Origin of the sequence: Bacillus kalamii (genome assembly GCF_047238185.1) — a bacterium.
GTDB lineage: Bacteria > Bacillota > Bacilli > Bacillales > DSM-1321 > Bacillus_AD.
On the sequence record NZ_JBDFMI010000001.1, the window covers coordinates 2,766,050 to 2,823,720 of the forward strand.

Annotated in this window: 55 protein-coding genes, 1 tRNA gene and 1 pseudogene (2 of these 57 running past the window's edge); 21 read left to right on the plus strand and 36 right to left on the minus strand. The window is 41.0% G+C overall.

All coding sequences use genetic code 11. From position 1 onward, the window contains the following. Together ABC357_RS13750 and ABC357_RS13755 are read left to right on the plus strand one after the other, a co-directional pair. Positions 1-1,152: the end of a non-ribosomal peptide synthetase family protein gene (locus tag ABC357_RS13750; protein WP_412888060.1), read on the plus strand. The gene continues 2,619 nt to the left of window position 1, outside the view; the window shows 1,152 of its 3,771 coding nt (coding positions 2,620-3,771); its start codon lies off the left edge, out of view; its stop codon occupies positions 1,150-1,152. Positions 1,153-1,227: 75 nt separating this feature from the next. Next, positions 1,228-1,809, plus strand: coding sequence for a 4'-phosphopantetheinyl transferase family protein (locus ABC357_RS13755; RefSeq protein WP_412888061.1), 582 nt, complete (start codon positions 1,228-1,230; stop codon positions 1,807-1,809). Between the two features lie 418 nt (positions 1,810-2,227). Here ABC357_RS13755 and ABC357_RS13760 read toward each other — a convergent pair whose 3' ends face one another. Both ABC357_RS13760 and ABC357_RS13765 read right to left on the minus strand, forming a co-directional pair. Next, a complete protein-coding gene (locus ABC357_RS13760) occupies positions 2,228-2,563 on the minus strand; it encodes a DUF6054 family protein (protein ID WP_412888062.1) in 336 nt (111 codons plus the stop codon). A 64-nt stretch (positions 2,564-2,627) separates the two neighbouring features. Beyond that, entirely contained in the window at positions 2,628-3,623 is a 996-nt protein-coding gene (locus ABC357_RS13765) for an NAD(P)/FAD-dependent oxidoreductase (protein WP_412888063.1), read from the minus strand. 221 nt (positions 3,624-3,844) lie between these two features. Here ABC357_RS13765 and ABC357_RS13770 point away from each other — a divergent pair, with 221 nt between their 5' ends. The 3 genes from ABC357_RS13770 to ABC357_RS13780 all read left to right on the plus strand — a co-directional run bounded on the left by ABC357_RS13770 (position 3,845) and on the right by ABC357_RS13780 (position 6,525). Further along, complete coding sequence (locus ABC357_RS13770; RefSeq protein ID WP_412888064.1) at positions 3,845-5,605, plus strand: SulP family inorganic anion transporter; 1,761 nt, start codon at positions 3,845-3,847, stop codon at positions 5,603-5,605. After that, positions 5,580-5,906 (plus strand): ArsR/SmtB family transcription factor, encoded by a 327-nt coding sequence (locus ABC357_RS13775; RefSeq protein ID WP_412888065.1) that lies wholly within the window; start codon positions 5,580-5,582, stop codon positions 5,904-5,906. The genes ABC357_RS13770 and ABC357_RS13775 overlap by 26 nt, the downstream gene beginning before the upstream one ends. 154 nt (positions 5,907-6,060) lie before the next feature. Beyond that, positions 6,061-6,525, plus strand: coding sequence for a DinB family protein (locus ABC357_RS13780; protein WP_412888066.1), 465 nt, complete (start codon positions 6,061-6,063; stop codon positions 6,523-6,525). A 42-nt stretch (positions 6,526-6,567) separates the two neighbouring features. Here the strand turns inward: ABC357_RS13780 and ABC357_RS13785 are convergent, their stop codons facing one another. After that, positions 6,568-7,035: a spore coat protein gene (locus ABC357_RS13785; RefSeq protein ID WP_412888067.1), complete on the minus strand. Its 468-nt coding sequence runs from the start codon at positions 7,033-7,035 to the stop codon at positions 6,568-6,570. Between the two features lie 221 nt (positions 7,036-7,256). Here ABC357_RS13785 and ABC357_RS13790 point away from each other — a divergent pair, with 221 nt between their 5' ends. After that, positions 7,257-8,018 (plus strand): glucose 1-dehydrogenase, encoded by a 762-nt coding sequence (locus ABC357_RS13790; RefSeq protein ID WP_412888068.1) that lies wholly within the window; start codon positions 7,257-7,259, stop codon positions 8,016-8,018. 103 nt (positions 8,019-8,121) lie between these two features. Here ABC357_RS13790 and pssA read toward each other — a convergent pair whose 3' ends face one another. Next, positions 8,122-8,835 (minus strand): CDP-diacylglycerol--serine O-phosphatidyltransferase, encoded by a 714-nt coding sequence (gene pssA / locus ABC357_RS13795; RefSeq protein WP_412888069.1) that lies wholly within the window; start codon positions 8,833-8,835, stop codon positions 8,122-8,124. A 318-nt stretch (positions 8,836-9,153) separates the two neighbouring features. Then, a complete protein-coding gene (locus ABC357_RS13800) occupies positions 9,154-10,548 on the minus strand; it encodes a polysaccharide deacetylase family protein (RefSeq protein ID WP_412888070.1) in 1,395 nt (464 codons plus the stop codon). A gap of 359 nt (positions 10,549-10,907) precedes the next feature. Between ABC357_RS13800 and ABC357_RS13805 the strand changes: the two genes are divergently transcribed. Next, a complete protein-coding gene (locus ABC357_RS13805) occupies positions 10,908-11,690 on the plus strand; it encodes an acetoin reductase (RefSeq protein ID WP_412888071.1) in 783 nt (260 codons plus the stop codon). Positions 11,691-11,910: 220 nt separating this feature from the next. Here ABC357_RS13805 and ABC357_RS13810 read toward each other — a convergent pair whose 3' ends face one another. From ABC357_RS13810 to ABC357_RS13840, 7 genes and pseudogenes are all read right to left on the minus strand, one after another. Next, entirely contained in the window at positions 11,911-13,068 is a 1,158-nt protein-coding gene (locus ABC357_RS13810; RefSeq protein WP_412888072.1) for a mannitol-1-phosphate 5-dehydrogenase, read from the minus strand. Then, complete coding sequence (locus tag ABC357_RS13815; RefSeq protein WP_412888073.1) at positions 13,065-13,499, minus strand: PTS mannitol transporter subunit IIA; 435 nt, start codon at positions 13,497-13,499, stop codon at positions 13,065-13,067. The genes ABC357_RS13810 and ABC357_RS13815 overlap by 4 nt, the downstream gene beginning before the upstream one ends. Positions 13,500-13,504: 5 nt before the next feature. Beyond that, on the minus strand, positions 13,505-15,613 hold the full coding sequence (locus tag ABC357_RS13820) for a BglG family transcription antiterminator (protein ID WP_412888074.1): 2,109 nt from the start codon (positions 15,611-15,613) through the stop codon (positions 13,505-13,507). Positions 15,614-15,701: 88 nt separating this feature from the next. Further along, positions 15,702-17,162, minus strand: coding sequence for a PTS mannitol transporter subunit IIBC (locus ABC357_RS13825; RefSeq protein WP_412888075.1), 1,461 nt, complete (start codon positions 17,160-17,162; stop codon positions 15,702-15,704). A 402-nt stretch (positions 17,163-17,564) separates the two neighbouring features. Beyond that, positions 17,565-18,431 carry a glycine betaine ABC transporter substrate-binding protein gene (locus tag ABC357_RS13830; RefSeq protein WP_412888662.1) on the minus strand — a complete coding sequence of 289 codons (867 nt, stop codon included), beginning with the start codon at positions 18,429-18,431 and terminating at the stop codon, positions 17,565-17,567. 20 nt (positions 18,432-18,451) lie between these two features. Next, positions 18,452-19,082: pseudogene (locus ABC357_RS13835) on the minus strand (ABC transporter permease); the annotation flags it as partial. Then, positions 19,075-20,037 carry an ABC transporter ATP-binding protein gene (locus ABC357_RS13840; protein WP_412888076.1) on the minus strand — a complete coding sequence of 321 codons (963 nt, stop codon included), beginning with the start codon at positions 20,035-20,037 and terminating at the stop codon, positions 19,075-19,077. The gene ABC357_RS13840 and the pseudogene ABC357_RS13835, both read right to left, overlap by 8 nt. Positions 20,038-20,432: 395 nt before the next feature. Here ABC357_RS13840 and ABC357_RS13845 point away from each other — a divergent pair, with 395 nt between their 5' ends. From ABC357_RS13845 to ABC357_RS13855, 3 genes are all read left to right on the plus strand, one after another. Next, positions 20,433-21,197 (plus strand): MurR/RpiR family transcriptional regulator, encoded by a 765-nt coding sequence (locus tag ABC357_RS13845; RefSeq protein WP_412888077.1) that lies wholly within the window; start codon positions 20,433-20,435, stop codon positions 21,195-21,197. 183 nt (positions 21,198-21,380) lie between these two features. Continuing rightward, entirely contained in the window at positions 21,381-22,946 is a 1,566-nt protein-coding gene (gene malX, locus ABC357_RS13850; protein WP_412888078.1) for a maltose/glucose-specific PTS transporter subunit IIBC, read from the plus strand. Positions 22,947-23,063: 117 nt separating this feature from the next. After that, a complete protein-coding gene (locus ABC357_RS13855) occupies positions 23,064-24,266 on the plus strand; it encodes a MalY/PatB family protein (RefSeq protein ID WP_412888079.1) in 1,203 nt (400 codons plus the stop codon). An 81-nt stretch (positions 24,267-24,347) separates the two neighbouring features. Here ABC357_RS13855 and ABC357_RS13860 read toward each other — a convergent pair whose 3' ends face one another. Next, positions 24,348-24,536: a hypothetical protein gene (locus tag ABC357_RS13860; protein ID WP_412888080.1), complete on the minus strand. Its 189-nt coding sequence runs from the start codon at positions 24,534-24,536 to the stop codon at positions 24,348-24,350. A 26-nt stretch (positions 24,537-24,562) separates the two neighbouring features. Further along, positions 24,563-24,886, minus strand: coding sequence for a hypothetical protein (locus ABC357_RS13865; protein ID WP_412888081.1), 324 nt, complete (start codon positions 24,884-24,886; stop codon positions 24,563-24,565). A 311-nt stretch (positions 24,887-25,197) separates the two neighbouring features. On the opposite strand from ABC357_RS13865, the gene ABC357_RS13870 reads away from it, so the two are divergent. Further along, positions 25,198-26,934: a methyl-accepting chemotaxis protein gene (locus ABC357_RS13870; protein WP_412888082.1), complete on the plus strand. Its 1,737-nt coding sequence runs from the start codon at positions 25,198-25,200 to the stop codon at positions 26,932-26,934. 469 nt (positions 26,935-27,403) lie between these two features. Here the strand turns inward: ABC357_RS13870 and ABC357_RS13875 are convergent, their stop codons facing one another. The 5 genes from ABC357_RS13875 to arcA all read right to left on the minus strand — a co-directional run bounded on the left by ABC357_RS13875 (position 27,404) and on the right by arcA (position 33,372). After that, positions 27,404-28,108 (minus strand): Crp/Fnr family transcriptional regulator, encoded by a 705-nt coding sequence (locus ABC357_RS13875; RefSeq protein WP_412888083.1) that lies wholly within the window; start codon positions 28,106-28,108, stop codon positions 27,404-27,406. Positions 28,109-28,477: 369 nt separating this feature from the next. Beyond that, complete coding sequence (gene arcC / locus ABC357_RS13880) at positions 28,478-29,419, minus strand: carbamate kinase (protein WP_412888084.1); 942 nt, start codon at positions 29,417-29,419, stop codon at positions 28,478-28,480. A 19-nt stretch (positions 29,420-29,438) separates the two neighbouring features. After that, positions 29,439-30,860 carry an arginine-ornithine antiporter gene (gene arcD, locus ABC357_RS13885; protein WP_412888085.1) on the minus strand — a complete coding sequence of 474 codons (1,422 nt, stop codon included), beginning with the start codon at positions 30,858-30,860 and terminating at the stop codon, positions 29,439-29,441. 141 nt (positions 30,861-31,001) lie between these two features. Further along, a complete protein-coding gene (gene argF / locus ABC357_RS13890; RefSeq protein WP_412888663.1) occupies positions 31,002-32,015 on the minus strand; it encodes an ornithine carbamoyltransferase in 1,014 nt (337 codons plus the stop codon). Between the two features lie 124 nt (positions 32,016-32,139). Continuing rightward, positions 32,140-33,372 carry an arginine deiminase gene (arcA, locus tag ABC357_RS13895; protein WP_412888086.1) on the minus strand — a complete coding sequence of 411 codons (1,233 nt, stop codon included), beginning with the start codon at positions 33,370-33,372 and terminating at the stop codon, positions 32,140-32,142. Between the two features lie 588 nt (positions 33,373-33,960). Here arcA and ABC357_RS13900 point away from each other — a divergent pair. Further along, positions 33,961-34,161, plus strand: a complete 201-nt coding sequence (locus ABC357_RS13900; protein ID WP_412888087.1) for a hypothetical protein — start codon at positions 33,961-33,963, stop codon at positions 34,159-34,161. Between the two features lie 91 nt (positions 34,162-34,252). Here the strand turns inward: ABC357_RS13900 and helD are convergent, their stop codons facing one another. Further along, on the minus strand, positions 34,253-36,598 hold the full coding sequence (helD, locus tag ABC357_RS13905) for an RNA polymerase recycling motor HelD (protein ID WP_412888088.1): 2,346 nt from the start codon (positions 36,596-36,598) through the stop codon (positions 34,253-34,255). A gap of 189 nt (positions 36,599-36,787) precedes the next feature. Here helD and ABC357_RS13910 point away from each other — a divergent pair, with 189 nt between their 5' ends. Next, positions 36,788-36,988, plus strand: a complete 201-nt coding sequence (locus ABC357_RS13910) for a YwbE family protein (RefSeq protein ID WP_412888089.1) — start codon at positions 36,788-36,790, stop codon at positions 36,986-36,988. Positions 36,989-37,027: 39 nt separating this feature from the next. Here ABC357_RS13910 and ABC357_RS13915 read toward each other — a convergent pair whose 3' ends face one another. Beyond that, on the minus strand, positions 37,028-37,507 hold the full coding sequence (locus ABC357_RS13915) for a methylated-DNA--[protein]-cysteine S-methyltransferase (protein WP_412888090.1): 480 nt from the start codon (positions 37,505-37,507) through the stop codon (positions 37,028-37,030). 190 nt (positions 37,508-37,697) lie between these two features. On the opposite strand from ABC357_RS13915, the gene cysK reads away from it, so the two are divergent. Continuing rightward, entirely contained in the window at positions 37,698-38,612 is a 915-nt protein-coding gene (gene cysK, locus ABC357_RS13920) for a cysteine synthase A (protein WP_412888091.1), read from the plus strand. 60 nt (positions 38,613-38,672) lie between these two features. Here cysK and ABC357_RS13925 read toward each other — a convergent pair whose 3' ends face one another. Together ABC357_RS13925 and ABC357_RS13930 are read right to left on the minus strand one after the other, a co-directional pair. Continuing rightward, a complete protein-coding gene (locus ABC357_RS13925) occupies positions 38,673-39,842 on the minus strand; it encodes an MFS transporter (RefSeq protein ID WP_412888092.1) in 1,170 nt (389 codons plus the stop codon). A 497-nt stretch (positions 39,843-40,339) separates the two neighbouring features. Further along, on the minus strand, positions 40,340-41,461 hold the full coding sequence (locus ABC357_RS13930) for a helix-turn-helix domain-containing protein (protein WP_412888093.1): 1,122 nt from the start codon (positions 41,459-41,461) through the stop codon (positions 40,340-40,342). A gap of 199 nt (positions 41,462-41,660) precedes the next feature. Between ABC357_RS13930 and ABC357_RS13935 the strand changes: the two genes are divergently transcribed. After that, the gene (locus tag ABC357_RS13935; protein ID WP_412888094.1) at positions 41,661-43,286 is read left to right on the plus strand and encodes a M4 family metallopeptidase; all 1,626 of its coding nucleotides are present in this window, start codon (positions 41,661-41,663) and stop codon (positions 43,284-43,286) included. Between the two features lie 53 nt (positions 43,287-43,339). Here the strand turns inward: ABC357_RS13935 and ABC357_RS13940 are convergent, their stop codons facing one another. Then, a complete protein-coding gene (locus tag ABC357_RS13940) occupies positions 43,340-44,005 on the minus strand; it encodes a GyrI-like domain-containing protein (RefSeq protein WP_412888095.1) in 666 nt (221 codons plus the stop codon). 16 nt (positions 44,006-44,021) lie between these two features. Beyond that, positions 44,022-44,534 (minus strand): ClbS/DfsB family four-helix bundle protein, encoded by a 513-nt coding sequence (locus ABC357_RS13945; protein WP_412888096.1) that lies wholly within the window; start codon positions 44,532-44,534, stop codon positions 44,022-44,024. Between the two features lie 196 nt (positions 44,535-44,730). On the opposite strand from ABC357_RS13945, the gene ABC357_RS13950 reads away from it, so the two are divergent. Beyond that, positions 44,731-45,114 carry a hypothetical protein gene (locus ABC357_RS13950; RefSeq protein ID WP_412888097.1) on the plus strand — a complete coding sequence of 128 codons (384 nt, stop codon included), beginning with the start codon at positions 44,731-44,733 and terminating at the stop codon, positions 45,112-45,114. Here ABC357_RS13950 and ABC357_RS13955 read toward each other — a convergent pair. Next, positions 45,092-46,108 (minus strand): Gfo/Idh/MocA family protein, encoded by a 1,017-nt coding sequence (locus ABC357_RS13955; RefSeq protein WP_412888098.1) that lies wholly within the window; start codon positions 46,106-46,108, stop codon positions 45,092-45,094. The genes ABC357_RS13950 and ABC357_RS13955 overlap by 23 nt on opposite strands. 160 nt (positions 46,109-46,268) lie before the next feature. Further along, positions 46,269-46,340: transfer RNA gene (locus ABC357_RS13960), tRNA-Val, on the minus strand. Positions 46,341-46,571: 231 nt separating this feature from the next. On the opposite strand from ABC357_RS13960, the gene ABC357_RS13965 reads away from it, so the two are divergent. Beyond that, complete coding sequence (locus ABC357_RS13965; protein ID WP_412888099.1) at positions 46,572-47,555, plus strand: DMT family transporter; 984 nt, start codon at positions 46,572-46,574, stop codon at positions 47,553-47,555. A gap of 39 nt (positions 47,556-47,594) precedes the next feature. On the opposite strand, the gene ABC357_RS13970 is transcribed toward ABC357_RS13965, so the two are convergent. Further along, positions 47,595-48,152 carry a phosphatidylglycerophosphatase A family protein gene (locus ABC357_RS13970; protein WP_412888100.1) on the minus strand — a complete coding sequence of 186 codons (558 nt, stop codon included), beginning with the start codon at positions 48,150-48,152 and terminating at the stop codon, positions 47,595-47,597. A 181-nt stretch (positions 48,153-48,333) separates the two neighbouring features. Between ABC357_RS13970 and ABC357_RS13975 the strand changes: the two genes are divergently transcribed. From ABC357_RS13975 to ABC357_RS13985, 3 genes are all read left to right on the plus strand, one after another. After that, positions 48,334-49,062: an alpha/beta hydrolase gene (locus ABC357_RS13975; RefSeq protein WP_412888101.1), complete on the plus strand. Its 729-nt coding sequence runs from the start codon at positions 48,334-48,336 to the stop codon at positions 49,060-49,062. Positions 49,063-49,266: 204 nt separating this feature from the next. Further along, positions 49,267-49,782 (plus strand): YjcG family protein, encoded by a 516-nt coding sequence (locus tag ABC357_RS13980; protein WP_412888102.1) that lies wholly within the window; start codon positions 49,267-49,269, stop codon positions 49,780-49,782. Positions 49,783-49,785: 3 nt separating this feature from the next. Continuing rightward, positions 49,786-50,214 carry a GNAT family N-acetyltransferase gene (locus ABC357_RS13985; RefSeq protein WP_412888103.1) on the plus strand — a complete coding sequence of 143 codons (429 nt, stop codon included), beginning with the start codon at positions 49,786-49,788 and terminating at the stop codon, positions 50,212-50,214. Between the two features lie 40 nt (positions 50,215-50,254). Here the strand turns inward: ABC357_RS13985 and ABC357_RS13990 are convergent, their stop codons facing one another. The 3 genes from ABC357_RS13990 to ABC357_RS14000 all read right to left on the minus strand — a co-directional run bounded on the left by ABC357_RS13990 (position 50,255) and on the right by ABC357_RS14000 (position 52,229). After that, a complete protein-coding gene (locus ABC357_RS13990; RefSeq protein ID WP_412888104.1) occupies positions 50,255-50,878 on the minus strand; it encodes a DedA family protein in 624 nt (207 codons plus the stop codon). Between the two features lie 297 nt (positions 50,879-51,175). Continuing rightward, positions 51,176-51,766, minus strand: a complete 591-nt coding sequence (locus ABC357_RS13995) for a YdcF family protein (RefSeq protein ID WP_412888105.1) — start codon at positions 51,764-51,766, stop codon at positions 51,176-51,178. Between the two features lie 169 nt (positions 51,767-51,935). Further along, complete coding sequence (locus ABC357_RS14000) at positions 51,936-52,229, minus strand: hypothetical protein (RefSeq protein WP_412888106.1); 294 nt, start codon at positions 52,227-52,229, stop codon at positions 51,936-51,938. A gap of 198 nt (positions 52,230-52,427) precedes the next feature. Between ABC357_RS14000 and ABC357_RS14005 the strand changes: the two genes are divergently transcribed. After that, entirely contained in the window at positions 52,428-54,701 is a 2,274-nt protein-coding gene (locus ABC357_RS14005) for a UvrD-helicase domain-containing protein (RefSeq protein WP_412888107.1), read from the plus strand. An 81-nt stretch (positions 54,702-54,782) separates the two neighbouring features. Here the strand turns inward: ABC357_RS14005 and spoVIF are convergent, their stop codons facing one another. The 5 genes from spoVIF to ABC357_RS14030 form a co-directional block, all read right to left on the minus strand. Further along, positions 54,783-55,037 (minus strand): sporulation-specific transcription regulator SpoVIF, encoded by a 255-nt coding sequence (spoVIF, locus tag ABC357_RS14010; protein ID WP_412888108.1) that lies wholly within the window; start codon positions 55,035-55,037, stop codon positions 54,783-54,785. Between the two features lie 516 nt (positions 55,038-55,553). Then, a complete protein-coding gene (locus tag ABC357_RS14015; RefSeq protein ID WP_412888109.1) occupies positions 55,554-55,700 on the minus strand; it encodes a YjcZ family sporulation protein in 147 nt (48 codons plus the stop codon). Positions 55,701-55,817: 117 nt separating this feature from the next. Then, on the minus strand, positions 55,818-56,174 hold the full coding sequence (gene spoVAE, locus ABC357_RS14020) for a stage V sporulation protein AE (RefSeq protein WP_412888110.1): 357 nt from the start codon (positions 56,172-56,174) through the stop codon (positions 55,818-55,820). 35 nt (positions 56,175-56,209) lie between these two features. Continuing rightward, entirely contained in the window at positions 56,210-57,226 is a 1,017-nt protein-coding gene (gene spoVAD, locus ABC357_RS14025) for a stage V sporulation protein AD (RefSeq protein ID WP_412888111.1), read from the minus strand. Between the two features lie 40 nt (positions 57,227-57,266). Beyond that, positions 57,267-57,671, minus strand: partial view of a sporulation protein gene (locus tag ABC357_RS14030; protein ID WP_412888112.1) — the 3' portion only. It continues 78 nt past the right edge of the window; only the last 405 of its 483 coding nucleotides appear in the window; its start codon lies beyond the right edge, outside the window; the stop codon is at positions 57,267-57,269.

A 57,671-nucleotide genomic window follows, 5' to 3' on the forward strand; every position in this document is an offset into this window, starting at 1 on the left:
TTTCAGGATGCCCATATAAATAGCATTCTATTAACCGGGGCAACTGGTTACTTAGGCAGCCATTTGCTTTTTGAACTGCTGAATACAACTGACTCAACAATCTATTGTACGGTTCGTCCTAAAAAAGGGATATCAGGTATGAACAGAATTCGGAATCAATTGAATTTCTATTTTGGAAGTGATATTTCTGAAAGCTTCTTTGATCGAATCATACCTGTACATGCTGATTTAGGTGAAGAAGGTTTAGGGATGGATAACGCTATCCGCTTGGAAATACTGTCAAACATCGGTTCCATTATTCACTGTGGCGCAGATGTTAGGCATTTCGGTGAGGCTGCCCACTTCGAATCAGTCAATGTCCGGGGAACCACACAGCTAATTGAACTTGCGATGCAAAAGAATGGAATCCAATTCCACCACATTTCTACCATCGGCATTCCTGAAGAATTGGCTCATAGTGGCCAATGGAATCATTATCAACAGACTGGAGACTTTGATTATACCGTCACTCTTGATAATGTTTATACACAAAGTAAACTTCAGGCTGAAGAAGCAGTCAGACAAGCAGGCATGAAAAACAATATACCTGTCAATATTTACAGAGTCGGCAATCTATCCTGCCATTCTACAAAAGGCTATTTCCAACAAAACATGGACGAAAATGCATTTTACAGAATGATTAAAGCCATGCTTTTCCTTAAGAAAGCACCAAACGTCCACTGGTTTATCGATATAGCTCCTGTAGATTATGTCAGCAAAGCCATAATAGGAATCATAGAAAACCAAAACCATATGGGTGAAACCTTCCATCTATGCAATCCGGTACAAATCAGGCACAGTGATTTCATTCGCTCTCTACAACAAATGGGATACGAGATTGAGACGATGGAATTGGCCGATTACGAACAATGGCTATTGAATGGCGAGCATAAAAAGGAAATGCGGCCTTATTTAGAACTGGCCATTTCTCAGCTTGAAGGAGAAGGTGCGAAGAACTCAGAAATCCGTTTCTGCGCCCCTAGGACTAAGCAAGCTGCCCAGAACATCGGCATAAACTGTGCACTACCAGATCAAGCTTTAATACAAATATTAATCGACTATGGAGCGAAATCAGGTTACTTCCCTGTCGCACGCATTCCAGCTCATGTTTAAATGATGTATTCAGAACCAAGAAAACTGAAACTATATAAGGTTAAGGCAGGCGACGGTTTATCAGAAGTAGACTTCATGAGGCTTCTAGATAAATGCTCTCTTTTAGAAAAAAAGAAAGTATTATCCTATCATGGGAGGGCAGACAGAAAACGATCACTTATAGGCATACGATTAATAGATTGGGTTCTCAAGCAATTTGGTCAAAATGAATTTCAGCTTAAAAAAACTGCATCAGGCAGACCCTTTATCGAAGAATCGATCACATGGGAAGGAGATTTCAATCTTTCCCATTCTGGAGATTGGGTGATCATCGGTATTACCGATAGAGGCTATATAGGTGTAGACATTGAACAAATACTGCCTATTGATTATGAATTGGTTCTGCAATGCCTATCTCCTTCAGAACGAGATTCATTGTCAAAAATAAAAAACTGGCAGCCCTTATTCTATCGGATTTGGACCATGAAAGAAGCCATTTATAAATCAGGAAGATTTCAACAAACACCTTTGGAAACAATTGATATTTATTCAGGGGAATATGACCACAACCATATGTCCATATACAGTCCGGATGATAGACATATCATAGCGGTCTACACAGACTGCCTGCATGCTCCCGCTAAAATAGAAGAAATTGAATTAAGCTCTTTGCTATAAATAAGAAAATAACCAAAACCACCCGTGATAACGGGTGGTTTATTGTGCGAATGAATGCCTTCGAAAAGGAAGGATGGATATTGTCTTATACAGTAGCCCCCATAATTCCTACTGCAATGAAGAAAAAGTGGGCAACAAGTTAGACCAAGGTTTTCATCACCAAGAAGAACTAGCTATCGTTATATGTTACCTGACTTATGTACGTGTTAAGAATACCTGGAACTAAATTTGAGTATTGCTGATTGGGCACAGCGTAAGAACAAAGGAAAATGCCAAATTGGTGAGCAAAGCTTTATATACTGTGCAGCATGGATTTACGCTTGATGACTTTGTTTGATAAAAAAAAGCGGACAAAAACTGTTATCCAGCCTATGTCCACTCTTTATATTTATTTCCTATTCCTTCTCTCATCAAAATGCTAAACCTCTATATAGTGCTCCAAAATTTGCGCCGCTTCATTCACATAGCTTTTGGATGCTCCCCAATCAAAATGAAAGACCATCCCTTCTGAACTGCCAGTTGTAATCATTTTAACATTCGTCACCCCATCTTGATTATTGCAGATGACTGTCAAGGCAGCGCGGTTGGAAACACGTATAAAATATCGCTCAAAGACGGAAATCGTGATTTCTTTACCATTTACTAACGGCACATATTCCAAATGCACAAGCTTCCCTACAATTCTTTCCTGTTCAGTAAGCTTTGCTTGAGCATCCAATGGAGACAAATTAACGTTGAATTCTAATTTTGCCATTGTATCTTCCCCATCCTTTCCGTATATCCATATTATACCAGATGAACATACAGAAGAATGGAGCTTACACCCATTTTTCGTGATGTGTAGAATACATTGCCATCTCTTCGGCGCCAGGCTCCATATAACGCTTAGCACTATTCAAAGCTATCGGGCCTTCTGTGAAACCGCCTGCAATTAATTTAAGTTTAGTAGGATAGGTTACCGCATCTCCCGCAGCAAATATGCCTGGAATATTCGTTTCCATCGATTCGTTTACGGCAATCTTGTCATTTTCTATAAGAAGACCCCATTCATTGATTCCGCCCAAATCGCCTTGAATGCCATGGTTAACGATCAATTCGTCAACTTCAAGTTCTACTAACTCGCCTGTTTCCATATGCTCGATGACCGCTGTTTGCAGTTTCTTTTCTTGCCCTTTGATGTCTTTAATATAAAAAGAGGAATAGACCTTGGCATTTTCCTTCATATTTTCTATTGAGCTTTCATGGCCATTGAACCCGTCCCTTCTATGGACAACCATTACAGATGTTGCATATGAAGCCAACTGATTGGCCCAATCGACCGCTGCATCCCCGCCTCCGGAAATACATACATTTTTTCCATGGAAGTGGTTTAATTCAGGTACCTTATAATGCAAGGTATGATTCTCATAATCTTCGCAGTTAGCAATATCCAGTTTGATCGGTTTGAAAACCCCCGGTCCAATAGTTAAGATAATCGTCCGTGTATAATGCAGTTCCCCAGTATCACTTTCCAATTGAAATATCCCGTCTTCCATTTTTTTTAAGCCTGATATGAATTGATTAAAGACGATTTCAGGCCGGAACGTTTTCGCTTGCTCCTCTAGCTGCTCCACAAGGCTTGCTCCCGTAATAAGAGGGATTCCTCCTATATCGCGGATTATTTTATCCGGGTAGAATTCCGTAATTTTCCCACCCAGTCTGTCTTTGCATTCTATTATTTTTGTCTTTAGATTTCTCATTCCACTGTAAAAAGCGGTAAAAAGGCCAATCGGCCCGCCGCCAACAATTGTGACATCATATATTTCCCTATTCATTGTGAATGGCCCCTTTGCTAGTATCAATAGATTCATTATAAGTGATAACGATTATCAATATCAATTTTTTTAGAAAGGATAATAGCTGCAAATTCAGACAGCGCTTACTTTTTATTGCCTTAAAATAGCCATTTTATTATCTTGATATACTATTAAAATAAGCGTAATATAGGTATGTTCAAATATTTGAATATACAAATGTTCAGGAGATGATCTACTTCTTGTTTAGCCATTATTCTATTGAAAAAGGAAAAAAAGATATTCTGGCCGGCATCATTGTCGGGGTCATAGCCATTCCTTTAGGCATGGCATTCGCCATCGCTTCAGGTGTAAAACCAGAATACGGTATTTATACAACCATTATAGCCGGCATTCTCGTTTCAATATTCGGAGGGTCCCGTTTCCAAATAGCCGGTCCAACTGGAGCTTTCATACCGCTTCTTTTTGCCATTACTGCCTCCTATGGCTATGAGGGATTGCTTGTGGCAGGCTTTCTTGCCGGCATTATGCTTATTTTAATGGGCATCTGTAAGCTCGGCGTTCTAATAAAATACATTCCCCGGCCAGTCATCATAGGCTTCACGGCAGGAATTGCTGTCACGATCTTTACCGGGCAAGTATCGAAGTTCCTCGGATTGGCTGGTGTAGAGACGAAGGAATTGTTCCATGAAAATGTGGAGCAGATCCTTACCCATATCTCAACCATTAATCCATACAGCATCACTCTTAGCGTCATCTGCTTGCTTACCATTATTTTGACTCCGAAGGTATCGCGGAAAATTCCTGGTGCTATTGTTGGCATTCTGGTATCGACGATGGTTGCCTCCCTATTTTTCCCGGGACAGGCAGCAACCATCGGATCGGCTTACGGTGAAATACCCAATCATCTGCCTCAATTTTCATTCTTTACCCTTTCACTCAATGAAGTCATTGAATTAATCCGTCCTGCCTTTACGATTGCTATGCTTTGCGCAATCGAATCACTATTATCTGCGGTGGTCGCCGATGGCATGAGCGATACTAGGCATAATAGCAATCAAGAGTTGATTGGGCAAGGCATTGCGAATATGGTGGTGCCATTATTTGGCGGTATCCCTGCTACAGGGGCGATTGCCCGGACTGCGACCAATGTAAAGAGCGGAGCCCAAACACGGATGGCTGGAGTCATCCATGGGTTGGTCGTCCTTGCAGTCCTGCTTCTATTGGCGCCTTACGCCTCTTTAATTCCGCTTGCCTCCATGGCTCCTGTATTAATGGTTGTGGCGTGGAATATGAGTGAGCGCAAAGAATTTGCGGCAATTTTAAAGACGAGGTCAAGCGATTCAATCGTACTGATGCTCACTTTTCTTCTAACCGTGTTTGTCAATTTGACTGTAGCGGTCGAAGTAGGGCTGCTGCTGGCTGCAATCCTCTTTGTGAAAAGAATGAGCGAAGTTTTTAGAGTCAGTCATGTACTTCCCGACCCAGCAAGGAATGGCGGTAAATTATCGGCACAAGCTGTATCCGAATCCCATTTTTGCCCACAAATATCTGTGTTTGAAGTAGAAGGATCCTTATTCTTCGGGGCTGCAGAGACATTCGTGTACCACGTCCTTGACTCCCTCCATATTTGCCCTAGAGTCGTGTTATTGAAAATGAATAAAGTCATTTATTTGGATGCAACAGGCGAAAATAATATGCACAGCATACTGAAACAATTAAAAAAGAAGCATTGTAAGGTTATAGTGTCAGGGCTTAACGGACAACCGTTGGAGTTTGTTAAACGAACAGGGCTATATGGCGAGATCGGCCAGGAACACTTTTTTGCCGATACTCAATCTGCCATTTCATATGGCCTGTCGATTATAAATGAACATAATTGCATGAATTGCAAACACTTTGCTTTTACGGAATGCCATAAACGGTCTAAAGCCAAACAGGCTGCCTGTTCTGTACACATGCAAACGGAGGTCGATCATGAACTTAGAGATGCAACAGTTTAAAGCAGATTTTTTCAAAGCCCTTGCTCATCCGCTACGAATCCGAATTCTTGAACTATTGGCTGATGGAGAAAAAAATGTGAATGAACTGCAATCATTAATTGGCAGTGAAGGCTCTGCCGTTTCCCAACAATTAATGGTACTTCGCAGCAAAAATATTGTCACTAGCCGCAAAGAAGGAAATAAAGTGGCCTATTCCCTGCGCGACCCAATGATTATGGAACTATTGGACGTGGCAAAAAAAATCTTCAGCAACCATCTAATTGAAGCGATCCAAATGCTTGATTCTGTCAGGAAGAATTAGAAAAAAACATAGACCTTGTCTATGTTTTTTTCTGTAAGCAAATTAATCCCCTCATTCTCCATATTCTGCTATAATTCTCAAAGTCGGCTTTGAAATCATTCCTATTATATATCCATTCCAGCCGGCTTATTTTCAAGAAGAAGGAGGTTTTGCAATGGACAAACTCTCAATCGTACAGGAAAAACAATCATTTAATCAATGGGTTCGTTCATTAAAAAACGTCTCAAAGCATGTGTGGCCAAAACAAACACCCGCTGACGCAAAAAGTGTGCCCTATTTAATTGACCGGTTAAATAAACTGGATCAATTTATCGTCACATACCGAATGCCCTACTTACTTAAAAACCAGCCTATGCCCAATGTCGTATTCGATCCATCGCCGTTGGATGAAAAAGCGAGGGATACAGCATGGACTAGGATGTCGAGAGCGGAATTGATTGATTTTTTCATAACGGTGCGCCAGCGATTTTTGGCGTTGTTAGTCATGCTGCCCGAACACCGCTTTCATGAACCCTTTCCTATGGATTCATCTAAAACTATTTCCGACTATTTTACTGAACTTATTAAACATGATTATGATCATAAGAAGGAAATCGAAAAAATATTAAACGAATCCTGAATCAAAAGAGGCTGCCCTTATAGTAAGGGCAGCCTCTTTTAATTACATATTCAGTGCTTTCCGGGCATTGCTTACATCATTTTGCAATAATTGTTCAATGTTATACGCCGGATAAAAACCATTCTTAAACATAAATTCAAAAATGGCCGCATGCAAATCAATTGCATGATTCAGCTGATTTTTCAGCACCATCCTTAATTGCGGTGTAGCTGTTTCAGTCAATGCTGCTGCATAGGATTTCACCCAGCTTTTTGCCATTCCAAGGAGGCTGCCTGCCTGTGAACCTGTCTGGCTATCCCTCTCATCTTCCCTTGGCTGTTGGGCTAAAGGAATGAAAGAAATAAGCTCGCGGAGGTTTTTTTCAAGCTGTGTGATGGCTTTCTCATAAAGTCCCTTTAATTCCGGGTCATGAACAGTTCCTATCGTTTTTTTTAATGAGATTAGCTGACTGCTTTGCATTGCGATCAGCTCATGAAGCTCCAACGTTTCATGCCACGCCAATTGTTTCATTATTTCCCTCCTTACACATACCATTTACTATATTCCCTTAACTGTAATTAAGAAATTTGTCCTGTCATTTTCGTCAAAAAAGATGCCTATCAAGAAAAGCCAAACTAATTTGAGTATAGCAAATACTATGATAATATAGAGTTGAAGAAGGAATTTTGCTGAATGCTTCCTTCTCGATCAAGTGGATGCCATAATCAAATAAGACAAATGGGGGTCTTAATATGGGAAGATTGGATAATCAAACAGCCATTATTACTGGTGCAGGCGCCGGGTTAGGGAAAGCGATTACATTATTATATGCCCGAGAAGGAGCAAATGTAGTACTAGCTGATATGAATATGGAGGCAGCTGAGCAGACTGCTAAGGAAATAAAAGAGTTCGGGGGCAATGCCATTGCTGTTAAGACAAATGTAACGGAAGAAGCAGATGTCGACAACATGGTTCAATCAGCCATCGATTCGTTTGGAACAGTCGATATTTTAGTTAATAATGCAGGTATTGTGGACAATATGTTTGCCGCTGGTAACGTTCCGGACGAAGTATGGGACCGTGTGTTGGCTATTAATACAACTGGTGTTATGCGTTCCATGCGTAAAGTCCTTCCGATCTTCGAAGCGAAAAAAGCCGGCGTCATTGTCAATATGTCCAGCATTTCCGGTGTAACTGGAGGACGCGGCGGCTTGGCATATACTGCATCCAAGCATGCGGTTGTCGGTATGACAAAAAATGTGGCTTCACAGTACGCAAAACTCGGAATCCGTTGCAATGCTATCGGACCAAGCTCTGTTCCAACTAACTTAACGACTTCCATTAAAAATCCGGATCCATTCGGCATGGAAAGAGCTACATCGGGATTAAACATTATGCCTCGTGCAGGCACACCTGAAGAAATCGCAAATGTTGCCTTATTCCTCGGCTCAAGCGAATCTTCATTTGTAAACGGCGTCATAATTGCTGCAGATGCCGGCTGGTCTGCTTATTGATAGTCTTTAGCTTAAATAAAACAGTAAAAGCCGTCCTCTCAATTTTGGACGGCTTTTGGTTGTACTGGTCATAGAAACTGTATTTTTATTTATTTTTTGTTTCTCATCGCTTCTTTTTTTTCTTCTTTTTAACCTTTTTCGGCTTTTCCTTTTCTTTAATAAACCGGATCGTTATAAATGCGATATAGATTAAGACAGATACATAAAATAAGAAGGGCACTCTCTTAAAATCCGATTGCCATAGCAAATAAAAAATATAGAGCATAAAAATACTTGTGATAATACCATTTTTCGGGAGCTTTACATCCTTCAGGCTCGGTATTTTTATTTTGCTTACCATCATTAGGCCCAAAATATAATAGATAATCATAAAGAATAGCGGATGTATATAGTGATGGAACAACACAAGAAATGTGACAATCCCACCAGCCATTGTAATCGGTATTCCTGTAAAATATCTCATTGATACTTCCGATTGCGTCAGATTGAATCTTGCCAGGCGAAAGGCACCGAATAAGGGGAAAAGGCCTGTGAGTATGACTCCCCATGCGCCCATATCCTGAAAATAGACCTGTGAAACGATATAGGCTGGAGCCACGCCAAAAGATACAATATCAGCCAATGAATCCAATTGCTTGCCAATTTCGTTAGCGACTCCAAGAATGCGGGCGACTCTTCCATCGACGGCATCTAGCATAATCGAAATAAAAATTAAAATTGCGGCATTCCACATATCGCCTTTCATTGAAAAATAAAGCGAAAGAAACCCGCAAAAAAGATTTCCAAATGTAAATAAATTTGGTATGTGTTTTTTCATATAAGTCTTCCTTTAAAATCATATAGTATTTACTGTTTCCAATTCATTGGACTATTATTTCATAATCCCTGCCTAAAAGATATACCTTAGCATAAAAGCGCCATTATAGTCCACCATAAAATGGATAAAACCCTTTCCTTCCTCTTTACAGTATATAGAAAGTACGTGGGGAATGAATGCTTTTTACCTTACACAACCTTACACTTTTGTAAGGCATAAAGCTATCCCTTTATGAATATTTGCCTCCACGGATTGATGGAAAACCGGCCGCTGGGACAAAAAGAAGGAAGCCCTATCGACTCCCTTCTACTTTATTGATTATTCTTTTTGGTTAAATACTTTACCAGCTACCAGCTCTTGATGGCCCTGAATATTCAACAATTCACTTACCGTTACGAACCGGTATCCCTGCTGCTTCAATGTATTTAAAATACCATCCAACGCCTCCACAGTCGCTTGCTGGATATCGTGCATCAATACAATACTTCCACTTCCAGCATTTTGGTTCACAATTCGTTTTATATTTTGGCTATTTCTGATTTTCCAATCCAATGTATCTACATTCCAATTTACAATTGGTACGTTCAATGCCTCTTTCAATTGATCATTATATGCTCCATAAGGAGGCCTTAGAACAGTTGGTGGGTGGCCGATGGTTTTTGTTATGACCTCAGATGTTTTATAGATTTGCTGCAATAAATCTTCATATGAAAGTTTTGGCAAAAAAACATGGCTCCATGTGTGGCTGCCAATTTCATGGCCCTCTGCAGCTGCCCTTTTTACAAGTTCCGGTTGCAGTTTTGCCATTTCCCCCAATACGAAAAAGGTAGCCTTCGCATTATACTTCTTTAATGTATCCAATACTTGAGGTGTTCTTGTTTTGTGCGGACCGTCATCAAAAGTCAATGCAATCACTTTTTGATTGGTTGAGTTCTCCGGGCCTGTTCCTTCAACAGTGTTAGACAAAACCTCTGGATTGGTAACGCCCACTTTATAAACCGGAGGCAGCTGCTCTTGTGCGATTGCCCCTTTCAAGCGCTCTGTTGGAATGAAACAAGGATAATCCATATCTTTAGTGGAAACATACACAATCATCCCTTTTTCCGTAAAACTGAAATTCTTGAATTCCTTTTGCGGCTGGCTGAATCCTTGCATTATTTGTTCGGTGGTTGTGTGCTTCATCGCCTTGCCATCCTGAAGGATACGTAATTTCACTTGTTTAGCAAGCTCATTCCAAGCTGATTCTCTCAGAATCAAATTCTCTAAATCTACTTTTTTATTGTTCTTCAAATCATATGTCATTAACTGAATACTTTTCTTGCTTTTTTGGCTTCCCTTTGTTTCTTGACCTATATATTCAATACTGATGTATTTATTCGACACATGCCGTAGTTGTGCCTGCAACACATATGTATGATTCCCTGCCGCCTTTTCTTTATTTGCTTGCATCCTCTTTACGAAATCTGTCTTTTGCTTATCAACATAGGATTGAATCTGCTTATTCACGTCGTCATTGACAGTTGCAACAGTTTGAACTTTATATTCAAATTGTTTATTTCTACCTATCTCTGTCTCTATGTTCACTTCTTTAAACGCGGTCGTTTCAGAATGCATTTTCACTTCTATGTTCATTTTTTCCCACATGCTTTTCCCTATCCCACATGCACCTATTAAAATAATCGTCAGGCCTACTATGCCCATCCATTTCTTCATTGCTGTTTTCCCCCTGCTGCCGTTATTATTTATTTGAAATTAATTATATTGAAATTGCATTTTAACCATATAAAGTACGGGATTTTATTATACGAAACCGATATCCAAGTTTCACTCTTTCTTTATTGGAAGTTATTTTACATATTTTGTTAATACAAGTAAGAAAACAAAGTCGACTTTTTGTTTAAAAGACTTACATATTAGTAAACGAATTCTATTTCAAAAAAGTTTTCATTTCTTAAGAAAAAAAGGAAAAAAAGAGTGGGCATATAAGCTGCATGACTGATTGAAGTTTGAGTAAATATCAGAAATTTGTTATTATTTTAATATAATTAATTATTGAATAAAGGAGCGGAAATATGAAAAATTCCCAAAAGGTAGCAATTGTCACTGGAGCCGGTTCAGGAATCGGCCGGGGTATCGCACACCGCTTATCCAAAGATGGATTTACAGTGGTCATCAATGATCTTCACGGAGAGAAAGCAGAAAAAGTGGCACATGAAATTACGTCCTCAAGCGGAACCAATATGGCGCTTGCCATCCAAGGGGATGTCAGCAAAAAAGCGGATGTATCCAGGTTGGTTGACCAGACAGTAGAACACTATGGACGTTTAGATGTATTTGTCTCAAATGCTGGTATAGCACAGGTGGGCTCGATTTTGGAGATTACAGAGCACGATCTGCAATCGATTTTTGAAATCAATGTATTTGGCACTGTTTATGGGATGCAGGCTGCAGCAGAACAAATGAAAAAACAAGGTGGCGGAAAAATTATCAATGCAGCGAGCATTGCAGCACATAAAGGATTCAGTCTATTAGGAGCTTATTCTGCTACAAAGTTCGCGATCCGGGGACTGACTCAGGCAGCTGCACAGGAATTGGCTCCCTTCGGCATTACAGTCAATGCCTATTGCCCAGGTATAGTAGGCACAGACATGTGGGATTTCCTTGATGAACGGCTTTCTACATATATGAAAGTAAATAAAGGGGAAGCCTTTAAAGCCTACGCAGAAGGCATTGCGCTTGGCCGCACACAAACACCTGAAGATGTCGCGAATTTCGTATCTCATTTAGCCTCTAATGATTCAGATTATATGACAGGGCAATCAGTCATTATCGATGGCGGTATGTTATTCAACTAAGCTATTTTTACAAAAATGGTTTCTATAGATGGACCACGGAAGGTCCGGGATACCCTCTTTCCAAAGGTACTCCATCTCTTCCGCTAGTGTAAGGCCCAAGACATACTTCAAATAAAAAACAGAAAGCATATGGCTTTCTGTTTTTTATCTCTTAATATAAAGTTAACACATCAATTTAATCGGATTTATATTCCTATTGGGGTTCTGTTTATATCCTCCATTAGCCTACTTCTTCATTATCATTCAATGTACGGTAATGGCTAATGACATCTTGTGTAATTGCCCATTGCGCCGGTATTTGTGAATAATGGGCGATTGTTTCGACAATTCCTTTTTCCTGGATGCTTTTTTGGATTTCAATCGACTCATGGTCGTTTTCGTTTTTGTAGGAATATGCGGCAGCAACCCCTTTCAATAACGCTTTCGGTGCTTGCCCTACATATGACAGATACTCGATTGCCGGACGGATCAATCTGTCTTTGTTGCCTACTTTACGGATCGGTGACCTGCCTACCCTGTGCACTTCATCTGTAAGATTCTCATTTTCGAAGCGCCCTAAAATACTTTCGATATATTGTGCATGCTCCTCTGGATCAATATCATATTTTTTAACCAACAAGGCACCTGTTTCAAGAAGCGCATCATACACCATTTTTCTTAATCGGACATCCTTCAATACTTCTTGAATGGTCTCCTTTCCATACATTGAGCCAAAATACGCACAGATTGCATGTCCGGTATTTACCGTAAATAGCTTTCTTTCGATGAATGGCTGTAAGTCGGAAACATACTTGGCATTCTGGATCCGCGCATGATTTCCCTGGATTTTCGGTTCTTCAATCACCCATTCATGATACGGTTCTACCAATACATTCAATGAGCCTTTTGAGTCCTGGTTTGGCACGATCCGGTCAACGGCTGAATTCGGAAAGCCTACAGGGGCTTCATCCAAATTTCCAGAGTAATGCTTGGCAATCTCTTCTTTTAATAGATCGGTAGCATTTATAGCATTTTCACAGGCAATGATATTTAGCTTTTTTTGGTTGATTGAGAATCTTCTTTCAAGTCCTTTAGCCATTAAGGGAGCAATGTGGGGCAATATCGAAACACCTAAAGCAGTGGTGATTATTTCCGCTTCCACAAAATCATTCAGTATCTTTTCTTCCTCTTTATTAATATGGTAGCCTTTTGTGCCGGAAATGGTAAATACATCTCTTGAATCATTGGCATAATGGATTTCATATGAATCTACCTTATTTAATAAATCAATGACTTCTTCATTTATATCAATATATCTGACTTGGTAGCCAGAATCATGCAATAGTTGGCCTACAAACCCTCTGCCTATATTTCCTGCTCCAAAATGTAAAGCGATCATAATTCTGCCCCCTCGATAATAGTCATAATTTCATCAATTGTTGCAGCTTTTGAAATCTGTTCCACATTATCCTCATCAGAGAATAGGATAGCCAGTTTTGATATAATGTCCAAATGCTCATTATCCTTTCCGGCAATCCCGACAAGAATAGTTGCTACATTTCCTTCTCCGAAGTCAATTCCCTTAGGCACTTGGATAAAGGAAATGCCTGAATCCTTAATTGTCTCTTTTGCTTCGTCTGTTCCGTGGGGGATGGCAACCCCATTGCCAATATACGTGGTTGTCAATTCTTCTCTCTGGAGCATAGCAGGTACATATTCTTCTGATACATATCCACTTTCCACAAGGCATTTTCCTGCAAAAATGATTGCCTCTTCTTTTGATGCGAATGATTGATTCAAATAAATGTCTTTTGTTGCTACTAGTGCCATGATGTTTACACTTCCTCGTTTAGAATGAATTTTTTATAGGTGGTTGCGAGAAAATCTTTTATGCCTTTTTCACTGGCAGAACTAAACAGCCTGATGCTGTCAGCGCTTTCAATTAAACTCGCAGAAGTGGTACTTAAACATTCCCGTTCATATTGATCCATTTCCATAGGCGCCATCAGGATGATGATATTTTTCACCTGAATTTCCGTTCCATCAGTAGCCTCATAGGGAATCGGATTGTGTAACGTAAATTGTTTAAAAAAGGGCTTTCTGACATGATGGTCACGGGCATGGAAAAAGGCGATGTCCGATGCTGGGATAGCTATTTTCCCCATTTTCTCCCGCTCTTCTATTTTTTCAATAACCGCTTCACAATCTGTGATTAAGCCTTCCTTGAATAGTAGGGTGCAAATTGCCCGCAAAGGTTCCATCATATTCTTCTTATCCTCAATGTCAGGTAATGAAAGAACCGTATATCGATCGAGAATACTGGAGAATACGGTCATTCTTCTTTGCATATCAGTGAAATGCTTCAATTCATTCGAAACAATATGGCTTGCCGGAGGATCTGTCTCCATTGATTCATTGGTTCGGACTGCCTGTTCATTCAAGAAGGCATCAATCTTTTCAAAATCTGTATTTGTAAGCAAAGACTTCACCTGAATGATCTTATGGCTTCCCACCTCTAAAGGGATCGTGGATAATATGAGATCATAGGAGCTCAAGTCAATGCTTTCAAAATGGAACAAAGAGACTGTATCTATTTTTTTCATGGCTGGAAACCTGCTTTTTAATGTGGTTGCCAGCATTTTCGAGCTTCCTATCCCATGTGTGCAGACGATGAGGACATGAATAGTTCTCACAGATTGATGTTTTAACAAATAGGATCCGAAATGCAGCACCAAATAGCCAATTTCCTCATCAGGAATCTTCAGCCCATCCCAGATGGCATCCGCTTCTTCCCTAATGATAGTGAATAATTGTCTATATTCCTTCTTAATGGTGTCCAATAATTGATTTTCAATCATGCCGTTCGATTGCAGTGTATGCATGGAAGGCTGTAAATGGATGAGCAGCTCCATTTCAAACGTTTTATCATCCGGCTTAGGCATATCCATTTGTTTGAATACATTCGTGATCAGCTGGCGTATTTGCATATTCAACTCTATATTTTCTTCAATCGCCAACCCTTCAGAGGTCCGGTATTTCATATGCTTCAGCTTATTGGCCATATAATGCAGCTCGTTTTCATTGAATTCAATATCCAACAGACTATGCAGATAGGAATAAATTCTGTGTGCGTTCTCTATTTCTTGAGTTCCGTACATTTTCCCCCGCTTCACATGAAAATCGTCCACAAACAACCTTTTCGAACACCGTTCCATGGAAAAAATCATCGTCATCAATAATCGGTAATAGCTTTCTCCCGTCATATGCTGCTTAAGCTTCATTTCTTCTTTATCGAAATATTCCTTAACAGCTCGGGCAATCGTGTGGTTGATTGTATTGAGCATAGTGCTCTGCTTCCTTGAGAGCATAAGATGGGAATAATCGCCTTTATACAGCCATTCATAAAAGACATATTCATCTATTGACGAAGTGAATAGACTCATGATGGCACGGCGTTTATCTCTTTCATTTCCATGAATATCTATGCCATAGCCGCGCTTTCTGATAAGCTGCAGGTGCAAATCAGGCAGCTTTTCTTCCCCTGCTGCCAGTACCTGGTTGGTCACAAAGGATGAACTGTCCAACAGGGATGCAAGTGCAGATACTTTAATCGGCTCAGAATCATTCAATAGAACCCACAGCAACATATCTTCCTTCTCTTGAACAGTGAATTCCGCTTGCAATGATCCTAGAAGGGCTTTTTTTAACAGCTCGATTTCTCTGGCATGGACATTGGCGATCATTACGCCTTTCCCCGCTTTTTTATCTAAAGGAATATGGAATCGGCCAAGTGTTCCTTCCACGTTCTTCAATTCACGTTGTACGGTCCGTTCACTCACATTTAACTGTTCGGCTATTTGTTTGGATGAAATGAAATCCTGTCTATCGTTATCTATTAACAGTTTCACAATATCTAATTCTCTTTGGTTTACGTACACCATCATCAGCTCTTTTGTATTTTCTATTTTAGATCCGTTTATTCTGCCCGCATCCAGGCCCTCCCAATACCTGCATCATCGGGTTAAAGGAATATTAAGCACTCTTTTCTTCCTGATTTTCTTTTAATCGATCAGCCAGCTTATTATACTCAGGGGAATTCAAGAAATTGTCGACTGCAACAAAAGTTGCATGTGGGCACTTTGCCTTGGCGCGTTCAAGCAGAGTCTTATTGGTCACAATAATTTGCGAATCAGCAGGCAAATTATTGATTGCCATATTGGTCACCTCTACAGAAATGTCATTTTTCTTAAACATATTTCTTAGGATTGATGCACCCATCGCAGATGAACCCATTCCGGCATCGCAGGCAAAAATCACTAAACTGATTTCTTTATAATCAACAGATTCTTCTTCCATTTCGCTGATTGCAGTTAATTGGGAAGAAACCGAGCTTTTCTTTCCTTTAAGGTCTTCCATTTTTTTCGTAGCTTCATCTAGGCCTTCGCCATCTTCAGCAGAGGCTTTAGATGCTTTAAGAATGACGGCTGAAACAACGAACGATACAGCCGTTGCTGCTGTCACTCCTGCCAATACACCAAGGAAATCTCCTTTTGGTGTCATGCCTAACAGAGCAAATATACTTCCAGGCGAGGCTGCAGCTACAAGTCCCACATTAAATAGCCCAAATGTGAATACCCCTGCGATTCCTCCGGCAATAGCAGCTAACAAGAGAACTGGCTTCATTAATATATACGGGAAGTAAATTTCATGTATCCCCCCGAAGAAGTGGATGATCGCTGCTCCAGGAGCGGTTTTCTTTGCGACTCCCTTGCCGAATAACATTACTGCCAAAAGAATACCCAGTCCTGGCCCAGGATTGCTTTCAATCAAGAAGAGAATAGACTTCCCTGCACTTGCTGCCTGCTCAATTCCGATAGGGCTAAGAATTCCATGGTTAATTGCATTATTCAAAAATAAAACCTTAGCTGGTTCCACAAAAACGCTGGCTAATGGGAGTGCTCCCCATTGAATCATCGTTTCAACGCCTGATGCCAACATACCGCTGAAGGAAACCACAACCGGCCCGACCAATTTAAAGGATAGAATGGTAAGGATCATACCTACAATCCCAGCCGAAAAGTTATTGACCAGCATCTCGAATCCTTCTTTTACACGGTCCTTGAATAGCTTATCGACCTGTTTAATGGCCAATCCGCCGATTGGTCCCATAATCATCGCGCCAAGAAACATCGGTATATCCGCACCGACAATTACACCCATCGTTGCAGTGGCGCCGACTACACCTCCCCGGGCATCGTAGATCATCTTGCCGGCAGTGTATCCGATTAAAATCGGAAGCAGGTATTTAATCATTGGGTCAACCAGTGTGGCTAATTCTTCATTCGGCATCCAGCCTGTCGATATAAATAAGGCTGTAATCAACCCCCATGCAATGAAGGCTCCGATATTCGGCATAATCATGCCTGCCAAATTCCCGCCCATTTTCTGGATGGAAGCCCGAATATTCTTTTTTTCTGTCTGTTTCTCTATCATAATATCCTCCTTTATAGAATCGTTTATTTTACTGATAATTGCTTTTTTCATCTCGAGATATCTTTCATACCTTTATATTAAAGCGCTTTCATTATTTGCTCAATATAAACAAAAGTAAACTTTGTCAATGGAAGGCGACAAAATTCAAAGAGCCTTGCTCATAATTGAGCATAATAATATGAGGAAAGAAACCTGGCTTAAGGATATCAGATCATTTTCCAAAAGAAAACCATTCATCATTCCTTTTTGAAAAGGTCGAATTCTGAACTTGGCTCATTGACTATCGATGCACTTGCATGGTGAGGCCGGCCAAGTAGGATGGCCGACACCATTTATCCCATGAAAAAACGGAAGCCGATTAGCTTCCGTTTTACCTTACTATACCATAGTCCATTCATGGAATTAGTTGTTCAATTTCTCTTTTTCTAAATAAGCCTTTGCCACATCAGCAGGATTCTTGCCATTTACATTGACGTCATAGTTCATTTGGCGCATTTCGTCGTCAGTAATTTTTCCAGCAAGCTTATTCAATGCCTTCTTCAATTCAGGATATTTCTTTATTGTTTCTTCCCTCAGCATCGGTGCGCCTTGATATGGAGGAAACAGATGTTTATCGTCTTTCAATACTTTCAATTTATACTGTCGGAGTTCGCTATCTGTCGAGTAAGCATCCACTACATTGATGTCACCTGTTTTGACGGCATTATAGCGCAGCTTAGGTTCCATCGTTTTCATCTGTGGAAATTGGATTCCATATTTCTTCTTGATACCCCTATATCCATCTTCCCTGTCCGAGAACTCCAACGTAAATCCAACCTTTAATTGATTTTCCACTGCCTTAAGGTCTGATATAGTTTCTAAATGATAACGGTCCGCTATTTCCTTAGATACACCAATCGCATACGTATTGTTGTATTCCATCGGTTTCAGCAGTTCCATTTGGAATTTCGTTTTCATTCCTTTTTTAGCTTGTTCGTACACTTCCTTCGAATCGGTGCTTGTAGCGGTCTCTTTCATGAATTCCGATATAGCTGTGCCGCTGAATTCTGGATAGATGTCGATACTTCCCGACTTCAATGCATTAAATACGAAGGAAGTCTTACCGAGGCCAGGCTTCAATTCAACTGAGTAATCAGTGTCATGTTCGATTAATTCTTTGTACATATTAATTAATATTTCAGGCTCAGCCCCTAATTTACCGGCAATAATGATTTTCTTTCCATGGTCTTTTGCAAAATAAGGAACCCCGATGACAAGAGCAACAAACACAATTAAAGCTACAATGGAAGCCAATGTCGCCTTGAAAGAAAGCTTCTCGAATCGGCGAAGGATAAAATCAATAATGATAGCCAATAACGCGGTCGGGATGGCCCCTAAAATAATTAAGGACATATCATTCCGGTCGATTCCAAGCAAAATGATTTCCCCAAGGCCACCAGCCCCGATTAAGGCAGCCAATGTCGCGGTCCCGACGATTAGTACCATCCCTGTACGAATGCCGGCCATGATGACGGGCATTGCAAGCGGCAATTCAACCTTCATCATCCGTTTTCTGCGATTCATTCCCATCGCTCTCGCTGCCTCAATCAATGAAGGATCCACTTCCTTAATCCCTGTATATGTATTCCTTAATATAGGAAGCAGTGCATAAACCACCAATGCAATGATGGCAGGCACTTTACCGATGCCGAACAATGGTATCAGCAAGCCCAGCAAAGCAAGGGAAGGGATTGTTTGCAAAACGGCCGTTACACCTATGATGCCTTCTGCAATCTTAGGTTTTTTCGTTAAATAGATGCCGAGCGGAATAGCGATAACGACCGCAAATAATAATGATATAAAGGAAATCTGTATATGTTGCAGCAAGGCGCTCCATAATTGATCTTGCCGTTCGCTTAACACATCCAAAAACTTATGCATGGCGGGCACCGCCTTCCTGCTGCTCTACCGCAAGATGGTGGATAATGTCCTTACGGGATATAGTGCCGATTAATCGGCCGTCCTGTTCGACACCGATGGACTCATGCTTCATCAGCAGAGTATACATATCCTCTAAGGAAGAATCGGCCGATATACTCAAAGGCATGCCCGTTTCGCATCCGCCATCCATTTTTTGCATAAAGTCAGCAATCGACGGTTGGCTAGAATAGTCATTCTGTATGCCGACAAAATCTCGGATGAACTGATTTGAAGGGAATTTGACTATTTCTTTTGGCGTCCCTATCTGAATGATTTGACCGTCTTTCATTACGCAAATTCTGTCCCCCAGTTTCAAGGCCTCATTCATATCATGCGTCACAAATACGATTGTTTTTTGAATGGTATGCTGCAATTCAAGCATATCATCCTGAAGCTTTTCCCGGCTAAGAGGGTCCAAGGCACTGAACGGTTCATCCATTAGGATCAGTTCTGGGTCGGCAGCCAAAGCCCTTGCAACCCCAATGCGTTGCTGTTGCCCCCCGGATAATTCAAGCGGTTTCTTATGTCTGTACTGGCTCGGCTCCAAACCGACCATCTCCAATAACTCGTCTACCCGTTTTCTCGTTTTCTTTTTATCCCATTTCTTCAATTCAGGTACAACCGCAATATTTTCTTCAATTGTCATATGCGGGAATAAAGAAATTTGTTGAAGAACATAGCCAATATTCCAGCGCAGCTCATGAATGTCATAGTGTTTTATTTCTTTTCCGTTCAAAAGGATTTTCCCTTCCGTCATATCAATCAAGCGATTGATCATTTTCAGCGTGGTTGTTTTTCCGCACCCACTTGGCCCGATCAATATAAAGAATTCCCCTTTTTTTATTGAGAAACCAATGGAATCTACTGCCTTTGTTCCATCTTCATATTGTTTTGTGACATTTTCAAATGTAATCATATACTTCTCCCTTGCTCACTTTGGTATAAACCTACATAGTTATCTACCCATTTTTCTATTATATATTTCTTTTTTCAAAAAATAATTTCTATATTAATAGTGTTTTTATTTAGAAATAACTATATTTAAACGCTTTCTTTTTTATCTTATATAATATAGATGTCATATAATTCTATTGATGTTTTTTTGGTACCGGCATTTTTATGCAATGTTATCTGTAACGAGTGCAGCATCCTGTGACAAGCCCCGAGGATTTCATCCTGATCCCTTTTCCATCTGGTTCTGCATCGTGCGTAAGCATGGATGAATAACCGCACTCATAAAGAGACAGTGACCATATAAAAATAGCCTGGTTACTCTAAAAACGTTTATCATACATGAAAGAGTGAGAGATCATGCAAGTCTTCTTCAAGAAGCTGGCACAGCATAGAAGCCATTTAAGCCAATTGGAAAAACAAGTATTAGAGCATATCTTAAGTAAACCGGAACAAGTCAAAAGTATGAATGTCCAGGAGCTTGCGAAAGAAATTTTTGTTTCGACCGCAACCATAAGCCGGACTTGCCAGCAGTTGGGGTTCCAAGGCTATCAAGACCTTAAATTCGCATTGAACCAATATACTCTGCCGGAAAAGAAGGATTGCCAAACGAGCAAATCGGAGCTGCTTTCATCCCATATAGAGAGAATGCAGAATGAAATGAATCATACATGCATGCATCTGCAGGAAAAGGATATCAAGGCGGCTGCCGATCTACTGAAAAACAGCAATCAGACTGAATTGATCGGCGTTGGGATTTCCTATCCTGTTTGCGTGGATGCGAAGCGCAAATTGCTGTTTTCGGGAAAACTATGCAATGCCCGTGAAGATATTGATGAATTAAGAAGCATATCCAATCAGTTGACTCCTAATGATGTGGCCATCATTGTTTCATACAGTGGTGAAACGTTGCACATCCTTGAATTTGCGCACACATTGAAAAACAGAGGAGTACCGATCATATCCATTACAGGCAATCATCAAAATCTGCTGCGGCAAATTTCCACCATATCCTTACAGGCGCATGTTACAAATTGCTACTTTGGAGAATTAGACATGAGCTCTCGATTCCCGCTCAGCATTCTTTTGGATTTATTGATTCTATCTTATTTAAATAATAGCTAAAAGAACGTATACAAGGATAAGCCAGAGGATGTTTCCCCCTGGTTTTTTTCTTTCACTCAGCCTTTTATTCTGTACAGCGAATACAAAGAATGTATGCCTTTACAAAAAGGCTGTAAGCGATTGCATATTAAGCGGGGAAATTGTAATCTTATGTCAGATTCTCAACAAGAAAGGACGTACAGCATGACAAAGAAAAAATCACTTAAATCGAAGTTGTGGGAATTCTTCCAAGGCATTGGAAAAACATTCATGCTTCCAGTAGCATTGCTCGCTTTTATGGGCCTAATGCTTGGTATTGGAAGTTCATTCACCAGCCCTACAACGATTGAAACATTCCCATTCCTAGGAAACGAAGTACTTCAAGCCATCTTCAGTTGGATGTCAACAGTAGGAGGATTCGCATTTACCTACCTTCCAGTATTATTCGCAATGGCCATTCCTCTTGGACTAGTGCGTTATGAAAAAGGTGTAGCAGCCTTCTCGGGCTTCGTTGGTTATGTATTATTGAATCTAGCAATCAATTTTTATCTTACTCTTACCGACCAGCTTGCAGCAGCCGATCAAATGAGAACGGCCGGCCAAGGTATGGTCATGGGCATCCAAACCATTGAAATGGGTGTTCTAGGCGGTATCATTACAGGTATCATTGTTTATTTGCTTCATAATAAGTTTCACGAAATCAAGCTACCTGATGCATTCGCATTCTTTGGCGGCGCAAGATTCGTTCCTATTATCACTGCTTTAGTAATGTCCGCTGTCGGCGTAGCCATCCCTATGATTTGGCCGATTTTCGCAGCCGGCATTAACGGTATCGGTTCAATTATTCAAGGATCAGGCATATTCGGCCCATTCCTATTTGGATTCGGGGAAAGATTGCTTCTTCCATTCGGACTCCACCATATATTGGTGGCGATGATCCGATTCACGGAAGCCGGCGGTACTCAGGTTGTCAACGGTGAAACAATCTCCGGCGCCCTGAATATTTTCTATGCCCAATTACAAAACGGCCTTCCATTCAGTCCTGATGCAACCGGATTCTTATCCCAAGGCAAAATGCCATCGTTCATGTTCGGATTGCCAGCTGTCGCATTAGCTATTTATCATACAGCACGCCCTGAAAACCGCAAAAAGATTAAAGGCCTATTAATTTCAGGTGTCATCGCTGCTCTTGTAACAGGGATTACGGAACCAATTGAATTCTTGTTCTTGTTCATCTCGCCAGTACTCTTCCTGATCCACGCTGTATTGACTGGCCTTGGCTTCATGGTAATGGCTATGTTTGATGTTACGATCGGTAATACAGATGGAGGAATTCTTGATTTCTTAATCTTTGGTGTCATGCAAGGCTTCAAGACAAAGTGGTATCTTGTTCCGATTGTCGGAGCAGTATGGTTCGCTGTCTACTACAGTGTATTCCGTTTCGCCATCACAAAATGGAACTTGAAAACACCTGGACGTGAAATATCCGAACAAAACGAAGAAGAAGAGAATCAGACTTCTTCAAAAGGGACTAGCCACAATGCTGAAAGAATTCTTGCAGCATTAGGCGGCAAAGAAAATATTGAAGTATTGGATAACTGCATTACCCGCCTTCGCCTTGTTGTAACAGACATGAGCAAGGTAGACGAAAAGAAATTAAAAGATTACGGCGCACTTGGGGTTGTTAAATTGGATGAACATAGTTTACAGGTCATTATCGGCCCTCAAGTTGCTATACTAAGATCCCAAATGGATAAAATCGCATCCTAAATAGGACAGCATTTAGTTCTCTCTTCATCCGGCATGTGCAAAATATGCCAGTTGGATGAAGAGAGTTTTATTAACTGAATGGTTGTCTTACTATTTTCACGAGAGAGGTAAGAAGCAATGAAATACAATTTTGATGAGAAAGTAAACCGTTTGGGAACCTATTGCACCCAATGGGACTATATAGAGGACCGTTTCGGGGAAAAGGATCTTCTGCCTTTCAGCATCTCGGATACTGACTTCCTTTGCCCTCCCGAACTTCTCGAATCATTGAATTACCGAATGCAGCATGGGTTGTTCGGTTATACCCGTTGGAACCATAATGATTACAAACAAGCTATAACCGGTTGGTATAAACGCCGATTTAGGAGCGAAATAGAGAGTGACTGGATTGTCTATTCGCCGACAGTCATCTATTCTATTTCCAAACTTATCGAGCTTTTAACAGACAAAGGCGATCATATTGTGACACAAACGCCTGCCTACGATGCGTTTTATAAATTGGCCCACGATAACGGCAGAGTTCTGGCCTGCAATCCATTACTTGAAACAAACGGCCATTTCTCTATCGACTTTAATGATTTAGAAAGCAAGCTCAGCCATCCAAAATGTAAAGTGCTCCTATTATGCAGCCCGCATAATCCGACCGGAAGAGTTTGGACAAAAGATGAATTGGACGCAATGGTTTCCCTGTGCCGAAAACACTCTGTTTTTATCATTTCCGATGAAATCCACATGGATATCATTCACGGGCCAAATCGCCATATCCCGATTGTTTCCAGCGATGCAGATCTAAATCATGTATGTATCTGCACATCTGCCAGCAAAACATTCAATACACCTGGATTAAGCGGGTCCTATTCTATCATTCCGAACGAGAAACTTCGCGAAGAATTCCTGGTTACCCTTAAAAATCGGGACGGACTGTCTTGCGCAAGTGTACTCGGTACCATCTCTACCATGTCGGCATATAATGAATGCGGTGAATGGGTCGACCAACTCAATGAGTACATTCATGCCAATCTATTGACCGTACAGACATTCCTGAAAGAGCATATTCCGGCTGCCAAATTGGTCATGCCTGAATCGACCTATCTTGCCTGGATTGACGTCAAAGCTCTCCCTTACTCAAGTGAAGAGCTGCAGGATGCCCTGGTCCACCATGGCAAAGTGGCTATTATGCCTGGTGAAACATACGGTCCTGAAGCAAGAGGGTATATCCGGATGAATATCGGCTGTCCTCGCGATAAAGTGCTCGATGGTTTAGAGAGATTTAAACGCACCATAGAATTTTTGGAAACAAAAAAATCAACCTGCAACTGATCAAAAAGAAAAATGCCTCTCTTCTTTTGCTGAAGAGAGGCATTTTTCTTTTCCCTATATACCTCGTATTTTTCAATCTATTTATACGATATCCACATATTCTTTAATGATGCTTAAGGCCTCATCAGTATCCTTTGATAAGTGAACCCGCTGCCTCATCTTTTCAGCAAGTTCCCTTCTATTTTCTTTCTTGAGGGCAAGACTGGCTGAAGCCATTACCAGAAAGAAATGATCATCGACCGAGAGAAGATTCACTCTAGGTTTTTTCAATAGTTTGTACACCCCTCATTCACCGGTCATTTTACCCGGGATGTCGTTTCAATCAACTGCATGTATTTGTTCAGTATATGCTCGAGTGTTCTTTGATTAGCGATAATGACTTCTTGATCGTGGACAAATTGTTCACTCAATACTTCTCCCCCGCTGGCTTTCACCTGAAAATCCACTTTTCCGTAATACTTAGAAAACACTAAACACCATTTATTATTATCAATGAGCAAAACCTCATCGACTTTAGGGTTTATCAATTGTTCGTGAATGATCCTTGAATGGCAAACCCCATCAATCGCTTCCACTAAAGAAAGATCGACCATTATTTCGTGAAATTGTCTAAAAGTCATATATCCACACCTCCCATATCTTTCATTATGTTAAAAACAATTGGAAATAGATGAAAATTTATTTGAACACATTATGAATTTTTGTCAAGGCTCCCTTGTGAACTTTATCGGAACTAAAACCACTTACTATTAAAATTATCAACACCTCATCATCTTTCTTTAAACTATGTCATCAACTGATGACGATAAGACATAGAAAGAAAAATATACAAACTTTTTACTCAAGCATAATCGACTCAAAATTTGTAAAAACATGTCGATAAATAGTCATAGGGATATTTATTTAAAATAGGGAAAAAGGGGAAATATTGATGAAACGATTACGGTCTTTAAGGGCTAAAGTGCTAATACTTTGCATACTGATCTTGCTTGTCCCTTCCACTATCATAGGAAGAAGCGCCTATATGATCAGTAAACAAGGATTCGATGAATCAGGCAGACAACAATTGAAGGATAATACACAGAAGATTATCGGCATGATTACATTATTGAACAATCAAGTGAATAAAGGCTATCTTTCACTTGAGGACGCCCAGGAAGAATTACGGACGGCGTTGATGAGTGAAGCTGATTCATCCGGGCATCGAAATTATAATAGATTATATACAGTTGGAAAATCCGGGAATATTTTCGCTATGTCCGAAGATGGGACCGTTGTTATGAGCCCGGATTCCGAAGGTGCCAATTTAGTTGGTGCAATGACTGAAGATAAACAGGATATGGGCAAAACATTTTTGGAAAAAGGGGAAAAAGGCGGATTCGCGGAATATACATGGAAGGATCCACGGACGAAAAAAGTAGCAAAATCAATTGCATATATTGAAAAAGACCCTTATTGGGGATGGACAGTCGGATCTGATTCTGTCAAATCAGAATTCAATAAGAAAGCAACCTCCGTATCCAATTGGATAGCCATCATAACATTAATATCGATCATTATAGGCGGAGCCATATCCTACTGGTTCGCTGTACGTTTCACTAAACCGCTTCGGCAAATCAGCGGGGCTTTAAAGAAAGCTTCAAATGGGGATTTCAGCGAACAGGATATTTCTGTCCAAACAAAGGATGAGGTAGGCGAATTGGCCAAAGATTTCAATACGATGAAGCAAAATATGCATGGCTTACTATCGACTGTAAAACAATCGACCTTTCTTGTCGCCTCTTCATCCGAGCAATTGACGGCTTCATCTGAAGAAACAAAACGGGCATCGAAGGAAATCTCAGAAGCAATGCAGCTGGTCGCAACAGGGGCCGAAAGCAATAACACCAATATTGTAGAAAGTGCTACTTCCTTGGAAGAAGTGACGATTGCTATACAGAATTTGGCTGAGAATGCTTCGAGCATTACAACAGCCAGTGATTCAGTCATTGAACAGGCCAAAGAAGGCAATCATTTTGTGCGTAAATCGGCTGAGCAAGTCCGTTTCATACAAGACCAAGTGAACGATAGCAATAGCACACTGCAATTGCTCATCTCACGATCGAAAGAAATCGGGGAAATCTCTACCGCTATCACATCCATTGCCGATCAGACCAATCTGTTGTCATTGAATGCTGCCATCGAAGCGGCGAGAGCAGGCGAACACGGACGCGGGTTTGCAGTTGTGGCGGATGAAGTACGCAAACTGGCTGAACAATCACAGAATTCTTCTCAAAAGATATCCGAAATAATCAATGATGTGCAAGTTCATATGGGAAAATCCACAGGATCCATGAACGCTGCTGTAACATCAGTCGAAGAAGGGCTGGATATTATAAATCAGACGGAAGCCAAATTCGAAAAAATTGTCCAAGCAATGGGCGAAATGGGACGGCAAGTGACGGACGTAGCTGCCACTGTGGAACAAATGTCTGCCGGTGCCGAAGAAGTGTCTGCCGCCTTTACAAGCATGACGTCTGTAACCAAGGATACATCGACCCATTCTCAGCGGGTAGCGGCAGCCTCCCAAGAACAACAAGCGGCCATGGAGGAAATCTCACGTTCGTCAACGGAGTTATCACAGTTATCAACCAATCTGCAAAAACAGGTGGATCTGTTCAAGATATAAAAATCATATACCCATCAGTTCGCTTCCTGTGACTTTGAAAATTAATAGTAATGTTAACTGTTTTTAATATTCTGTTCATATTTATGCGGTATAGTAAAAACTATCAAAAGTACCCTTCTACAATAGATGTTTTGGATCCAGCTTATTATGGCTGGATCTCTTTTTTTATTAAAATAACAATAACGGCTTGGTCATGCCCACAAGCTTTAAGAGAAGAACTGGCCACTAAGCAAGAAGCAACACAGACCCCCTTCTTCATTTAAGGCTTCCATCCTAATTTTAATATGGACTCTTTACGGCAAACCAGCGGCATTGCGATAGATATCGATTACGCACACCCTGCAACATAATAATGAGCTGACATTCATACCGGTCTACCTTCCTTAGTGACGGCTTTTTCTAAAGGCGAGGGGGAACAACCAAGGCAAAGTCACCCTCCAATCGGTTCAATCGATATCCCCCTAACTCATTAAACAATCTCTTCCACCTTCGTTAATGGAGCAAAATAATCCACATTTAAAATCTTGATTTTCCGATCATTTGTTAATTCAAGAACTTTCTTTTTTCGTAAGGTTTTGAAAACGCCGCTTGCTGTTTCTCTTGAAGTACCTGATATCTTGGCAATATCCGTTATAGTAATTGGGCAATCTATTAATATGGATCCCTTTTGCTTTTCGCCAAGTTGCATTGTTAAATAACCGATGGTGCTGACAACGCGCATTTGGGCGTTTTGCTGCAGAATATATTGGAGACGTTTTTCACGGATATCAATCATATCTTCCATATTCGTAATAATTTTAATCAGCATATTAAGATTTTTCTTCAATGAATCTATGAATAATCTCTGTGAAATATATATAATTGTCACATCTGTGACAGCTACTGCAGTATGCTGATAATATCCTTCCCGGAATAAATTAACATAAGGAAAAAATGTTTTTTTCTTAACATAGCAATAAAAACTGTTCATTTCACATACATCTTCCCGTTGCAGCCTTACAAATCCATCCAAAACGTAATAAAATCGATCGCATGGATCTCCTTCCATGAATAAAATCTGCCCTTTTTTATAGGTTCTCTCATAGCAATTGGAAGCAAGCATCAATAATTGATCATAATCAATTCCTTTAAAATATTCATCATTTTTTATTTTATCTACGATAAAAGAATTCATACGGCCACTCCCTTGTAAGATAACTCATTTCTTTGGCCAGAGCTATTTTCTGATTAGACGCAATGGCTTATACCCTTTTTGTTTCTCACCGGCATAAAAAACAAAAATTCCAACATGTAAGCGCATAATAAAGAAGGGGAAAACTTATTCATAATGACCGGCTATTCCACTTCCACTATTAACTATAAAACAAAACTAGAGGCTTGTTATGTGAAATGTATACCTCAAAAGGGATATAAAGGGAATTCAGATTCTTTTTTTCATTCTATTGAATTCCACATTTGACAAGCATAAGAGGCGGATGTGTAGGAATATTGATGTGAATGTGAAAAAGCCGGGTTTGCATTTAGCTCCCCCGGCTTCTGAAGATTACATTTGAATAACAGTACCTGTTTTCCCTTCGATTGCTTCATCTGCGTATTCAAGGGAAGTGATGATTGTTTTGCGTCCTTTGCCTGATTTAGCAAAAGCAATTCCTGCCTCAACTTTAGGAAGCATGCTGCCTGGCGCGAATTGATTTTCAGAGATGTATTGTTCCATTTCAGCAACAGTTACGTTCTCTAGTTTTTTCTGATCCGGTTTACCGTAATTGACAAAGACATTCTCTACAGCTGTCAAAATGACCAAAACATCTGCATCTACAAGCTCTGCCAATTTTTCAGCTGCGAAATCTTTATCGATTACAGCTTCAGTTCCGTGCAGCTCAGTTCCATCGCTGACAACCGGGATTCCGCCGCCGCCTGCTGCAATCACAAGGTGGCCGCTGTTTACGATATCTGCAATTACTGGATATTCATAAATTGAAATTGGTTTTGGCGATGCAACAACACGGCGGTATCCGCGGTTAGCATCCTCCTTGAACACATACCCTGTTTCTTTCACAAGTTCATCAGCTTCTTCTTTCGAATAGAAGGGGCCGATTGGCTTTGTCGGATTTTGGAATGAAGGATCATTTTTATCCACGACAACTTGTGTAATGACGCTTGCTACACTCTTTTCGATTTTCTTTTCAGCAAAAGCCGTTTCAAAGGCATTTTGCATCCAATAACCGATCATACCCTGGCTCATCGCACCACATGTATCAAGAGGCATCGCAGGTGTCTTTTCAGAGTCAGCTGCTTTTTGCTGAAGCAGGATGTTCCCAACTTGCGGTCCATTACCGTGAGTAATGACAACGTTCAACCCATTTTCAATAAGTGGAACCAATTTATTAGCTGTATCCGCAAGCGCTTTTTGTTGAGCTTCAGCAGTTGCATCTCCAGATTGTATAGCGTTTCCGCCAAGTGCGATTACTACTTTTTTCTGTTCCATTCATCTCTCACTCCATGTCTTAGATAGTAATGTGACCTGTAGCTAATTGATAAATCGCAAAGATGGCCAATATCACGAATGCGATTGCGATAACTAATTCGACAGTTGTAAAAATCTTCTTCGCTTTATTTTCTTTTCGTGCCATCCAGAATACAACAATACCTAGTGCATAGATGATCATTGTCAGCAGCAAGTAATCCATACCGGCAGCTATGACTAGCCATATTCCGTAAATGCTTGCGACAAAGCCAATGATGATGTTGCGCATTCTATCTGATTCTTTAGACTTAAGGCTATACTTCGCTTGGTATAGCGCAGAGAATACATATGGCACCAAAATAGCAGATGACGCTAAAGAGAACGCAAATTCATATGCTTCTTCCGTAACAAGGAATGTTAATAGGAAAACTTGGATCAATCCATTTGTAAGCCACATTGAGTTTGATGCCGCTTCATTTTTATTCAATTTACCGAACCATTTTGGGAACACCTTATCCTTCGCTGCAAGCATCGGAATTTCAGCCGCCAACATAGTCCAGCCCAACCAAGCGCCAAGGACAGCTACGATGATGCCAGCATTGATGACAACAGCTCCCCATTTGCCGACAACATGCTCAAGAATGTAACCCATGGACGGATTATCCAAAGCAGCGATTTCTTCCTGGCTCATAACACCTAATGATAGAAGTGTCACCAAGATGTAAATCAAGATGGTTCCTAAAAGACCCATTACAGTTGCTTTACCGATATCAGAACGGTTTTTTGCACGTGTAGAGAATACAACCGCTCCTTCAATACCGATGAACACCCATAATGTGACAAGCATCGTACTTTTTACCTGAGCTCCAACTCCGCTCCAAGAGAATGAATCAAGATTTCCCAAGAAACCTAATGAAAACTCTTTAATGTGGAACGCGAAGATCATGACTACGATGAACAATAGCAGCGGAACCATTTTTGCGATTGTTACAACCGCATTGATAATAGTCGCTGAATGGACACCTTGCAGAACCAGCCAATGGACGCCCCATAGCAGGACACTCGCTCCGATAATAGAGGCAACATTTTGTCCGCCTTCGAATACCGGGAAGAAATAACCGATTGATGAAAATAGCAATGTTCCGTATGCAACGTTCCCTAAGAACGCCGATACCCAGTAGCCCCAAGCGGAGTTGAACCCCATGAATTCACCAAAACCAGCGCGGGCATAACTGTAAACCCCACCTTCAAGGTCTGGCCGTTTCATTGTTAGGTTTTGGAAGCAAAGTCCCAAGGTAACCATACCGATTGCTGTAATGACCCAGCCGATGATAATGGCTAAACCGCCGGCGCCGGATGCCATATCCTTCGGAAGGTTAAATACCCCTCCGCCGATCATTGAGCCGATTACAAGCGCTGTAAGTGAAAACAGACCAACTTTCTTTTGTTCTGTACCTTCCATGTTTGTAACACCCTCTTTATTGTTTTCTGTAGAAAATAATAGCTTTTTCAATTACACAATATAAAAATGCTTTTATATGTAGGAACAAAGGGCGGTGGATGAAATCATCCGCCGCCGATTATTTCTATATCCTAATGAAGATTATTTCATTTCTCCAAGAGTGGCTGCAATGACTGCTTTGATTGTGTGCATACGGTTTTCAGCTTGATCGAATACTCGGGAGTACTCGCTGCGGAACACTTCATCCGTAACTTCCATTTCCGTTAAGCCCCATTTTTCAGCTACGTTTTTACCGTAAGTAGTGTTTGTATCATGGAAAGCAGGCAGGCAGTGAAGGAATAATACATCTTCTTTGCCTGTTTTCTTGATCATGTCCATGTTCACTTGGTAAGGAGACAATGTTTTAACGCGCTCTTCGAATTTATCTTCTTCACCCATAGATACCCATACGTCTGTGTAAAGAACATCAGCGCCAGCAACTGCTTTATCGATGTCATCTGTTACCATGACAGAACCGACACCGTGTTCCTTAACGATGCTTTCAGCCAAATCCACCACTGATTGCTCAGGGAATAGAGAGGAAGGAGCACATACGCGAATATTCATGCCGGCTTTAGCTCCGGATACCAATAAAGAGTTCGCCATATTATTGCGTCCATCGCCAACGTACACGAATGTGATACCTTCAAGGCGGTTGAATTTTTCTTTAACTGTAAGGAAATCGGCAAGCATTTGTGTTGGATGCCATTGGTCAGTAAGACCATTCCAAACCGGCACACCGGAATACTTAGCTAGATCTTCAACAGCTTGTTGGGAGAAACCACGGAATTCAATTCCGTCGAACATACGGCCCAGAACTTTTGCTGTATCTTCGACCGATTCTTTCTTTCCAAGTTGAATGTCATCTTTACCCAAGAATTCAGGAGCTGCACCAAGATCATTGGCCGCTACTGTGAAGGCACAGCGTGTGCGAGTAGATGATTTTTCAAATAACAAAGCAATGTTTTTGCCTTCGCAATAACGGTGTTGTTCGCCACGTTTCTTCATTGCTTTCAATTCTTCTGCAAGGTCGATCAAATATAAGAATTCATCTTTTGTAAAATCCTTGATTGCTAGGAAGCTGCGGCCTTTAAATTCTTTTCTCAATTCCATGATTAGATTCCCTCCAAATTGTATATAAGAAAAGCTAAGTCCACCCTGGGCTATGCGGCCCTCCATTCGGAGAATCCGCACAACTGAGGGTGTGAAGCTATATCATACGTTTTTCTCACTATTTAAATCAGATATCTTTACGCACAAGCGGCATGCTCATGCAACGTGGGCCCCCACGGCCACGGGACAATTCCGAAGAAATGACCTCAATTACTTTTAGGCCATGAGAACGCAATAAGTCGTTAGATACATTGTTACGGTCATATGTAACAACTGTTCCTGGCGCAATAGCCAACGTATTTGATCCATCATTCCATTGTTCACGGGCAGCAATGATTTCATCTCCGCCTCCGCAAGGAATCAAGTCAAGTTCTGATACATTCAATGTTTCTTTCAAGACGTTTTTAAGGTCACGTCGATGTGTGAACTTCAATTCGCCTTCTTCTTTTCCTTTTTCAATGATGTAAACATTCAATTCTCCATCTGAATTTTGGATACCAGGATGGATTGTGAATTGATCATAGTTAACCATTGTGAATACTGTATCCAAGTGCATGAATGCACGTGTTTCAGGAATTTCAATTGCCAGTACCCGTTCAATTTTTTCTTGGCGTGCAAATAAGCTAAGTGCCAATTTTTCGATTGAACGAGAGTCCGTACGTTGGGAAACTCCAACAGCAATCGCTTTTTCATTAAGAACCAATTCGTCCCCGCCTTCAATAGAGAATGAATTGCTTCTATCCAGCCAAACTGGGATATCATGTCCAGCAAAACGTGGATGATGCTTAATGATATATTGCATGAATAGAGATTCTCTTCTGCGGGCAGGCTGGTTCATTTTATTGATCGTTAAACCGTTGCCGATTGTAGCTGCAGGGTCACGGGTGAAATATAGGTTTGGCATCGGATCCATATAAAATGGATATTGATTCTCCATCATTTCATGAAGATGTTTGCGTTTTGTCTCAGGCACTTCGATTTTACGGATACCTGCCATGATTTTATCAACCAAATCCTGGTTATTGAACGTCAGCAAGTATTCACGAAGAGTTCCTGCAGATCCGTTTGTTGTTTGCTTAGACTCTGCAAGGATATCATCTATAAAAGATTCACGAAGTCCTTCTTTTTCCAATGTCTCTGACATTAGTTTCTCTAAGTAAAGCACTTCGATATTTTGATCGCGAAGAGCTTGAGCAAAGTAATCATGCTCTTTTTGAACAATTGGCAGGTACGGAATATCATCGAATAGTAGACGTGTAAGATATTCTGGTGTTAAATTTTCCAGTTCTTTTCCTGGTCTTTTTAATAGGACCGTTTGTAGCTCCCCAATTTCAGATGTAACATGAAGGGGTGTTGTCATTGCGAAAACCTCCTCTAATGTCTGTGCTGCTTTGCTTTTGCTTACCTTGTAACGCTTACATGTTTATCTTAAAGGATTCAAAAACAGCCGCTGTCAGACATTTGTCGTTCTGTTTGTGGAATATTTCACATTGTTAGTTAATTTTATTCATATTATTGCATTAATATTGAAAATTCAAGTATAAAATTGCATTTTATAAGCAAAGACCACATGTATATGAATGTATATTATTTATTATAAAAAAATAAAATTTTTTTATAATTCCTACAACCTCTTGTGTTTTTGATGATAAAATACTCTAAACAAAACAATTATTCTGAATATTCATGCGTGTTTTTATACAATATCACTTCCTATTCATCCACTTGCTCCATATTAGAAATAATGAGAGATACACAAAATGGGCCTCCTGCTTCGGTAGTATCCTTTAAGGGTAACCTTCATCTTCTATACCCAACAGATGCAGATGGATGTAATAGGCAACAATATTAGCTTTTTCCTATAAAGAAGGCGTTTACCATGAGTTTTGGTTGCCAGTGGAGTAGTATAGATGATGGATCCATATTCTAGATTAAGGAGGGTATACATATGGAGCATTGTTCAGAGTGCATTGATGGAAAAGTGATAGATGAGCGCCATCCGGAATATGAAAATTTGGACCGGGAACTAGTCCGCCTTATTGACAGCGGCCAATTCTCATACAGTTCTGCCTTTAAGAGAGCAATCAGATTATATCCCGCCGTTATGGACTGTCCGGATTGCGGCGGTACAGGCCAATTGGCCAAATAGCGAAGAATAGATGTACCTATTTTGATAGTCTGGTCAAAGTAAAAGGCAAGAATGCTAAAGTGCCTGCATTCTTGCCTTCTTGATTCTTTTCTTATTGGCCATCAAAAGTGCCGTCAGTCTTTTCAATAATATAAGCAACATCAGGTACTCCAGATAAAAACCGGGTTGCCTCTCCAGCAGCCACCAAATACAACTCATGCATAGCCCTAGTGCACGCAGTATAAAAAAGGTTTCGTTCCAGTTCATCATTATATGCCGAGTCAGATGCATCATAAATAATCACTGCATCAAATTCAATGCCTTTCGCTAAATAGGCTGGCAAGATCAAAATCCCTTTCTTAAATGAATATGTAGAGCGGGTCATCAATTGTACGCCCTCCATCTGCTTCAAGTTTTCGTAGGCAATGCGGCTTTCTTCTTCTGTTTTGCAGATGACGGCAATGGTCTGATAGTTGCAGTCAATGAAATGGCGGATCCTATTTAATACGATTTGATCCCTTTCTCCATCTTTAGGCAATTGCACCACCACTGGTTTTTTCCCTTCCCTGTTGAATGGTTCTATCTCTTCTCCCCCAAATACAAGGTGTTTGGTAAAGTCAACAATCGGCATTGTCGAACGGTAGCTTTTGGTCAATGTAATTTTTTCATAAGATCCTTCATGATATAAGTCCGTAGACAATAAGGTAGCATTATTCATTGAATGCGCATAAATGGCTTGATTATAATCCCCTAGGATAGTCATTTTGCTATAAGGGAACATCCTTCTGAATAATTCTAATTGAAATGGCGTGTAATCTTGCGCCTCATCAACAAACAAATGACGGATGGACGTATAAACCTTTTTTCCTTCAAGCAGATCTTTCAAATAGATAAAACCTGTTACATCCTCATAAGGAAGAACCTTGCGCTTTATTTCCCCCGCACTCCGCGAAACAGCCTGAGACCATGAACTATCATTGATTCCCCTATGCCCGGCTTCTGTTAGCAGTTGCAGATACAGCGCTTTGATTTGGATAAATTTCAACAGCTTAATCGCCTTTTTCAATTTTTTGAAATGGGAGCTGACTACCTTTTCCGCAAGCTTCATTCTTTCACGATCATAATCATACATATCGTCGGTATCTTTATCTTGTTCAGCCGTCAAATCGCGGTATACTTCTGTATAGTCCTCTTTGTCGAGAAGTTCAATTTCATCCATCACCCAGTCTTTTTCTATCTCAAGCTTTTCCTGTTGATTCAGCTGCAGAAATAGCCATTTCTTGACTGCCTCTATCCGGTTCGGAATAGATGCAATGCCGTCAAGAGAATAAAAATAGTTTTTTATTGCTTGAGCAGAAATGATGGTTTCCCCTCTGAATGAGATCGATTTGAAAAGCATTCCTTCATTTAATAATCGGGAAGCATAAGCATCTATGTCATTCTTAAAATCCAAACCTGATTTATAATATATCGCTTCCATACGAGATGGATAATAAGGATCTTTTTTTTGGGTCAGTGCATACTCCATTCCGGAAAACGGATCTTCCAGTTTAAATTCCTTCCCCACTATCCTTTCCACGAATTCTTGATACGTAGTCTGTTGCATATTCTCCTCCCCCAAGTCGGGAAGAACCGACGAAACATAGCTGTTGAACAACGGATTTGGCGAGAACAAAAGAATATGATCCGCCTCCAGCTCATTCAAATGCTTATACAATAAAAAAGCGACACGCTGTAAAGCTACCGATGTCTTTCCGCTGCCCGCTACTCCTTGCACAATTAAATAGCGGTCCTTATCATTACGGATAATCGCATTCTGTTCTTTTTGGATTGTAGCGACAATACTTTTCATTTGATTGCTGGCCGCATTTCCCAACACTTCCTTCAACAAATCGTCCCCTATGGTCGTGCCTGTATCAAACATACCGGTCATCTTTCCATGTCGGATGATAAATTGCCTCTTCAATTCCAGTTCTCCTTCTATTATTCCATCCATTGTCATATAAGAAGCACGTCCGGGAGAGAAGTCATAATACATACTTGAAATGGGGGCCCGCCAATCATAGATCAGAAATTCCTCTTCATTCGCATCCATTAAAGAAGCAGTTCCCAAATAGACCGTTTCAGGGGCTTTTTCTCCATCTTCCAAAAAATCGATCCGACCAAAATATGGAGATTCTTTCAAGCGTGTCAGTGCTTTCGCTTGCTTATACAATAATCCATGCGTTCTTTCTCTTTCTGCAAGCATTTCTGATTGTTGCTTTATACTGGCCATTGTTTCGATCATATCATCAGGTTGGTCCACATTAACCGTTACATCTTCCCAGAAATCCTTTCTGATAGACACTACATCTTTCTTTAAATGTGCTGTTTTGCCGGACATTCCTTCCAATGTGCCTTCAATTACTTCTACTACTTCAGCTAACCGCTGTTCTTCATATTTTCGCTCATTTGTCATCAAGATCACTCCAATAATAAGATTTGACAATCCTATATCACTTGATGTATAATTAAGATAGGCTAATTTTAATCTATTTTAATTATACATTGCTAACTTTCATCATATCACATGGATTCAATACATTCAACCTATCAAACTGCCTGAGCCCGTTGTTCAGGCTTATTTTATTTTCAAGGAGAAGATATAATGGAACATAAAACAAGAAGCAACCTCTCGCCTGGCATGGAGGTCGAAATAGTATTAAAGAAAGATCAGCGCACAGGAAAATTGACGCGCGGAACAATTAAACGGCTGCTTACCAATTCGGCCACACACCCGCATGGCATTAAAGTGGAATTGACAGACGGACAAGTCGGCAGAGTCCAACATATTATTAAAGAAGATTGACAAAAAGCTACTTCCTATCCAGAAGTAGCTTTTCTATCGTTATACACTCTGAACTTTCTTCTCCAGCGCTAACAAGTATTCTTTAATGTTCAATCCCCCGCCGTAACCGACCAATTTGCCATTCGCTCCGATCACACGATGGCACGGAATAAAAATAGGGATTGGATTGCGGTTATTCGCTAGCCCTACTGCCCGGCATGCTTTTGGATTGCCGATTACCTCGGCAATCTCACCATAAGTGCACGTTTTCCCATAAGGAATATCACACAAACCAGCCCACACGCTTTGCATAAATTCTGTACCTTTGGCATCCAATGGCAAATCAAAATCCCTTCTTTTGCCCGACAAGTATTCAGCCAATTGTTCGCCAGCACGCTTCAACAAAGGAGTCTCCTCTTCGATCGCCTTTTCATCTGCAAGGACTTTCTCTCCATCAAAATAAACATGCGTAATTGCCTGACCATTCTCTTCAATTCCTATTTTCCCAAGTTCACAATCATAAAAATACAGATACTTCATATCATCATCCCCTTTCCCAAAATAAAAAACCAATCATACGTTCCCTTTCATTTCTTCTATTATACCCGACCTGATAGTCAACCGTCTATTTCCATTTGATTCCCAACATACTTAATGAGCATATTAACAGATTTTATCCTAGTTAACCGATATGATTAAGATAAAGAATCATTTGAAAGGTGGTTTTACTATGAAGGTTGTTCAAAATATTGCCGATTTAATCGGCGAGACACCTGTATTACAGTTAAAAAAGGTAGTTCCAGAAGGTGCAGCTGACGTTTTCGTTAAGCTAGAAATGTTCAATCCTTCCGGAAGCGTGAAAGACCGGGCAGCTTACAGTATGCTTATTGCTGCAGAAGAAAAAGGTTTGATCCATCCTGGTTCGACCATTATCGAGCCAACAAGCGGCAATACAGGCATCGGGCTTGCTATGAATGCCGCCGCCCGTGGATATCGTGCCATTTTTGTGATGCCGGATAATATGACTAAAGAAAGAATCAATTTATTGAAGGCGTACGGTGCCGAGGTAGTGTTGACACCATTTTCAAAAAGAATGCCCGGAGCCATAGAAAAAGCACAGGAATTGCATAATCAAATCCCTGGAAGTTTTATTCCCCAGCAATTTGAAAATGAAGCGAATCCTGATATCCACCGCCATACGACAGCTCCGGAAATTTATCGGCAAATGGATGGAAAATTAGATGCGTTCGTAGCCACTGCAGGCACAGGAGGTACGGTTACCGGAACTGGCGAAAAACTTAAGGAACTATTGCCCGATATCTATATCGGTGTAGTAGAACCAGCAGGATCTCCTGTATTATCAGGCGGCCAGCCCGGTCCGCATAAATTAGTCGGCACCAGCCCTGGATTTGTCCCTTCCATCCTCAATACGGATGTATACGATGAGATCATTCAAGTTAAAGATGACGATGCAGTAGATTTATTCAGACGATTGCCAAAAGAAGAAGGCATTTTCGTCGGCCCATCATCTGCAGCTGCAGTGTACGGCGCCATTCAAATCGCCAAAAAAATCGGCAAAGGAAAACGGGTTTTATGCATCGCTCCAGATTCAGGAGAACGTTATTTGAGCATGAACCTCATCTAAATATAAACAGGAGCCTGGTTCCGCTCGGAACCAGGCTCCCTTATTTCTGAATGATATCCCTTAGGCGGCTGCCTGTTGTTTTTTTGTTTTGGCATAATAAATCTGGAACAAAATCAATGCAACAACGGACAGTATCGCACCTGAAACATACGGCAAGCCGATGGATATTGAAAATAGCCAGCCTCCAAGCGGCGGTCCGATGATACGCCCAAATGAATCAAAAGAGGACAATAAACCAGTCACCTTTCCGTGGCCTGTGTTCGAACTCTTTGTCAAAAGCGATGAAATAGCTGGACGGATTACGCCGTTGCCCATCGCAAAGATAGTCAAGAACAAAGCTGATGTCCAAAAGTTGGTTGAAAGAAGAATGAGCAGGAAACCTACAGCAGAAACAGCGGTACCAATTCTGATGACAGCACCTTCACCCAGTTTCTTAGTTAATACCCCAACCAGCCCTCCTTGGACAATCGCACTCCCTACCCCCATGATCATAAAGATATACCCTAAGCTGACGGTATCGATTCCCGCCTTCTTTGCTGCAAAATAAGCAAATGTCGCTTCTAGGCCAGCCATGGACAAAGTAACAAATAATTGTAAAAGATACATAATAACCAATGGGCCTTTAAATGACTTCCACATAGATTCTTTATTAGCTGCATGATGTGATCTTTTTTCTGCAGGAAGAGATTCCTTCAGAATAATCATAACTAGAACTAACGTAATCAAAGCGGAAATACCGGCAATATAAAACGGAATGTTTAAATTGGCTTTCGAGAAAACGCCACCGATGGCAGGCCCGAAAATGAATCCCAATCCGGTTGCCGCACCAATGATCCCCATACCCTTGCTGCGGTCTTCATGAGTGGTTATATCCGCCACATAAGCCATTGCGGTCGGCATATTCGCAGAAGACAAAATGCCGCCGACGATCCGCGCCACAAATAGCATCCACAAAGAATTGGACATAGCCATCAGAAAAAAGGAAACGGCCAACCCGGCGATTCCGATCATCATGACCGGCTTACGGCCAATCCGGTCAGATACACGCCCCCAAACCGGCGCAAAAAACAACTGCATTAATGAATATACAGCCATCAGAAGGCCAAGCTCAGTTGGGCTCCCACCCACCTTTTCAGCTAAAAACGGCAATACCGGAATAATGATGCCAAAACCGACCATAACCAAAAACATGACCAAGAATAGCACAGGCAATACTTTTTTTGTACTCATCGTCATAGCTTCCTTTCCATTCAGTTTATAAAGTTTATTCTGCACATAATAGGTTCAATGCTAATTAGTTTTATTTCAATTAGTCAAACTTGACTATATACAAATTATAGCACATGTCGCTTTATAATCAACTAGAATGTTTGTAGGTATTCTGTTGCCTATTTTCTCTAGCCATTTTACCTTTTTCGCCAAATTTCCAGACAATAAAAACGCAAGAATGCTATCGAATCAGCATTCTTGCGTTTATCTTCTAAATATTCAATTACGAAGCCATACATTTTTAACACCTTAAATCTACAAAGAGATATTTTTTATAATAAACCTATTAAATCTGGCCAAATCGGCACATTATTATGGGGTCCATTAATAGAAATTAATATAATGCCCATAGTAACAATCGAAGTAACCAACTTCCACTTTTTCATTCTCATTCAAACTACCTCCTAATTATTATTATATTAATATGTCCAAGACACGAAAGTAATAAAGGTATTAGTTCATTGAAAATTCTCTAAATAAAACGAAGGAGATGTAATTTTTTTATCGTTAAAAATCATTTCCTTTAATTGCAGCCAGTAACTTAATATGTGTTTAACTTTCCTATTTTCGTATTTTTGCAAAAAGGAAATAGCCTTGGATGTATATAATAAAGCTTCTTCTTTTTTACCCTCAATAATTAAAAGATTGACAATATTACTTGTTGTTGCCGAATAATGGTCAGGTCTTACACAATTTAAACAATCAAGGCTATATCTGTAATATTCGATTGCTTTAGAATATTGATCTTGAATACAGTATAAATAACCAAAATTATGCAAAATCATACTCATAATCTTCTTATTGCTATACAATTCCGCATCTCTCAATAGCTTTGTATAAATACGCTCGGCTTCTCGGAATTGTTTTTGCTTAGTAAGGTTGATAGCAATTATTAAGTTGGTATCCATAATCCGTAGAAAATTATGATCTTTTTCAAATCGTTTTAGTGCGGTATGAGAATAATGCATAGCTAACGTTGAATGTTGAAGTTGACTATATATAAGTGCTTTATGGTAGTCGAACTCAGGAGAAATTACCTCGAATTCCAAACCAAGACCTTGGCTTATGTCCAACTCGCCGAGAGCTTCTTCAAAATTCTTCCGTTTAATCAAGTATATGGCATGAAAATAATGGAGTAAATACCTTTCAAGTTGGGAAAATTTTTTAATCGATTTTATCATCCGGCTAATGCTTGCATCAGCTTTTTCTAAATTTCCAATAAAAAGATCGTATCTAATGCAGTACAGCTGATATAAATAAACAAGCTCTGTATACTGAATATACTCTTCTTCTGCTTTCAGCTTCGTATAGATACATTCCGCTTTTCTTTCATTCAAGTGCATCATGCATAAATAGAATTCATCCAGTTCCTTCTTCAGCTCATTCGTTTTAGATTTTTCTGTTTCGACCTTTACCCCAAGCCTTTCGAATAAAAGCCGTAACGTTTCTGCACTTCCCTCTTTATATCCGTTTTCTATCTTACTTAAATGCGTGACGGAACATATCCCCGAACACAATGTTTCTTGCGTTTTGTTTTGGCGTTTTCGATGAAAATGAACTAATTTACCCAAGGCTTCCATAGGGCCACCCCTTGCTATATATAGATTCTATTTTCCCAATACCAAATATTTACTAGTGATTTTATACTCCATTATAAGAGGCATCCCTAATTTTTTCCACTTACTTTTTGACTAATCCTCGATTAAGTAAAAAAGAAAGGGGGGTATGGTTTACCACAAGTTGGCGGTATAAAAAAATTAGGAAACGGAGCTGAATGATTTGAAAGGGAAAATCGTAGCAAGTGTCGCACTCTCACTTGGCCTAGGTGTACTCGCTCTTCCGAACGCAAATGCATTAGCTGTCAACGATGCCGTACAAATCGAGAAATACAATACAGAAAGGGACTCCATGGAGTTTCTATCAGGAAATTTAAGCAATCCCTCCGACGCCAGTGCCGAATCTATCTTTTATTCCTTTATGGACCAGCAAAAAAATTATTATAAACTAGGTGAAAAAAGCGCCAAGGAGTCTTTTATAGTCCTAAAGAAGGATACAGATCCACTAGGAAATACAATACTGAAGCTGCAGCAGGTCTATGACGGTAAACCCGTATGGGGCTTTACACAATCCGCTGTCGTCAATAACAAAGGAGTCCTTACCGTTGTATCTGGGTCGGTAGCCTCCGACTTGGATAAGAAAATGGACAGCACCGTCTCCCAAAAAGAGATTTCTCCTTCAGAGGCAGTGAGCATCGCTGAAAAAGATCTTGGTTATACCCCGAACTACGAAAAGAAGCCTGAAAGCGAACAAGTCATCTATTCAGATAGCTCAAAGGCAGTCTCCGCCTATAAAGTAAATTTAAATTTTCTTGATCCGCAACCAGGCAATTACTACTACCTTATTTCCTCAAAGACTGGCGAAATTCTCAATAAATATAACTCTATCGATGAAGTTTCCGGAAGCAATGCTGTCGGAACCGGAAAAGGCGTCCTGAACAATACGGTTTCCTTGAATACGACCCTTTCAAGCGGCAAATATTATTTACAGGATAATACAAGGGGAAGCGGTGTCTTAACGTACAATGCCAATAACGGTACCAGCTCCGCCTCACTTTGGTCAGATGCAGATAATGTATTCAACGCATCTTATGATGCCCCGGCTGTGGATGCCCACAATTATGCCGGCACCGTCTATGATTTCTACAAGTCTGCCTTCAGCCGAAATTCATACGATGGCAACGGCGCTGCATTGAAATCGATCGTCCATTACAGCAAAAACTATAATAATGCATTCTGGAATGGTTCCCAGATGATCTATGGGGACGGAGACGGTTCCACTTTCATTCCTCTTTCAGGGGGGCTGGATGTTGTAGCCCACGAATTGACGCACGCCGTCACTTCTTCCGAATCAAACTTGATTTACCAAAATGAATCAGGGGCATTGAATGAAGCCATTTCCGATATTTTCGGCACAGTTATCGAATTCAAATATCAACCGACAAAATCAGACTATAATATCGGCGAAGACATATATACACCTTCTGTTGCAGGTGATGCCCTTCGGTCCATGTCCAGTCCAACTTTATATGGAGATCCCGATCACTACAGCAATAAATACACCGGAAGCTCCGATAATGGAGGCGTACACACAAATAGCGGCATCATCAATAAGGCAGCCTATCTGATTTCTGCCGGCGGTACCCACCATGGCGTATCAGTCAGCGGAATCGGCATTGAAAAGTTGGGAAAAATTTTCTATAGAGCCAATACGGTCTACCTTTCTTCAAACGCTACCTTCTCTCAAGCCAAAGCCGCCTGTATCCAATCGGCAAGTGACTTGTTCGGCTCTGCGAGTACCGAGAAAACAGCTGTCAGCAATGCATTTACGGCTGTAGGCATTAATTAAATCATCATAAATCAAGCTGCCTCTATCTGTTATGGAGGCAGCTTGATTCTTTTTCAATCCGTTTTCTTCCTAACTGGAATGCGGATGACTGTTTTTAGATTCTCCGTTTTTGTTCTCCGGGGATCCGATAAATAAATTTCGTGATGCCTGCGAATTCTGCCATCCTTTTCCTCCGTTATCCCATTAATCAGTTGATGAGTTTCAATATATTGTTCCATTTGAAAAATAGTTGCCGGCTCTGCATCATATGAACCCATATGCATCATTTGGACACATAATCCTTCCTTCCACGTAGCGAAATAAGCTTTCGACACATCCAGCATTGGTTTTTTCTTCTTTAACTCCCCGCATGCCCAACGAAAAATCCCTTCATCGACGAATTCGGGCTGCCGTATCATCGATGTCCATCGGAATAAATGTTTTCTTTCTCTATCTATTCCCGAGCTGCCTTCCATCCACCATAACCCTTCCAATGGAGGGACGACATATTCAAAATAGCCCGGCAATGGGCCAGGGCCCATCTTACTCATTTTAATTGCATAGGATAGTCCATATAACAATTCAATTGCCGCTGGATATTCACCGCTCTCTTGATTTGGATCTCCTTTGCCGTCAACCATGATAAAGGACATCTCAGGAATTTCTATTAATTCAGGCTTCTTCCCGGGCATATAAAATGATTTCTCTTTCTTCTTATAGTCCACTTTGTTAGCCGGCATAGAGCATCAACCTTTCTTATCCTTTTTCAATGGACCGTTTGAATTTCTTGATTTTTTTAAGGGCCCAGTCATAATGGCTGGATGTTGCCGATATTAAATATTGGCCTAGCGAAGTCGATCCAGTCCAGTTATAATATTTTTTTGTGAATAATTCTTCATCTGAATGGCCTTCTATGATCTTCATCATTTTTGCATGGCTTTCCTCCAGCAACTCCATTGTTTCATCTAAACCAGTCTGTTGATACTTTTCCCAGATGTGCTTATTCAGTTCTGGCGTCGTTCTGAACGTATATCCTGGTGCAGGCAGCTCTGGTTGCTTTCCAGCCATCCCTATTTCATAGGCGTTTTCCATCAGAACTAGCCACTCATGCAAATGAGCCATAACGTCTCTTATATTCCGGTATAAACTTTCGAAAGAGAACTCCTCATTCCACTTTTCTTCCGGTATTGATTGGACTGCCTCCAACAATGCCTTGTAGTTCCTTTCACTGAATTCTATTAGTTCCTTTTTTGTTTTTGGCCTCGGCATCTATACTTCCTCCTCCGTATCCTATGTACATGTTTAGATACATAATAATTATTATATTTATATAATAACAAAAATAAAAATAATTCTCTCTTTTTTTATTTAGGCATATCTCTTAAACCGGATTGGACATTCTTTTTCTTTCAACATTTGATACGATATACGCTATAAACGATTTGAAGATGGAGAGATGATTCAGATGGCCACAGCAAAAGGGCATATGCTGGAAGCTTTTATTCACGACTTATATGAGGGACGTTTTGAAGAAGTATCGGATAGGATTACAGAAGGCATACAATGGAAACTAGCAGGAAAAACAACTATTGAAGGAAAAAACAGATTTCTCGAATACGCTGGGAAGCAAGATTCAACCTTTATCGATTGGTCCATCAGCCATACAATCACCCATGGTATTACCGCTGCTGTAAATGGAACAGCAACTATGAAAGACAGAAATCAAAAAGTGAAACAAATACTATTTTGCCATATTTTTTTGTTAGGGCATTTCAACAAGTCACCCTTTAGGAATGGCATGAATAAAGCCATGCCATTCTTCCCCTTCATTTTTCTAATAAGGCGATAACTGCCTGATTTCTCCAACCATCATAAGCTGTAGGCAACTGTCCATCATGACAGCCATTCACAGAATAATCATATACACTCTGCAGAAATGGATAAAAGGCTTTGTAATAGCCGGCAGCCTCATTAGGCAATGCATTCGGTGGATTCACACTATCAAATGCGACTTTCCGGAAAGGCAGCCTGCCTTGTCCATACAGAAGTTCCTGATCATCTTTCAAGACCATTGATCCTTCTGTTCCATACAAAGTGACTGTTGAGCCTGAACCATGATGTATACCAGATAATAATTGCAGTGAGAACGTTGAACCGCCTCTTAGCCTTCCGGAGATAAAAAACGCATCATCCGCATCCCTTATTTCATCTGGCCCAATCGGCACATGGGTATGTTTGAAGCCATACACCTGCTCCATTTCTTCACTTGACATCCATCTTATAAAATCAATCATATGCGTACCTATGGCACCCAGCATGCCTCCAAAATGTTGTTTTTGCCCCATCCACCCCCTATTTATGGAAGATAAAATGTGGTAATCGGGACTTGATGCATGGTATTCGGTATGTAATAGCTTCCCAATTTTTCCTCGGCCGACAAACTCCTTCAATTTTTGTCTTATCGGCAAATAACGCCATTCAAAATCAACAAAGACGTTGCAATCCGTTTTATTTGCAGCCTCCAACATGTCCAAAGCTTGCTTTGCATTCATGGCAAAGGGTTTTTCACATACAACGTTGATTCCCATATCCAAAGCCTTGATAACTATTTGATGGTGATATTCAGGCAACGAACTGACAAACACTAGATCCAAATCTTCCTTTTCGAGCATTTCCTGCCAATCAAGATAGTGCTTAAACGGAAATGTATTTCCCTTCAACTCTTCAGGAATTGAATGGCGATACATTGTACTAATTGCCGTCAATTGCATATGAGGATGCAATTGGATGATAGGCGCCTGCACCCGCAGGCCAAACCCTCCGCCCACAATTCCTGTTTTCAATCCAATCCCCCCTTCCTTTTACTATATTCCACCATATTCCACAAACACCTTCTAAAACGAATATTATTATAAACCCCGGAAACTTGATCCTCATTTCCGCGGACAGCAAAAAAGCCGGGAACCATTGGATTATGAATGGTTTCCGGCTTTTTAATATCGATGACCCAAGAGGGATTTGAACCCCCGACCCCCACCCTGTCAAGGTGATGTTCTCCCGCTGAACTATTGGATCGTTATTTATATTTAACACTATAATATGAGATCGGTTTCTTGTCAACCATCCAATTAGGTTAACTGAAGGGATGAGTTGTTTTGTCTAAGTTTTCTGAATCATATAGATACTTAAGTGGTTTTCATGTAAAATGACAGCATTACAACATTTTGATACAACGTACACTTGGAACCGTACATAATTAACTAATACTTTCTCCGAGTTGCTGTATCGGGAAAGGGGATTTTTATCATGCGGGCTATCTTTCTCGGGGCGGGAGCAGCTTTTTTCTTTGCATTCACTTTTATTATTAACCGCGCGATGGATATGGATGGAGGCAGCTGGATTTGGAGTTCTTCCCTCCGTTATTATTTTATGCTGCTGTTTTTACTGATAATCGTGGGGGCCAGAAAGAATATAAAAGAGCTGTTGATTGAAATGAGTAAGCATCCAGGCATGTGGATGATCTGGAGCGTTGTGGGTTTCGGTTTATTCTATGCCCCGCTGACGTTCGCCTCCTCATACGGTCCAGGATGGCTTATTGCAGGCACATGGCAGATGACCATTCTTTCAGGCTCCCTGCTAGCGCCGTTTTTTTATGAATACCATATCGGCAATAACGGTGAACGCATCAGGCACCGCGGGCGGATTCCATGGAGAGGTATGGTATTTTCGGTATTGATTTTATTCGGGGTATTGATTATGCAGCTGGAAAATGCAAGCTCATTATCGTTAAAGGATGCTTTCCTTTGTATAATACCCATCCTAATAGCCTCTTTCGCCTATCCGCTGGGCAACCGTAAAATGATGCATATTTGCGGCGGCAGGCTGGATGCCTACCAACGGGTTTTGGGGATGACAATGGCCTCCATGCCCTTTTGGATTCCATTATCCATCGTCGGCTTGGTTACAGATGGCTTACCTACCACAAAACAAGTGGTACAATCCGGCAGTGTCGCCTTATTTTCCGGTGTCTTTGCCACAGTTTTATTTTTTGCGGCAACCGATTTAGTGAAGGATCATATTGAGCGGCTGGGAACTGTTGAAGCCACGCAATCATTGGAAGTCTTATTTGCAGCCATAGGAGAGATGATCTTCCTTGGCAGCGCCCTGCCTTCCCTACCATCATGGATCGGTATGGGGCTAGTTATGCTCGGAATGGTTTTACATAGCTATTTCAATGCTAAAATCGCCCAAAAAACGGTTCCGTCAAGAATGGCTGATGAACATTTATAAAGGAAAAGCAGCCATTTGGGCGGCTGCTTTCTTTTTTGATCAACCGATCAATTCTTCATTTTCACGTTCTTTCAGTTCTTCATCAGACAATGCTTCTTCCTCGTCGCGCAATCTATGTGCTAATCGTGATGCAGCACTTGATGCAATACTTGCAACCATATCGTCCAAGAAGGTATGTACTTTATTATCCTTCTTATTATCTAGATCCCTGATGATGCCGATCTTATTTTTATCCAAATGGCCGAATGTAGTGACAGCAATGCTGCCGTAAGCAAGGACTGCTCCAAAAGCAATCGTTTCATCGACACCAAATAACCCTTCATCGCTTTCGATAATGGATTGAAGCGGTTCTGACAGTTTGTGCTCCTCGGCAAGCTTGTCCAGCTCCACACCTACTAGTAAAGCATGCTGGATCTCCCTTTTCACCAATACTTTCTCTACGCTTTCCACACACATATCCATTGTTAGGTTGGGGTTATACGGAAGCTGCATTTCGTATACGATTTCTGCAATGGAATCGATGGATACACCACGGTCTTCCAATGCTTTAAGCGCTGCTGCCGTTACGTCACGGCTATGGACACGCTTGACATCCATGGAATCATCTCCTCTACTCATTCTCTATATCTACCCATTATATAATAATTTCCGTCAAAATTATCAGAATATAATTGGTAATCACCGCACAAAGAGATAAATCCTGTAAAAAAAGCGTATAAACGGAAATTTGCTTCTGTCTATGCTACACTTTTTGTATCTTTATCAGGAGGTATAACAGTTGAAGATTCCAATGGGAAAAATACAGGGCACTATGTTCTACAGCGATTCTTTGCAGGAAGAGATCGAACTATTGATCTATCTGCCTGCCAACTACTCCCCGCTCTATAAGTATACAATTTGCATCGTCAATGATGGCAAAGACTATTTTCAAATGGGCCGTTTAGGGAGAGTTGCTGACCAGTTACTGTATGAAGAAAAAATAGAGAATACGATTTTCGTAGGGATCCCCTACAAGGACAGATTTGACCGCAGAACTAAATATCATCCTGAAGGGGAAAAACAAAGCCAGTATATACGTTTCCTTGCACACGAGCTGGTTCCTTTTTTAGATAAGGAATATCCTTCATATGGCGTCGGGCATGGACGCGCCTTGATGGGCGATTCACTCGGGGGCACAGTCTCTCTTAGAGCAGCTCTAGCCTATCCCCATACGTTCGGCAGAGTCATTATGCATTCTCCGTATGTAAACCAAAACGTAATGGAAGAAGTGCGCTCCTGCAAGGACAGCCACCTTCTCAATCTGTATCACGTCATCGGTGTGGACGAAACAGATGTCCCTGAAACAAATGGCGACCATAGTAATTTCATAGAACCCAACCGAGCATTGCATGAATTGCTGCAGGAAAAAGGGTTCCCGATGTTTTATGATGAATTTAAAGGGGAACATACATGGAAGTATTGGCAAAAAGATTTGCCCCGGACAATTGAGCGGATGTTTTCCCTTTAAGCGTATCAAATCTAATGTAATTGCAAATAGTAGCTACTATTTTCTGAATTTTGATATAATGGAATGAAATACCCATACAGTAAACGATTTACAAATATGTTTTATGTAGGGTAGCTATAACATCGCGGGAAAAAATGAGCATACTCTTCCTTTTTCCCGCAATAAGCGAACTTGTCTAACATTCTATATCCAGGAGGTACTATTATGAAATATGGCATCGCAATTTTCCCATCAAAAAAACTTCAAGATTTGGCAAACTCTTACCGTAAGCGCTACGATCCTCACTACGCCCTTATCCCACCGCATCTAACATTAAAGGAACCGACTGAGGCTACAGAAACGGAAATGGAGGCAATTGTTGCGCAACTGACCGAAACATCCAAGAAATGCAAGCCATTTCAGCTGAGCATACTGAAAGCGAGTACATTCCAGCCTGTCAATAATGTCATCTACCTAAAAGCAGAGCATAATGCCGAACTTGATCGTTTGCATAATCAAATCCAACAAGACTTGAAAGGGACGGAAGCGTCATATGCGTTCGTACCTCATATTACAATCGGCCAAGCGCTGTCCGATGATGAGCACAGTGATGTATACGGACAAATGAGCATGCTTGACCTGCGCCATGAAGAAATCATCGATCGTTTCCATCTTCTATATCAACTGGATAATGGAGCTTGGACAGTCTACGAAACATTCAAATTGGCGAAGGATCTTTAATCTATGAAAGCCATCATTGCCCGATCACCTGAAGATTTAAGAGATGTCTACTCCATCCGCCATACTGTGTTTATGGAAGAGCAGCAAGTCGATGTAGAGAATGAAAAGGACCAATATGAAAACCAATCCATCCATTTTCTATTGCGTACAGCTGAAGGGGTAGCAATTGGCGCTGGCAGAATGCGCCTTGTTGAAGGAAAAGGAAAAGCCGAACGCGTATGCATCCTAAAGCATGCACGCTCACTCGGCGGAGGAAAGTCGATTATGGAAGCCATGGAGGCTTTCGCTCGCGAAAATACAATCCCCTCCATTCTATTAAACGCACAAAAACAAGCGATCGGCTTTTACGAAAAACTTGGATATTCAACCATATCCGAAGAGTTTATGGAAGCAGGCATTCTCCATCGAAAAATGGAAAAAAAGATAGACTGATAAAACCCCTTTACATTCGTAAAGGGGTTTTCCTTAACAATTAATTCATTTTCTTACGGTCCTTGAAGATTTTGACAATCAAATAAAGGATGAAAATTAATACAAGCACTGCAATGATATAAGTGGCAGGCTTCATATAATGCTCTGCCAGCATCCAGTTTTGGCCCAGCTTAAAACCGATATACGTCAACAGTATATTCCAAGGAATACATCCTAGAATGGTATATACCGTAAACTTGCGGAAGCTCATATCTGCTATCCCGGCAGGCAGAGAGATAAATGTCCGAATTACCGGCAAAACTCTCCCAAAAAAGACCGTTGCAGCCCCATACTTCGAAAAGAAATGCTCTGATTTTTCAAGATGCTTCACATTCAAAAAAATATATTTTCCATATTTCAGGATAAGAGGACGCCCTCCAATTTTTCCTACATAAAAAGCAAGCCAAGAACCGACTAGGTTCCCCAGTACGCCTGCAATGACCACCCACCAAAAATTCAATTTTCCCAGCTCGGCCATAAACCCGCCAAATAGCATAATGACTTCACTTGGCAAAGGAATACAAGCACTCTCTATCAGCATCCCAAGAAAAATACCTGCATGGCCAAACGTGTCGATCAACCAGAAAGCTGCATCCTTAAACCATTCCAATAGCATATGTAACATGTCATAGCTCCCTTTATCACATTCCGTATTCATTTTTCGGCTTTTTAAAGCGTTTATATTGCTTCCCTCACCCTTGCGTCCTGACTGGCGGTCGATAAGCAGGCGGGGACCGGCAATACTTCTTGATTATAGCAAATGCAGAATTGAATGAAAAATAATGAGGCACGGCCCATCATTGCAAAGACAGTCAAAGAGAGTTGGATTGCATGTATTGAGTGGGTTCCCATCAAAAAAACCTTCAGCATAAAGAAGAGGGACTGATACACTCTTGTTTATGCTGAAGGTTTTCCATACGTTTCATCGAAAAGGGGTCATAACAATATAACCAGTGTAGTACATCCATTCCTTTACAAAAAAAGGGAATTTAGCTTCAAAGGATCGATAGGCGGATGTCGGCGTAGGTGATGAATACACATTTTCCATATTCAATTGCTTCGCCAGCAAGACAGATCGCTTCATATGCAAAGGATCGCTTACAAGCGTATAGGAATCAAACGTCATATGCTTTTTGTTTACTTCCTCCATCGCATATTTTAAGTTTTCTTCCGTCACCGCCGATTTTTCTTCTATAATGATTCTCCGCGGATTTACACCCTGTTCTATTGCATACTCCTTTGATGTCCTTGCTTCCGATTTAATTTCTCCTGGTGCAGTGCCGCCTGTAAATATTAAATAATCGACTTTCCCTTTTTTGTATAACTCGATTGCATGATTAAGTCTTTCTTTCAAAACCGGTGAAGGTTTACCGTTCCAGGCTGCTGCACCAAGTACAATGGCGGCATCCGTCTTTCCATCATTATCCTCAAGCCCGAAAGAGTAGACGCTTAAGCCTGTATAAAGCAAGAAACAAAATACAACAATCAATACACCTTTGACATACTTAACCATACTTACCATTCACCTTTATTTAGTACTTATCATCCATACTGACATAGTCATCATACATTGTTTTCTTTCTAAAAATCTACCATTTTTCATCAAAAAACGATATTTTTTTCAATCCCGTTCAAACAAAAAAACCAACTCTGAGTTAGAACCCAAAGCTGGCCTTAAACCATCAAATCATTTCATCAAGAAGCATTCCTTTTCCGGTTATTCTCGGAGCTTTTACGGGTTTGGAATTTAATTGATAGCCCGCCTTTTCCGAAGGCCTGCTCAACTTGCTGGACGTATATGCCTCTTCATGTAAATCTTCTTCTTCATTCTTCTCTCCGGCATGGTCAAGGACTATTCTGAATACCGGCTGCAATCCTTTCACATGCTGCATTTGCTTTTTCCTTTCCTCGATATAAGCGGTCCGGTTGCCGTATTGCACATATTCATACTGGGTTACGGGAATAACAAATGCCAATGTTAATCACTCCTTTATTATTGATATCTATATGTATGGAAGTGTGTCTATTATATAGAATATTCTGCTTTTTTAATCAATACCCTTCCGCTACGCTAAACAAACATAAAATGTTGTTCTTTTTGTTTACCGATAGATTTGATAAGATGGAGGATGGAATCTTTTAACCAAAGTGAAAATGATTTGAGGGAAAGCACTATGAAACAAGCAAAATACAATCAAGAAACAATCAATCTTGCACACCTATCCCCGGAGCTCCTTCAATTGACATTTGAACGCGGGAAAAAAGGAAAACTATCTTGTCCCGTTTGCGGGGAACCAGTACGTTTATATTTTGGCATCGCCAAAGAACCTTATTTTTATCATATTGGAAAAGAAAAAGCGGATTGCAAACTGCCTGTCGCAGAATCACCGATGGACACCAAAGGCCACGGCGGACAGGAAGTGAATGGTTTTACCCTTCCGAAAGCAAGAAGCATTACTAAAACAACTGAATCCATTGCCTTTAAAAAATCAAAACAAATAATCGGAAACCCTCCCTATTCGTCTGAGAAAGCGCCTCTCGCTCTGCATATTCACCCTTATCTCAAAAATTTGCTGGAGCACGATATCTCGCTTGATGCCGAACAGCTATCCGTTGTACTGACTACTAAAGGGCCTTTGCTTGTACTATCAGGTGCCGGAAGCGGAAAAACACGGGTTTTAACAGCAAGGACTGCGTATTTGATGAAGGCGTGCGATGTCGCTCCATCCAAAATCCTGCTAGTGACGTTTACGGCCAAAGCAGCAAAAGAAATGAAGGAACGATTGCTTTCCTACCCTGAAATAACGCCCGCTGATGTTCATGGATTGGTAGCAGGCACTTTCCACAGCATTTTTTACAAAATCCTGCTATTCCACGAAAGGCAGAATTGGCAAAATACAGCCCTGATTAAATTTGATTGGGAAAAAGAAAACATCCTTAAAATGGCTGGACGAGAAAAAGGGCTGGACGACAAAGAGTTTGCATACGATGCAGCTTTGCAGCAAATCGGACTCTGGAAAAATTCACTTCTATTCCCGAATGATGTGCGTCCAAGCGATAAATGGGAGGAAGACTGCCTTTACCTATACCGTAAATACGAAGCCAGCAAAGAACAAAGCGGACGCTTCGATTTCGATGATATGCTTGTCGGCTGCTATACTTTGTTTCTCAAGAATCCCGACATTCTAGCAAAATATCAGGAACGCTTCCAATATATATTAATCGATGAATTCCAAGATATTAACAAAGTCCAATATAAGCTGATGAAAATGCTGACCAAGGACTGCCAAAATATTTGCGCAGTGGGGGATGACGACCAGAGTATATACGCATTCCGCGGCAGCGATCCATCATTTATTTTGGAATTCGAACGCGATTATCCTGCAGCTAAAACGATCAAACTTGCACAAAATTACCGTTCTTCCCACCAGATAGTCGCAACGGCCAACCGGATTATCGCCAAAAATGAAAAGAGGAAAGATAAGAAGATGGTTGCACAGCACAATCAAGGCGAGGCTCCCACCCTCTTTTATCCACTCGATGAAGAACAAGAAGCCACGATGATTGTAACAGATATTGCAGAAAAAATTGAAAAAGGAGCTTCTCCTTCCGATTTTGCCATTCTCTATAGGACTCATACGATGTCCAGGGCCATTTTTGAACGGCTGGCCGAATCTAATCTTCCTTTTGTCATTGATCAAGATTCGGAAGCCTTCTATCAACGGAGAATCGTTAAGAGCATGCTTGCTTATTTAAGGTTAAGCATTGATCAAGATGACATCCATGCCTGTTCTGATTTGCTTCCCTCGCTTTTCTTGAAGCAAAGCCTATTGCAGGAAATCAAAGCCCAAATGATTCTACAAGACTGCAATGCATTAACGGCTTTATCGAAGCTAAAAACCGGACATGCTTTCCAAGAACGGAAGCTTGCTAAATTACCGGGACAAATCCGTAACTTACAGCATTTGCCTCCTTCGATTGCTCTTGAACGGATTGAAAAAGAAGTAGGCTTTACCGATTATGTGAAAAAGCGCGGAAATGAAGGAAGCAAGATGGAAAAAGGCTCTGATGATGTCCGAAACCTGAAGGTAGCCGCAAAAAGGTTTCTGGATTGCCAATCTTTTCTGATGCATGCAGACCATATGAGTGCGATGAATAAGGAAGTCAAGAAGCTGTCCAAGCACTTCCCGCAGGCAATTACGCTTACAACCATCCATCGTTCAAAAGGTCTCGAATACAATAATGTATATATTCTCAGCGCTGTCGATGGCGGCCTACCCCATGATTATGCCATGGATGAGTATCGTAAAGGCGTTAAACATGCACTTGAGGAAGAACGGCGCCTTATGTATGTGGCGGCAACGCGCGCTAAAAACGAACTCTATTTCAGCATTTTGCAAAGCAGGGGCGGAAAAGCCACGTACCCTTCCAGATTTTTATATATCTAATCTAAAGAGCAATCAACCTAAATGGATGATTGCTCTTTTTCACAGGGCCGGCAATTGTATTCCGTAAAAACCATAAGTATATTATTTCTTATTGATCATATTGGCAATTGTCCCAAAATCCAATTGTTTCCCATCATTGATGATCGAGTTGACAATCTTATCCTCCAATTCCCGATTAACAGGCTTTCCCGCCATTTTAGAAACACGTTGAATCACACCGCGCACAGTCGCTTCATCTTTAAAGTTCGCACCTTGCAGCGAGCCTGCAAGTTCCATGACATCCTTCATATTAACGCCCGTTTTCTTTTCCATATTCTTAAAAAAATTCGAGTCCATAATAAGCCCCCCTTTACGTAAGGTCATTATATGCCGGATCGGCAAATAGGTTCCTAACTAACGGGAATCCCAATCCATCCCCAACAGACTCTATATTCGCAAAAATAAAACGGCCACATATGATGGATATAAAAGAAAGGAGGTATTCTTATGTCACATCGGCATGAATCAGATTCTCCTTCCCGGCGGCGCCATACAATGATTGACTCCTGGAAATCTTCTTTCCGTTTGGATACTGCCCGGCGTTGCCCCTGCCGCCAACGCGATGAGGAATCCACTTCAGATTATATTCCTATAAAAGAACACCACCATTCCAAGGGCAATAAGCAGAGGTCTTTTCCATCATCGTGTATCGCCCCTAAAAAACATCATACTCCTTCAAAATGCTGGTCTCCTGTCTATGAGCAGTACGGTAGCTGTTGGCGCCCATAGGCATTCAAACATCCCTTCAGATCCTGGAGGGTTTTTTTATGTAAAAGAAAAGAAAAACGGGACTTAATGTCCCGTTTCCGGTTGTCAGCAGCAGAAGGATGCTCCAACAATAATTAATAATATGAACAAAACAACGATTAATACAAATGTAGATCCATAACCGCCGCCACAGCCACCGCCGTATCCATATCCGCAACCGCCGCCATACCCATATCCGCAGCCACCGTACATACCAATCACCTCGCTTTCGCTTAGCTCTTATCTAACATATGACTTGCCTGCAAAATGTGTATGGGCTTTTCCCCAGTTACTGGGCCTATTTTGGCGGAATCAACGGTATAACCTTTATTATCCCTTCGGCTTGAACAAAAGCGCTCCTAAAAATCCAAATATAATGGCAGAGGAAATCCCTGATGAGGCAATCTCAAACATCCCCGTTACAACACCGATGATTCCGTGCTGTTCGGCTTCCTGCATAGCCCCGTGAACGAGAGAATTGCCAAAACTCATGATAGGGACTGTTGCCCCTGCACCTGCAAAATCCACAAAAGGCTCATATAAATTAAAACCTGCCAAAATAGCCCCAATGACTACCAGCAAGCTTAATGTGTGCGCGGGCGTCAGCTTGGCAACATCAAATAATAATTGACCGATTACACAAATCAACCCGCCAATGACAAAGGACCAAAAAAACATTGCAAGCATCTTCGAACCTCCTTTCTTATCCTAAAACAGATCCATTATCGAAAATGGATTGCCACAGCGTGGGCCGTACAAGGGATACTTTCATTTTGCTGGAACGTCAACGGTGACAGCAAAGCCCCTGTGCTCACCAACAGGATCCTCCGGTACGTTCCTTTCTTCATTTCATTCAGCAAATGTCCATACAAAACAGTCGCAGAACAACCAGCACCGCTGGCCCCTGCGAAAACTTGCTGATCCTTGCTGAAAATCATCGTTCCGCAATCCATGAAGCGCTGCTCCTCGATCAGGAAGCCTTTTTCCTGGAATAAATCATAGGCAATTGTCCGCCCGTTGCTTCCCAGGTCTCCGGTAATGACAGCATCGTAATAATTTGGGCCGAGGCCAAGATCCCGATGATGGGCCATAATTGTATCAACTGCAGCCGGCGCCATGGCTCCACCCATATTGTAAGGATCGGAAAGCCCCATATCTATCACTTTTCCTATCGTTGCACTTTCAAGTGTGGGATACGAAATGCCCTGCTCTTTCTTGGCCGAAACTAAAGCAACCCCGGCACCAGTCACTGTACGCTGCGATGTCGGCGGTTTTTGGCCTCCATATTCATTCGGATACCTGAATTGTTTCTCAACCGCACCTTTATGGCTTGATGCCCCTGTTAAAATATTTTCCGCCCCTTTATGGTTGACAATGAAAGCCGCTAAGGCAAGCCCTTCCATCGCCGTAGCGCATGCTCCGTAAACACCCATGGTGGGAATGCCTACTTTTCGCAAAGCAAAGCTAGTCGGGGTCATTTGATTGATTAAGTCTCCACCAATAAAAAACTGGATTTCTTCCTTAGAGACCGTTTCTTTTTTCAATGCGATCTCCACAGCATCCTCCAATAATTTACGGTGTGCTTTTTCATGGCTTTCTTCATTTGCATAGTCGTCTTTATAAAGCAAATCAAAATCACTGGCCAGAGGCCCCTCCGCTTCATATGTTCCGCCAGTTACGCCAGTCGCCAAGATAACAGGCGCATTGGCAAATGACCACGATTGTTTACCGAAGAGCATATAGCAACCTCCTTTCTAAAAGCGCTATGCGCCTACTGCATCATGTTTTTTCCTTTTGCAATTCAATGATCTTTTTAAAGTCCTTTCTTGCTTTTTTCCTAGAAAAGCTCGGATTTTTTAAATGCTCATTCAAATTAACAGCTTCAAGGAAAATTTTATAATCGCTGGAGACGGTGAAGGAATGGTCGCTAAACTTTTTCTCCAGCTTCTTATTCAGTTCTTTTTCGATCTTTTTCATGCCAAAACGTTTCATGTGCTTTACTTTATAGGCGACCAGCACCTTCTTTTTTCCTGTGATAATAGCTGCATCATAGATTTCAGGAAACGATAAAACATATTTATGTACGTCTTCAGCAAAAGCAAATTCTTCTTTTGATTCATACAATACCGCGGGATGCGGATTAGTCGTCCGGAATAGCGACATTTTGGCGTCTCCGACTTTTTT

Excerpts from the sequence above, each read along its gene's own strand:
- ABC357_RS13985 (WP_412888103.1), top strand. The coding sequence starts at position 49,786 with ATGAAAGCCATCATTGCCCGATCACCTGAAGATTTAAGAGATGTCTAC.
- ABC357_RS13945 (WP_412888096.1), bottom strand. The coding sequence starts at position 44,534 with ATGCCGAGGCCAAAAACAAAAAAGGAACTAATAGAATTCAGTGAAAGG.
- arcC (WP_412888084.1), bottom strand. The coding sequence starts at position 29,419 with ATGGAACAGAAAAAAGTAGTAATCGCACTTGGCGGAAACGCTATACAA.
- ABC357_RS13910 (WP_412888089.1), top strand. The coding sequence starts at position 36,788 with ATGGAACATAAAACAAGAAGCAACCTCTCGCCTGGCATGGAGGTCGAA.
- ABC357_RS13775 (WP_412888065.1), top strand. The coding sequence starts at position 5,580 with ATGAACTTAGAGATGCAACAGTTTAAAGCAGATTTTTTCAAAGCCCTT.
- spoVIF (WP_412888108.1), bottom strand. The coding sequence starts at position 55,037 with ATGGACTCGAATTTTTTTAAGAATATGGAAAAGAAAACGGGCGTTAAT.
- ABC357_RS13855 (WP_412888079.1), top strand. The coding sequence starts at position 23,064 with ATGAAATACAATTTTGATGAGAAAGTAAACCGTTTGGGAACCTATTGC.
- ABC357_RS14005 (WP_412888107.1), top strand. The coding sequence starts at position 52,428 with ATGAAACAAGCAAAATACAATCAAGAAACAATCAATCTTGCACACCTA.
- ABC357_RS13980 (WP_412888102.1), top strand. The coding sequence starts at position 49,267 with ATGAAATATGGCATCGCAATTTTCCCATCAAAAAAACTTCAAGATTTG.
- ABC357_RS13755 (WP_412888061.1), top strand. The coding sequence starts at position 1,228 with ATGAGGCTTCTAGATAAATGCTCTCTTTTAGAAAAAAAGAAAGTATTA.
- ABC357_RS13950 (WP_412888097.1), top strand. The coding sequence starts at position 44,731 with ATGGCCACAGCAAAAGGGCATATGCTGGAAGCTTTTATTCACGACTTA.
- ABC357_RS13870 (WP_412888082.1), top strand. The coding sequence starts at position 25,198 with ATGAAACGATTACGGTCTTTAAGGGCTAAAGTGCTAATACTTTGCATA.
- arcD (WP_412888085.1), bottom strand. The coding sequence starts at position 30,860 with ATGGAAGGTACAGAACAAAAGAAAGTTGGTCTGTTTTCACTTACAGCG.
- ABC357_RS13875 (WP_412888083.1), bottom strand. The coding sequence starts at position 28,108 with ATGAATTCTTTTATCGTAGATAAAATAAAAAATGATGAATATTTTAAA.
- arcA (WP_412888086.1), bottom strand. The coding sequence starts at position 33,372 with ATGACAACACCCCTTCATGTTACATCTGAAATTGGGGAGCTACAAACG.
- ABC357_RS13900 (WP_412888087.1), top strand. The coding sequence starts at position 33,961 with ATGGAGCATTGTTCAGAGTGCATTGATGGAAAAGTGATAGATGAGCGC.
- ABC357_RS14015 (WP_412888109.1), bottom strand. The coding sequence starts at position 55,700 with ATGTACGGTGGCTGCGGATATGGGTATGGCGGCGGTTGCGGATATGGA.
- ABC357_RS13820 (WP_412888074.1), bottom strand. The coding sequence starts at position 15,613 with ATGATGGTGTACGTAAACCAAAGAGAATTAGATATTGTGAAACTGTTA.
- helD (WP_412888088.1), bottom strand. The coding sequence starts at position 36,598 with ATGACAAATGAGCGAAAATATGAAGAACAGCGGTTAGCTGAAGTAGTA.
- ABC357_RS13780 (WP_412888066.1), top strand. The coding sequence starts at position 6,061 with ATGGACAAACTCTCAATCGTACAGGAAAAACAATCATTTAATCAATGG.
- ABC357_RS13925 (WP_412888092.1), bottom strand. The coding sequence starts at position 39,842 with ATGAGTACAAAAAAAGTATTGCCTGTGCTATTCTTGGTCATGTTTTTG.
- malX (WP_412888078.1), top strand. The coding sequence starts at position 21,381 with ATGACAAAGAAAAAATCACTTAAATCGAAGTTGTGGGAATTCTTCCAA.
- ABC357_RS13845 (WP_412888077.1), top strand. The coding sequence starts at position 20,433 with ATGCAAGTCTTCTTCAAGAAGCTGGCACAGCATAGAAGCCATTTAAGC.
- ABC357_RS13915 (WP_412888090.1), bottom strand. The coding sequence starts at position 37,507 with ATGAAGTATCTGTATTTTTATGATTGTGAACTTGGGAAAATAGGAATT.
- spoVAE (WP_412888110.1), bottom strand. The coding sequence starts at position 56,174 with ATGCTTGCAATGTTTTTTTGGTCCTTTGTCATTGGCGGGTTGATTTGT.
- ABC357_RS13930 (WP_412888093.1), bottom strand. The coding sequence starts at position 41,461 with ATGGAAGCCTTGGGTAAATTAGTTCATTTTCATCGAAAACGCCAAAAC.
- ABC357_RS13805 (WP_412888071.1), top strand. The coding sequence starts at position 10,908 with ATGAAAAATTCCCAAAAGGTAGCAATTGTCACTGGAGCCGGTTCAGGA.
- ABC357_RS13965 (WP_412888099.1), top strand. The coding sequence starts at position 46,572 with ATGCGGGCTATCTTTCTCGGGGCGGGAGCAGCTTTTTTCTTTGCATTC.
- ABC357_RS13765 (WP_412888063.1), bottom strand. The coding sequence starts at position 3,623 with ATGAATAGGGAAATATATGATGTCACAATTGTTGGCGGCGGGCCGATT.
- ABC357_RS13785 (WP_412888067.1), bottom strand. The coding sequence starts at position 7,035 with ATGAAACAATTGGCGTGGCATGAAACGTTGGAGCTTCATGAGCTGATC.
- ABC357_RS13825 (WP_412888075.1), bottom strand. The coding sequence starts at position 17,162 with ATGATAGAGAAACAGACAGAAAAAAAGAATATTCGGGCTTCCATCCAG.
- ABC357_RS13995 (WP_412888105.1), bottom strand. The coding sequence starts at position 51,766 with ATGGTTAAGTATGTCAAAGGTGTATTGATTGTTGTATTTTGTTTCTTG.
- cysK (WP_412888091.1), top strand. The coding sequence starts at position 37,698 with ATGAAGGTTGTTCAAAATATTGCCGATTTAATCGGCGAGACACCTGTA.
- ABC357_RS13840 (WP_412888076.1), bottom strand. The coding sequence starts at position 20,037 with ATGATTACATTTGAAAATGTCACAAAACAATATGAAGATGGAACAAAG.
- ABC357_RS13970 (WP_412888100.1), bottom strand. The coding sequence starts at position 48,152 with ATGGATGTCAAGCGTGTCCATAGCCGTGACGTAACGGCAGCAGCGCTT.
- ABC357_RS13990 (WP_412888104.1), bottom strand. The coding sequence starts at position 50,878 with ATGTTACATATGCTATTGGAATGGTTTAAGGATGCAGCTTTCTGGTTG.
- pssA (WP_412888069.1), bottom strand. The coding sequence starts at position 8,835 with ATGAAAAAACACATACCAAATTTATTTACATTTGGAAATCTTTTTTGC.
- ABC357_RS13790 (WP_412888068.1), top strand. The coding sequence starts at position 7,257 with ATGGGAAGATTGGATAATCAAACAGCCATTATTACTGGTGCAGGCGCC.
- ABC357_RS13815 (WP_412888073.1), bottom strand. The coding sequence starts at position 13,499 with ATGGCACTAGTAGCAACAAAAGACATTTATTTGAATCAATCATTCGCA.
- spoVAD (WP_412888111.1), bottom strand. The coding sequence starts at position 57,226 with ATGCTCTTCGGTAAACAATCGTGGTCATTTGCCAATGCGCCTGTTATC.
- ABC357_RS13865 (WP_412888081.1), bottom strand. The coding sequence starts at position 24,886 with ATGACTTTTAGACAATTTCACGAAATAATGGTCGATCTTTCTTTAGTG.
- ABC357_RS13810 (WP_412888072.1), bottom strand. The coding sequence starts at position 13,068 with ATGATCGCTTTACATTTTGGAGCAGGAAATATAGGCAGAGGGTTTGTA.
- ABC357_RS13760 (WP_412888062.1), bottom strand. The coding sequence starts at position 2,563 with ATGGCAAAATTAGAATTCAACGTTAATTTGTCTCCATTGGATGCTCAA.
- ABC357_RS13800 (WP_412888070.1), bottom strand. The coding sequence starts at position 10,548 with ATGAAGAAATGGATGGGCATAGTAGGCCTGACGATTATTTTAATAGGT.
- ABC357_RS13940 (WP_412888095.1), bottom strand. The coding sequence starts at position 44,005 with ATGCCGGCTAACAAAGTGGACTATAAGAAGAAAGAGAAATCATTTTAT.